Annotated in this window: 51 protein-coding genes and 1 tRNA gene (2 of these 52 cut by a window edge); 28 read left to right on the top strand and 24 right to left on the bottom strand. The window is 58.5% G+C overall.

All coding sequences use genetic code 11. The features are described from left to right. Positions 1 to 332: the 3' portion of a c-type cytochrome gene (locus ACQZ45_RS08660; RefSeq protein ID WP_003514328.1), read on the top strand. Its footprint begins 241 nt before the window's first position; 332 of the gene's 573 nt are visible here — the last part of the coding sequence; its start codon lies beyond the left edge, outside the window; it ends in the stop codon at positions 330 to 332. Between the two features lie 78 nt (positions 333 to 410). Here ACQZ45_RS08660 and ACQZ45_RS08655 read toward each other — a convergent pair whose 3' ends face one another. The 3 genes from ACQZ45_RS08655 to ACQZ45_RS08645 all read right to left on the bottom strand — a co-directional run bounded on the left by ACQZ45_RS08655 (position 411) and on the right by ACQZ45_RS08645 (position 4,342). After that, positions 411 to 1,139 (bottom strand): sugar transferase, encoded by a 729-nt coding sequence (locus ACQZ45_RS08655; RefSeq protein ID WP_113291285.1) that lies wholly within the window; start codon positions 1,137 to 1,139, stop codon positions 411 to 413. 302 nt (positions 1,140 to 1,441) lie between these two features. Then, a complete protein-coding gene (locus ACQZ45_RS08650) occupies positions 1,442 to 3,745 on the bottom strand; it encodes a transglycosylase domain-containing protein (RefSeq protein WP_025592033.1) in 2,304 nt (767 codons plus the stop codon). A gap of 138 nt (positions 3,746 to 3,883) precedes the next feature. After that, positions 3,884 to 4,342, bottom strand: a complete 459-nt coding sequence (locus ACQZ45_RS08645) for a YbaK/EbsC family protein (RefSeq protein WP_019564557.1) — start codon at positions 4,340 to 4,342, stop codon at positions 3,884 to 3,886. Between the two features lie 479 nt (positions 4,343 to 4,821). On the opposite strand from ACQZ45_RS08645, the gene ACQZ45_RS08640 reads away from it, so the two are divergent. Next, positions 4,822 to 5,031, top strand: coding sequence for a cold-shock protein (locus tag ACQZ45_RS08640; RefSeq protein ID WP_003514335.1), 210 nt, complete (start codon positions 4,822 to 4,824; stop codon positions 5,029 to 5,031). A 415-nt stretch (positions 5,032 to 5,446) separates the two neighbouring features. Here ACQZ45_RS08640 and ACQZ45_RS08635 read toward each other — a convergent pair whose 3' ends face one another. Next, positions 5,447 to 6,838 (bottom strand): dipeptidase, encoded by a 1,392-nt coding sequence (locus ACQZ45_RS08635; protein WP_003514337.1) that lies wholly within the window; start codon positions 6,836 to 6,838, stop codon positions 5,447 to 5,449. Positions 6,839 to 7,077: 239 nt separating this feature from the next. Continuing rightward, positions 7,078 to 7,512, bottom strand: a complete 435-nt coding sequence (locus tag ACQZ45_RS08630) for a MarR family winged helix-turn-helix transcriptional regulator (protein WP_003514340.1) — start codon at positions 7,510 to 7,512, stop codon at positions 7,078 to 7,080. Positions 7,513 to 7,926: 414 nt separating this feature from the next. On the opposite strand from ACQZ45_RS08630, the gene polA reads away from it, so the two are divergent. The 10 genes from polA to ACQZ45_RS08580 all read left to right on the top strand — a co-directional run bounded on the left by polA (position 7,927) and on the right by ACQZ45_RS08580 (position 19,619). Beyond that, positions 7,927 to 10,914: a DNA polymerase I gene (gene polA, locus ACQZ45_RS08625; protein ID WP_003514342.1), complete on the top strand. Its 2,988-nt coding sequence runs from the start codon at positions 7,927 to 7,929 to the stop codon at positions 10,912 to 10,914. Positions 10,915 to 11,000: 86 nt separating this feature from the next. After that, positions 11,001 to 11,720 (top strand): DUF1868 domain-containing protein, encoded by a 720-nt coding sequence (locus ACQZ45_RS08620; RefSeq protein ID WP_003514344.1) that lies wholly within the window; start codon positions 11,001 to 11,003, stop codon positions 11,718 to 11,720. Between the two features lie 193 nt (positions 11,721 to 11,913). Then, positions 11,914 to 12,099 (top strand): 50S ribosomal protein L32, encoded by a 186-nt coding sequence (gene rpmF, locus ACQZ45_RS08615; RefSeq protein WP_003514347.1) that lies wholly within the window; start codon positions 11,914 to 11,916, stop codon positions 12,097 to 12,099. 161 nt (positions 12,100 to 12,260) lie between these two features. Continuing rightward, the gene (locus ACQZ45_RS08610; RefSeq protein ID WP_019564552.1) at positions 12,261 to 14,087 is read left to right on the top strand and encodes a sensor histidine kinase; all 1,827 of its coding nucleotides are present in this window, start codon (positions 12,261 to 12,263) and stop codon (positions 14,085 to 14,087) included. Beyond that, positions 14,084 to 15,430: a sigma-54-dependent transcriptional regulator gene (locus tag ACQZ45_RS08605; protein WP_003514350.1), complete on the top strand. Its 1,347-nt coding sequence runs from the start codon at positions 14,084 to 14,086 to the stop codon at positions 15,428 to 15,430. The genes ACQZ45_RS08610 and ACQZ45_RS08605 overlap by 4 nt, the downstream gene beginning before the upstream one ends. Positions 15,431 to 15,627: 197 nt before the next feature. Continuing rightward, positions 15,628 to 16,611 carry a tripartite tricarboxylate transporter substrate-binding protein gene (locus ACQZ45_RS08600; protein ID WP_026330668.1) on the top strand — a complete coding sequence of 328 codons (984 nt, stop codon included), beginning with the start codon at positions 15,628 to 15,630 and terminating at the stop codon, positions 16,609 to 16,611. A gap of 100 nt (positions 16,612 to 16,711) precedes the next feature. Next, complete coding sequence (locus ACQZ45_RS08595; protein WP_013635240.1) at positions 16,712 to 17,173, top strand: tripartite tricarboxylate transporter TctB family protein; 462 nt, start codon at positions 16,712 to 16,714, stop codon at positions 17,171 to 17,173. Between the two features lie 9 nt (positions 17,174 to 17,182). After that, on the top strand, positions 17,183 to 18,688 hold the full coding sequence (locus tag ACQZ45_RS08590; protein WP_080799875.1) for a tripartite tricarboxylate transporter permease: 1,506 nt from the start codon (positions 17,183 to 17,185) through the stop codon (positions 18,686 to 18,688). A 153-nt stretch (positions 18,689 to 18,841) separates the two neighbouring features. Then, entirely contained in the window at positions 18,842 to 19,054 is a 213-nt protein-coding gene (locus ACQZ45_RS08585) for a SlyX family protein (RefSeq protein WP_013635242.1), read from the top strand. A gap of 13 nt (positions 19,055 to 19,067) precedes the next feature. Beyond that, complete coding sequence (locus ACQZ45_RS08580) at positions 19,068 to 19,619, top strand: DUF924 family protein (protein ID WP_111790068.1); 552 nt, start codon at positions 19,068 to 19,070, stop codon at positions 19,617 to 19,619. A 68-nt stretch (positions 19,620 to 19,687) separates the two neighbouring features. Here the strand turns inward: ACQZ45_RS08580 and dnaJ are convergent, their stop codons facing one another. The 3 genes from dnaJ to ACQZ45_RS08565 form a co-directional block, all read right to left on the bottom strand. Beyond that, a complete protein-coding gene (dnaJ, locus tag ACQZ45_RS08575; RefSeq protein WP_113291284.1) occupies positions 19,688 to 20,821 on the bottom strand; it encodes a molecular chaperone DnaJ in 1,134 nt (377 codons plus the stop codon). Positions 20,822 to 20,911: 90 nt separating this feature from the next. Further along, entirely contained in the window at positions 20,912 to 22,813 is a 1,902-nt protein-coding gene (dnaK, locus tag ACQZ45_RS08570) for a molecular chaperone DnaK (RefSeq protein ID WP_003514373.1), read from the bottom strand. A gap of 287 nt (positions 22,814 to 23,100) precedes the next feature. After that, positions 23,101 to 23,190 (bottom strand) — tRNA-Ser (locus ACQZ45_RS08565). Between the two features lie 220 nt (positions 23,191 to 23,410). On the opposite strand from ACQZ45_RS08565, the gene ACQZ45_RS08560 reads away from it, so the two are divergent. The 10 genes from ACQZ45_RS08560 to deoA all read left to right on the top strand — a co-directional run bounded on the left by ACQZ45_RS08560 (position 23,411) and on the right by deoA (position 32,639). Further along, positions 23,411 to 23,728: a hypothetical protein gene (locus ACQZ45_RS08560; RefSeq protein WP_065688473.1), complete on the top strand. Its 318-nt coding sequence runs from the start codon at positions 23,411 to 23,413 to the stop codon at positions 23,726 to 23,728. Positions 23,729 to 23,805: 77 nt separating this feature from the next. Next, positions 23,806 to 24,456: a peptide-methionine (S)-S-oxide reductase MsrA gene (gene msrA, locus ACQZ45_RS08555; protein ID WP_113291283.1), complete on the top strand. Its 651-nt coding sequence runs from the start codon at positions 23,806 to 23,808 to the stop codon at positions 24,454 to 24,456. Positions 24,457 to 24,670: 214 nt separating this feature from the next. Next, positions 24,671 to 25,663: a BMP family lipoprotein gene (locus ACQZ45_RS08550; protein WP_003514392.1), complete on the top strand. Its 993-nt coding sequence runs from the start codon at positions 24,671 to 24,673 to the stop codon at positions 25,661 to 25,663. Between the two features lie 83 nt (positions 25,664 to 25,746). Continuing rightward, on the top strand, positions 25,747 to 27,252 hold the full coding sequence (locus tag ACQZ45_RS08545; RefSeq protein ID WP_003514394.1) for an ABC transporter ATP-binding protein: 1,506 nt from the start codon (positions 25,747 to 25,749) through the stop codon (positions 27,250 to 27,252). 7 nt (positions 27,253 to 27,259) lie between these two features. Next, positions 27,260 to 28,363, top strand: coding sequence for an ABC transporter permease (locus tag ACQZ45_RS08540; protein WP_003514397.1), 1,104 nt, complete (start codon positions 27,260 to 27,262; stop codon positions 28,361 to 28,363). A gap of 6 nt (positions 28,364 to 28,369) precedes the next feature. After that, positions 28,370 to 29,341 (top strand): ABC transporter permease, encoded by a 972-nt coding sequence (locus ACQZ45_RS08535; RefSeq protein WP_003514401.1) that lies wholly within the window; start codon positions 28,370 to 28,372, stop codon positions 29,339 to 29,341. 19 nt (positions 29,342 to 29,360) lie between these two features. Continuing rightward, complete coding sequence (locus tag ACQZ45_RS08530) at positions 29,361 to 29,750, top strand: cytidine deaminase (RefSeq protein WP_019564546.1); 390 nt, start codon at positions 29,361 to 29,363, stop codon at positions 29,748 to 29,750. Then, entirely contained in the window at positions 29,750 to 30,550 is an 801-nt protein-coding gene (locus ACQZ45_RS08525; protein ID WP_113291282.1) for a purine-nucleoside phosphorylase, read from the top strand. The genes ACQZ45_RS08530 and ACQZ45_RS08525 overlap by 1 nt, the downstream gene beginning before the upstream one ends. Positions 30,551 to 30,552: 2 nt before the next feature. Continuing rightward, on the top strand, positions 30,553 to 31,326 hold the full coding sequence (gene deoC, locus ACQZ45_RS08520; RefSeq protein WP_003514408.1) for a deoxyribose-phosphate aldolase: 774 nt from the start codon (positions 30,553 to 30,555) through the stop codon (positions 31,324 to 31,326). Beyond that, positions 31,323 to 32,639 (top strand): thymidine phosphorylase, encoded by a 1,317-nt coding sequence (deoA, locus tag ACQZ45_RS08515; RefSeq protein ID WP_081308565.1) that lies wholly within the window; start codon positions 31,323 to 31,325, stop codon positions 32,637 to 32,639. The genes deoC and deoA overlap by 4 nt, the downstream gene beginning before the upstream one ends. Here deoA and ACQZ45_RS08510 read toward each other — a convergent pair. The 9 genes from ACQZ45_RS08510 to cyoA all read right to left on the bottom strand — a co-directional run bounded on the left by ACQZ45_RS08510 (position 32,632) and on the right by cyoA (position 41,463). After that, a complete protein-coding gene (locus tag ACQZ45_RS08510; RefSeq protein ID WP_013635250.1) occupies positions 32,632 to 33,153 on the bottom strand; it encodes a TIGR02281 family clan AA aspartic protease in 522 nt (173 codons plus the stop codon). The genes deoA and ACQZ45_RS08510 overlap by 8 nt on opposite strands. 135 nt (positions 33,154 to 33,288) lie before the next feature. Beyond that, entirely contained in the window at positions 33,289 to 33,918 is a 630-nt protein-coding gene (gene upp, locus ACQZ45_RS08505) for a uracil phosphoribosyltransferase (RefSeq protein WP_003493096.1), read from the bottom strand. A 96-nt stretch (positions 33,919 to 34,014) separates the two neighbouring features. After that, positions 34,015 to 34,992: an adenosine deaminase gene (locus ACQZ45_RS08500; RefSeq protein WP_003514413.1), complete on the bottom strand. Its 978-nt coding sequence runs from the start codon at positions 34,990 to 34,992 to the stop codon at positions 34,015 to 34,017. Further along, positions 34,989 to 36,209 carry a phosphopentomutase gene (locus ACQZ45_RS08495; protein ID WP_003514414.1) on the bottom strand — a complete coding sequence of 407 codons (1,221 nt, stop codon included), beginning with the start codon at positions 36,207 to 36,209 and terminating at the stop codon, positions 34,989 to 34,991. The genes ACQZ45_RS08500 and ACQZ45_RS08495 overlap by 4 nt, the downstream gene beginning before the upstream one ends. A 114-nt stretch (positions 36,210 to 36,323) precedes the next feature. Continuing rightward, entirely contained in the window at positions 36,324 to 37,094 is a 771-nt protein-coding gene (locus ACQZ45_RS08490; protein WP_035251978.1) for an SURF1 family protein, read from the bottom strand. A gap of 188 nt (positions 37,095 to 37,282) precedes the next feature. Then, positions 37,283 to 37,678: a cytochrome o ubiquinol oxidase subunit IV gene (gene cyoD, locus ACQZ45_RS08485; protein ID WP_003514416.1), complete on the bottom strand. Its 396-nt coding sequence runs from the start codon at positions 37,676 to 37,678 to the stop codon at positions 37,283 to 37,285. Further along, the gene (gene cyoC / locus ACQZ45_RS08480; protein WP_003514417.1) at positions 37,678 to 38,304 is read right to left on the bottom strand and encodes a cytochrome o ubiquinol oxidase subunit III; all 627 of its coding nucleotides are present in this window, start codon (positions 38,302 to 38,304) and stop codon (positions 37,678 to 37,680) included. Before cyoC ends, cyoD begins: the two co-directional genes overlap by 1 nt. A 5-nt stretch (positions 38,305 to 38,309) precedes the next feature. After that, positions 38,310 to 40,313 (bottom strand): cytochrome o ubiquinol oxidase subunit I, encoded by a 2,004-nt coding sequence (cyoB, locus tag ACQZ45_RS08475; protein ID WP_003514419.1) that lies wholly within the window; start codon positions 40,311 to 40,313, stop codon positions 38,310 to 38,312. Positions 40,314 to 40,389: 76 nt separating this feature from the next. Beyond that, positions 40,390 to 41,463 (bottom strand): ubiquinol oxidase subunit II, encoded by a 1,074-nt coding sequence (cyoA, locus tag ACQZ45_RS08470; RefSeq protein ID WP_003514421.1) that lies wholly within the window; start codon positions 41,461 to 41,463, stop codon positions 40,390 to 40,392. A gap of 306 nt (positions 41,464 to 41,769) precedes the next feature. On the opposite strand from cyoA, the gene ACQZ45_RS08465 reads away from it, so the two are divergent. The 3 genes from ACQZ45_RS08465 (at position 41,770) to ACQZ45_RS08455 (ending at position 50,773) form a co-directional block, all read left to right on the top strand. Then, entirely contained in the window at positions 41,770 to 43,098 is a 1,329-nt protein-coding gene (locus tag ACQZ45_RS08465) for an MFS transporter (RefSeq protein ID WP_003514422.1), read from the top strand. Positions 43,099 to 43,505: 407 nt separating this feature from the next. Then, positions 43,506 to 49,010, top strand: coding sequence for a glutamate synthase-related protein (locus ACQZ45_RS08460; RefSeq protein ID WP_113291280.1), 5,505 nt, complete (start codon positions 43,506 to 43,508; stop codon positions 49,008 to 49,010). Beyond that, positions 49,007 to 50,773: a sulfite reductase subunit alpha gene (locus ACQZ45_RS08455; protein WP_421611955.1), complete on the top strand. Its 1,767-nt coding sequence runs from the start codon at positions 49,007 to 49,009 to the stop codon at positions 50,771 to 50,773. Before ACQZ45_RS08460 ends, ACQZ45_RS08455 begins: the two co-directional genes overlap by 4 nt. A gap of 19 nt (positions 50,774 to 50,792) precedes the next feature. Here the strand turns inward: ACQZ45_RS08455 and ACQZ45_RS08450 are convergent, their stop codons facing one another. The 5 genes from ACQZ45_RS08450 to fabA form a co-directional block, all read right to left on the bottom strand. Then, positions 50,793 to 51,386, bottom strand: a complete 594-nt coding sequence (locus tag ACQZ45_RS08450; protein WP_113291278.1) for a TadE/TadG family type IV pilus assembly protein — start codon at positions 51,384 to 51,386, stop codon at positions 50,793 to 50,795. Continuing rightward, positions 51,383 to 51,979, bottom strand: a complete 597-nt coding sequence (locus ACQZ45_RS08445; RefSeq protein WP_003514434.1) for a TadE/TadG family type IV pilus assembly protein — start codon at positions 51,977 to 51,979, stop codon at positions 51,383 to 51,385. Before ACQZ45_RS08445 ends, ACQZ45_RS08450 begins: the two co-directional genes overlap by 4 nt. Positions 51,980 to 52,168: 189 nt before the next feature. Then, a complete protein-coding gene (gene fabI / locus ACQZ45_RS08440) occupies positions 52,169 to 52,975 on the bottom strand; it encodes an enoyl-ACP reductase FabI (RefSeq protein WP_003514436.1) in 807 nt (268 codons plus the stop codon). A 5-nt stretch (positions 52,976 to 52,980) separates the two neighbouring features. Continuing rightward, entirely contained in the window at positions 52,981 to 54,204 is a 1,224-nt protein-coding gene (fabB, locus tag ACQZ45_RS08435) for a beta-ketoacyl-ACP synthase I (RefSeq protein WP_003514438.1), read from the bottom strand. Positions 54,205 to 54,279: 75 nt separating this feature from the next. Then, positions 54,280 to 54,795: a 3-hydroxyacyl-[acyl-carrier-protein] dehydratase FabA gene (gene fabA, locus ACQZ45_RS08430; protein ID WP_003514441.1), complete on the bottom strand. Its 516-nt coding sequence runs from the start codon at positions 54,793 to 54,795 to the stop codon at positions 54,280 to 54,282. Between the two features lie 195 nt (positions 54,796 to 54,990). Here fabA and ACQZ45_RS08425 point away from each other — a divergent pair, with 195 nt between their 5' ends. Beyond that, on the top strand, positions 54,991 to 55,122 hold the full coding sequence (locus tag ACQZ45_RS08425; RefSeq protein WP_003514443.1) for a hypothetical protein: 132 nt from the start codon (positions 54,991 to 54,993) through the stop codon (positions 55,120 to 55,122). After that, the gene (irrA, locus tag ACQZ45_RS08420; protein ID WP_003507276.1) at positions 55,112 to 55,531 is read left to right on the top strand and encodes an iron response transcriptional regulator IrrA; all 420 of its coding nucleotides are present in this window, start codon (positions 55,112 to 55,114) and stop codon (positions 55,529 to 55,531) included. The genes ACQZ45_RS08425 and irrA overlap by 11 nt, the downstream gene beginning before the upstream one ends. Positions 55,532 to 55,603: 72 nt before the next feature. Here the strand turns inward: irrA and ACQZ45_RS08415 are convergent, their stop codons facing one another. After that, positions 55,604 to 56,242, bottom strand: coding sequence for a trimeric intracellular cation channel family protein (locus tag ACQZ45_RS08415; protein ID WP_003514444.1), 639 nt, complete (start codon positions 56,240 to 56,242; stop codon positions 55,604 to 55,606). 77 nt (positions 56,243 to 56,319) lie between these two features. Between ACQZ45_RS08415 and ACQZ45_RS08410 the strand changes: the two genes are divergently transcribed. Next, on the top strand, positions 56,320 to 56,838 hold the full coding sequence (locus ACQZ45_RS08410; protein ID WP_019564536.1) for a hypothetical protein: 519 nt from the start codon (positions 56,320 to 56,322) through the stop codon (positions 56,836 to 56,838). A gap of 12 nt (positions 56,839 to 56,850) precedes the next feature. Here ACQZ45_RS08410 and ACQZ45_RS08405 read toward each other — a convergent pair whose 3' ends face one another. Further along, positions 56,851 to 57,316 carry the 3' portion of a YoaK family protein gene (locus ACQZ45_RS08405; RefSeq protein ID WP_019564535.1) on the bottom strand. It continues 245 nt past the right edge of the window, so only the last 466 of its 711 coding nucleotides appear in the window; the start codon falls outside the window, past its right edge — the gene reads right to left on this strand; its stop codon occupies positions 56,851 to 56,853.

The raw sequence follows: 57,316 nt of genomic DNA, 5'->3' as shown, positions 1-57,316 counted from the left end.
GTACGAGCTGTCATACCGGAGAGAGTGGTGGTGCAAACAAGGTCGGCCCCAATCTCTTCGATATCGTCAACCGGCCGATCGCCAGCCATGCGGGTTTCAGCTACTCCGCAGCAATGAAGGATTTCTCCAAGGGCGGTTCCGTGCACTGGGATTACGATCATCTCAGCTACTTCATCGAAGCTCCCAAGAAACACGTTCCCGGCACGGCCATGGGCTTTGCGGGTGTGAAGAAGGAGACGGAACGCGCCGATCTCATCGCTTATCTGCGCACGCTGTCGGCAAACCCGGCGCCGCTGCCGGATCCGGCTGCGGCTCCCGTGCCGATAAACTGACGGAAATGGTGATTTCATAAGAAAAGCCCGGCATCGCTGCCGGGCTTTTTTGATTCTATCTGTCTGATTTCTGAAAGATCAGAAACCCTTGCCGCCGCGCAATTCGGAAATGACCGTTCCGATCATGATCTTGATATCCAGCCAGACGGAAAAATTGTCGACGTAATAAAGATCGGACACGATGCGGGCACGCGCCTTGTCACTGCGATCCGTCGGGCCGCGCAAACCCCGCATCTGGGCAAGACCGGTAATGCCTGGCCGCATCCGGTGCCGCAGGTGGTAGTGGGGAACAAGTTCCTCATAAAGACGGCCGGCGGCCAGCATGCCGATCGCATGGCAGCGCGGACCCACCAGCGACATGTCGCCTTTCAAGACGTTGATGAGCTGTGGCAGCTCGTCGACATTTGTGCGGCGAAGCACGGCGCCGATCCGGGTTATCCTCGGATCGTTCTTTACCGTTTGCGCCACGCCGGTGGCATCGCCCAGTTCGGTCCGCATCGAGCGAAATTTATAGACCCTGATCTTTCGCCCGTTCATGCCCCAACGGACTTGTGAGAACAGGACCGGCCCTTTGCTGTCGAGTTTGACCAGCGCCGCGACGGTCAGCAATACGGGCGCGAGTGCGACAAGGGCGATGGACGCCCCTGCAATGTCGATCGTTCTTTTGAGCACTAACTGGCTGCGCAGGAACACCGACGTGTTGGTTTCTGAAATGGAAGGTTGTGTTTCCGCCGCGTCGAAAGTGACAGCCGCAGGATAAGGGGCGCCGTAAAACACGGCATGCGATGAGCCTTTAGTACCCAGCATAATATGAAGCCCTGAAAAGTTATTTTGAAACAAGAAAATTAATTTATATGAACGATTAATAATTCATTTACCGTAAAAAGTCATCCGAAATGTAATCGTTTTTGCGCAAATAGCAATCTACGGTTAACGTGGATGCACGCATATGTTGCAAACACAAGCTCGGTCTCCGCTCTTGGCTGCGTTGGTTGCCCATTCGGTGTAATCAAGTCTTTGGAAAATTGAGTATTTGCGGGAAGGGCGACAGGATCATTGCCGGCCCATCGCTTGCCGGGTAACCGGTGAGCCGATTACCCAAAAGGCAATTAATTTCCCATCAGAATATCAAGAAGGGTCGTCTGCTTCGGCCCGGAAGTTGCCGGCGCCCGGCCGCCGATATCGGCTGGCGGCACAGGCCCATTGTCGGCTGAATAGCCGGGTTCGATATCGCGGGAAGGGATGTTTCCGGGCGGCATGGGGACCCCCGGCTGACCAGCGTTTGGCGAGACGGGCGCTTCGGGATAGGCTCGGGTGTTTGTCGTTCCGCCGCCGCCGAGAGCATTGGAAATGATGTCGCCGATGGAGGAAGGCGCGCTCTCGGGCGCCGGTTGCTGTATTTCCCCAAGCGGCGGCACGCCGCCTGCGCCGAGACCAAAGAGCGGCGAGGGCGAGAGCCCGGAATGGGCGGCGGTCATGAAATCTTTCCAGGCCTTCGCAGGCAAGCCGCCGCCGGTGACCTTTTTCATCGATGTTCCGTCGTCATTGCCGAACCAGACGCCCGTTGTCAGGTTGCTTGTGTAGCCGACAAAAAGCGCGTCGCGGAAAGACTGTGTCGTGCCGGATTTTCCCGCTGCCTGCCAACCTTGGAGGCGGGCGGCTTTCCCTGTTCCTTCGGTGATGACGCGCGACAACATGCCGTTCATCGTCGCTGCGATCTCCTCGCTCAGCACGCGCGGCGGGTTGTCGTATCTGTTTTCATAAAGCACCTTGCCGTCAGCATCGGAGATGCGTTTGACGATATGCGGCGTCGCCTTGTAGCCGCCATTCATGAAGGGAGCGTAGGAGGCGGTCAGCTCCATCAGTGACACTTCCGAGGTGCCGAGTGCGATGGAGGCGTTGTTCTGAAGCTCCGATTCGATACCCATGCGATGCGCCACCTGCGTCACCCGCTCAGGACCGACTTCCATCACCAGCTGCGCAGCGATCGTGTTCAGTGAATTGGCAAGCGCAGTGGCAAGCGTAACTTCGCCACGATATTTCTTCTCATAATTTTCCGGTGTCCAGTTTCCGATACGGACCGGCCCGTCATTGCGAATGGTACTGGGGGTCAGACCCGATTCGAGCGCGGCGACGTATACGAAGGGTTTGAACGCCGATCCCGGTTGCCGTTTCGCCTTGGCGGCCCGGTTGAACTGGCTTTCGGCATAATCCGCCCCGCCGACCACGGCCCGGATTGCGCCTGTACCATCGATGGAAACGAGAGCCGCTTGCGAGGCGCCCTGCTTTTTACCATCACCCTGGAGAACATGGGTCAGTGCTTTTTCGGCGTCGCGTTCAAGATTGGGGTCGATGGTCGTATCGACGACGATGTCCTGCTTGACGTCGCCAATCAGGCCACGAACTTCCTCCATCACCATATCGGCAGCGTAATGTTCGGCACCGGACCAGAAACGTTTGGCCTTGGTCGGCGGCTGCGACATCGCGGTCTTGATCTCGTCATCGGTGATGAACCCGACATCGCGCATGGATCTCAGAACGACCTGCGCCCGCTCCTCCGCCGCCTGCGGGTCGCGCGCCGGTGAAAGGCGCGAGGGGGCCTTGAGAAGTCCGGCAAGCGTTGCCGCCTCGCCAAGATTGACGTCGCGCGCGGACTTGTTGAAGTAGCGTCTGGAAGCGGCTTCGACGCCAAAGGCGTTGGAACCGAAATAAACGCGGTTGAGATACATCGCGAGGATCTGGTCCTTGGTGTATTTATGCTCCAGCCAGAAGGCCAGCAGCACTTCCTGTACCTTGCGCTCCAGCGTCCGGTCCTGTGAGAGGAACAGGTTTTTTGCCAGCTGCTGCGTCAGCGTCGAGCCGCCCTGCACTGTTCGTCCCGTCATCACATTGGTCACGATGGCGCGGGCCAGGCCGAGCGGATCCACACCGAAATGCGAATAGAACCGCCGGTCTTCGATCGCCATGACCGCTTGTGGAAGGTAGGGCGACATGTCTTCAAGCGCGAGAGCCTCGCCACCCGTGGTGCCGCGATTGGCAAGCACGCTGCCGTTCACCGAAACGATCTTCACATTCGGAGGGCGTTCGGGAATGGTCCAACTGCTGGCACTCGGCATGCGCGCGCCGTAATAAAGGACAAGACCGGCAACGCCGATACCGCCCCAGATGCCGAGCACGATGCACCAGTAAACGAGGGACCGGATAAAGCCTGTTGCGCCACCGCCGGAACTGCGTGTGCGCTTTTCCTTTTTTTGCGGTTTGGCGCGGCCGGATGTGGACTTCGGTTTTCTGGCGGGCTGCTTTGCGGTTCCGCCAATGCGCTCGCTGGCATCAAGACGCAGATCGTCACCGGATTCGTGGAAATCCCCGAAGGAAGGCTCTACCCGATCGCGTGATTTACCCTTGCCTGCCATCCAGCCGAAGTCGCTCCTTATATTCGCGAAACCATTCGCACTTCAGGCTTCTATGCCTGCGCGATACTTAATCCAGGATGAAGAGTTTAAATGCGGCAATTTAAGGCGGGGTTAAGTCCTCGCCGGATCAAATCGGCGTCATTGGCACACGTCGACCCATTCCGCTCCCGTCAGTCGCGCCATCATGTCAGGCGAAATCCTTACCGCCGCATTGGTGGCACCCGCTGCCGGAACCACCTCGGGATAGTTTTTCAGGGATATGTCGCAAAACACCGGAAGGGGCGAAGGCAATCCGAAAGGACACACGCCGCCGACGGGATGGCTGGTCACCGCAACGACTTCTTCCGCCCCCAGCATGCGCGGCTTGGCGCCGAAGTGATCGCGGAATTTACGATTGTCGAGTCGCTTCGTGCCGGCGGCAACGACGAGAAGAATTGTGTCGCCCGCCTTCAGGCAGATCGTTTTGGCAATCTGGTCGGGATCGACGCCGTGCGCTTCGGCAGCCAAAGCGACTGTCGCCGAACTCGTTTCCGTTTCGATAACGGTCACTTCGGGGGAATTTTCGGTGAAAAACGCTCTGACGGATTCGATGGTCATGCGTATTTATTAGGCGGTATGCCAAGAGGCTTCAAGGTGTCGCGAAATAGCTATGCATTTTATGCAATGCTGCGCTGCGATGAAACGTCTGTTTTTTGAGCGGAGATCCTGTATCTTCAAATCATCGAAGCGACGCACTCCTCCTCCCAGCGTCGCCCGATTGGACTGACAATACTCCTCCTCCCAATTGTCAGTCAGTTTCAAGAACCCGGCGCACCTCCTCCCGCGCCGGGTTTTTGCTGTTAAGGCCTTGTTTCTCGCGACTTTCATTTGCCGACGCTTCACAAAAATCGCCGGGCTTTTTCAAAGAAACTTGACTTTCAGGCCCTTCCAACCTAGGTGTTCGCGCATCGATATTTGTTTGACGACCAGAGCTTCGGCGCCTTTTTTAGGTGCACACGACGATCTTTCCTTCAAATTCGACCCAAGACCGCACTGCGCGCAGTGCAAATACAATTTGCCAACGGAAGGAAATCGTTATGGCGACTGGTACAGTAAAGTGGTTCAACGCAACCAAGGGCTACGGCTTCATTCAGCCTGACGACGGTTCGCAGGACGTATTCGTTCACATCTCCGCCGTTGAGCGCGCTGGTATGACCTCCCTCAACGACGGTCAGAAGCTCTCCTACGAGCTGACGCAGGACCGTCGCTCGGGCAAGATGTCTGCAGGCGAGCTCGTCGCTTCCTGATAAGCGGCTTGGCCTGAACGGGTCATTCGTATGAATATGAAAGGCCGGATTTTTCCGGCCTTTTTCTTTTAGAAGGTGCACCGGGTCCGGCCGCTCTTGAAAAAGCTGGAGTGCATACCAATATAGGGTTCAACAGTGCTCCGCACGGAATTGTCAGGCTGGTGCTTTTAAAGTGCCGCTGTTGTTGCGTTAACCAAAGATTAACCAAAGCAGCCGATCCTGATCGTGAAAAGCAGCGTCGACTTTGTTGGCGCGCTCTGGAGCATCGGACCGTTTGAACGCTTTGACCACGGATGTACTGGCACTGACGAAAAACGGATGGAAAGGTCGGGCTTGCCCGGCCTTTTTGTTTTGAACCACCAAAATATAAGAGAACGGGGAGGCATCGCGTAACCGGCGCCTCCTTTCTTTTTGACTACTTCGCGGCCAGGGCGTCGAGAATGCGGATCCAGGAGCGGATGCCCTTGTGGAACGACTGCAGGTCATATTTTTCATTCGGCGAATGAATGCGGTCATCGGTAAGGCCGAAACCGACGAGCAGCGAATCCATGCCCAGCATCTTCTGGAAATCGCCGACGATGGGGATCGAGCCCCCCATGCCGATCACGACGGCAGGTTTGGGCCACTCTTCCGAAAGCGCGTTTTTCGCCTTCGTCAGCACTGGCGAATCATAGGAAAGCTGGATAGCCGGCGATGCACCATGCTCGTGAAATTCCACCGAGCAATCGGCTGGAATTTTGGAGCGGACATAGTTCCGGAAGCTCTCGCGAACCGCTTTCGGGTCTTGCTCTCCGACGAGACGGAAGGACACTTTAGCAGAGGCCTTTGCGGCGATAACCGTCTTGAAGCCGTCGCCGGTATAGCCGCCGATGATGCCGTTGACTTCCGCCGTTGGCCGCGCCCAGGTCTGCTCCAGCACGGAGCGGCCCTTTTCGCCCGATGGAATCGAGAGGCCGACTTCGCCGAGGAAGGCTTCGGCGGTGCGGCCCAACGTTTCCCAGGAAGCCTTGATGTTGGCGGGGGTTTCTTCCACGCCGTCATAGAAGCCGGCAAGTGTCACGCGGCCGGTCTCGTCATGCAGGCCGGCGAGAATATCGGTCAGGATGTGAATGGGATTTGCGGCCGCACCACCGAAAAGACCCGAATGCAGGTCGCGGTCGGCCGCCGTGATTGTGATTTCCTCGCCGACCAGGCCGCGAAGGGCGGCGGCGATGGCGGGCGTATCGCGGTCCCACATGCTGGTATCGCATACCAGTGCATAATCGGCTTTCAGCTCATCGGCATTGGCGTCGAGGAACGGCTTCAGCGAGGGCGAACCGGATTCTTCCTCGCCCTCGAAAAGAATGGTGACGCGCACTGGCAGACTGCCATTGACTGCCTTATAGGCCCGGCAGGCTTCCACAAAGGTCATCAGCTGACCCTTGTCATCAGCCGTTCCACGCCCGGTGATCACCTGCCGGCCGCCGCCGATATCTTTCACGGCCGGTTCGAACGGATCGTTTTCCCAAAGATTGAGCGGATCGACCGGCTGCACGTCGTAATGGCCGTAGAAAAGCACATGCGGCGCGTCTTTTGTCGCGGCGTCATGATGCGCCACCACCATTGGATGACCGGCCGTATCGCGAACGGAAGCCGCAAAGCCCAGTGATTCAAGCGTTCTGACCAGCCATTCTGCCGCCTTCCGGCACTCCGCCTTGTAGGCGGGGTCCGTGGAAATGGACGGGATGCGCACCAGTTCGAACAATCGCTCGAGGCTGGAGGTAAGGTTGTCGTCGGCCGTGGAAAGAATGGGGGAAACGTCTGTCATCGCTGATCCTGTCATGTCTGTCGCAACCCGGCGATGGACGAAACATCCTGGTATCGCGCATCGCGTGGGAACAAGGGGCTGACGTGTCGTTGAATCGGCAAGCGCGCAGCCGCCGGAACGATAGAGCAGTTCATGAAAAGTGCGAAGTGGTTTTCCGCCTAAACTGCGCGGAAACAAAACCTTGGAGGCTGCAGGCGATAGAAGGCCAGGAGCAAAGAAAGCGTTTCGAGTTGTAAATCCTATTTCGCTTTTTTGGCGCGGTCGATCGCCCGGCGCATATATTCCAGCAGAAGCTGCTTTTCGAAACGGCGGAAATCCGCCAGCAGCGTATCTTCCGTGGCTTCGGAAGCGGCAATGGCGTTCGCCTCGAGATCCCTGCCGCGCTGGGTAAGTTCGATGATCTGCGCGCGGCGGTCGCTTGGGTGGGATTTGCGCACGATCAGCCCGTCGCGCTCCATGCGGGACAGCGTATTGGCAAGCGTCGCCTGCTCCACGTCGATTCTATCCAGCAATTGCCGTTGCGTCAGTCCCTCCTCATGCCACAGTTCGATGAGGATGGGGAATTGTCCAGGAGAAAACCCCAGCGCGGCAGCTCTCTTCTGGAGCGCCATGGTGAATTCCCTCGCCATTTTTGCGGCGAGATAGATCGCCGATTCGTCCCGGGAAAAACCCATTCATCAATCCGTCTGGCATCTGGTCGGCGCAATCGCGCGATTTCGATAGTGGGATATATATCGCACGGTATGTTTATGCCAGTCAGAAACCCGGCACAAATAAAAACCGCCATGGCCGGGAGGGGACGGCCATGGCGGTCATATAAGAGGACAAAGGCCCGGAGAGGGGGGAAAGGCCTTTGTCCGGTCTGATGCGGCGGGGGACGAGCCTACAATCAGACTACGGCGTGATCAGGCGCCGTCCCCTAAGAAATGTGTGTGCAAATGCGGCTTTTCAAGGGAAAATCTATTACAAATTCGTAAGGTTCACGCGAATTTTGCCGGTGCCTCCAGCGGCTTAGCCCCGTGCGCTTTGCGGTGCGTTGTTTGAACTTTCTGTGGACGTCAAAACGGCCCCGCGCTATCCATATCGCCATGAAAAAAGGCGATCATCTCTTCCTCGTTGACGGCTCCGGTTTCATTTTCCGGGCGTTCCATGCCATTCCCCCGCTGAACCGCAAGTCGGATGGGCTGCCGGTCAACGCCGTTTCCGGCTTCTGCAACATGTTGTGGAAGCTCCTGAAGGATGCGCGCAATACTGATGTCGGCGTCACGCCCACGCATTTTGCCGTGATTTTCGACTATTCGTCGAAAACCTTCCGCAACGAGCTGTACGATCTATACAAGGCCAACCGCACCGCACCGCCGGAAGATCTGGTGCCGCAGTTTGGCCTGATCCGCGAGGCGACACGGGCCTTCAACCTTCCCTGCATCGAGACGGAAGGCTTCGAGGCGGATGACATCATCGCCACTTACGCCCGTCAGGCGGAGGCGATTGGCGCCGATGTCACCATCATTTCTTCCGACAAGGATCTGATGCAGCTCGTCACGGCCAATGTGCATATGTACGACGCCATGAAGGACAAGCAGATCGGCGTTCCCGATGTCGTCGAAAAATGGGGTGTAGCCCCGGAAAAGATGATCGACCTTCAGGCGATGACCGGCGATTCCACCGATAATGTTCCGGGTATTCCTGGTATCGGGCCGAAAACGGCCGCGCAATTGCTGGAAGAATACGGCGATCTCGACACGCTGCTGGCGCGGGCAGGAGAAATCAAGCAGCAGAAACGCCGCGAAAACATCATCGCCAATGCCGATCTTGCCCGCCTTTCCAGACAGCTCGTGGCGCTCAGAACCGATGTGCCGCTGGAGCAGTCTCTGGAAGAACTGGTGCTCGAACCGCAGAACGGCCCGAAACTCATCGCTTTCCTGAAGGCGATGGAGTTCACGACGCTGACGCGCCGGGTAGCTGAAGCCACCGATAGCGATGCCTCTGCCATCGAAGCCGCCAATGTGCCGGTGCAATGGGGCGCTGATGCCCATGGACCAGACCTCGACGCCGCGCCTGCAGTTGCCGCAGCTGATGACAAGACCGCTGCGCCGGCGTCAACCACCGCTTCGGCACGGAAGGTGACAGGGGAGGGTAGCGCGCCCACCGATCTCGCCACGGCACGGCAGACGGTTTTCTCCGCCGCCAAGATCGACACGACCGCCTATACGACGATCAGGGATCTGGCGGAGCTGGATCGTTGGGTTGCCGCTGCCCGCGAAACAGGTGTCGTCGCCTTCGACACGGAAACGACCTCGCTCGACCCCATGCAGGCGGAACTCGTCGGTTTTTCGCTGGCGATTGCCGATAACGGCAAGGATGCCTCAGGCACCGATATCCGCGCTGCCTATGTGCCATTGACGCACAAGACCGGCTCCGGTGGCGATCTTTTCAGCGATGGCATCAGGCTTGCTGAAGGACAGGTGCCGTTTGCCGAGGCGCTGGCACGTTTAAAGGATCTTCTTGAGGACGAAGCCGTTCTGAAAATCGCGCAGAACCTCAAATATGACTACCTGCTGATGAAGCGCCACGGCGTCGTCATGCAGAGTTTCGACGATACCATGCTGATTTCCTACGTTCTTGAGGCGGGAAAAACCACGCATGGCATGGATACGCTTTCCGAACGCTGGCTCGGCCACACGCCGATCGCCTACAAGGACGTGGCGGGATCGGGCAAGTCGAGCATCACCTTCGATTTCGTCGATATTGACAAGGCGACCGCTTACGCCGCGGAAGACGCGGATGTCACCCTGCGGCTGTGGATGGTGCTGAAGCCCAGGCTTGCCGCAGAGCGGCTGACCAGTGTGTATGAGCGGCTGGAGCGCCCTCTGGTGCCTGTACTGGCGCATATGGAGGAGCGTGGCATCACCGTGGACCGACAGATCCTGTCGCGTCTCTCCGGTGAACTCGCCCAGAAGGCGGCTGCTTTCGAAGAGGAAGTCTACCAACTGGCAGGCGAGCGTTTCAACATCGGATCGCCAAAGCAGCTCGGCGATATCCTGTTCGGCAGGATGGGCCTGCCTGGCGGCTCCAAGACCAAGACGGGCCAATGGTCCACATCGGCGCAGGTTCTCGAAGATCTGGCGGCAGAAGGGGCTGAGTTGCCGCGCAAGATTGTAGACTGGCGGCAGCTGACCAAGCTGAAATCGACCTATACGGATGCGCTTCCCGGATATGTCCATCCGCAGACGAAACGGGTGCACACGTCCTACGCGCTGGCCTCCACCACCACGGGGCGCCTGTCGTCCTCGGAGCCGAACCTTCAGAACATTCCGGTGCGCACGGCGGAAGGTCGCAAGATCCGCACGGCCTTCATCTCCACCCCCGGACACAAGCTTCTTTCCGCCGATTACAGCCAGATCGAGCTACGTGTGCTTGCCCATGTCGCCGACATTCCGCAGCTTCGCAGCGCATTCGAAAACGGCATCGACATTCATGCGATGACCGCATCGGAAATGTTCGGGGTGCCGGTGGAAGGCATGCCGTCTGAAGTGCGCCGACGTGCCAAGGCCATCAACTTCGGCATCATCTACGGTATTTCCGCTTTCGGCCTTGCCAACCAGCTCAGCATCGCGCGCTCCGAAGCGGGCGAATATATCAAGAAATATTTCGAGCGTTTTCCTGGCATTCGCGATTACATGGAAGCGACCAAGGCTTTCGCCCGCGAGAACGGCTATGTCGAGACGATTTTCGGCCGCCGCGCGCATTATCCGGAAATCCGCTCCTCCAACCCTTCCATGAAGGCCTTCAACGAGCGTGCAGCCATCAACGCACCTATCCAGGGGTCTGCAGCCGATATCATTCGTCGTGCGATGGTCCGTATCGAGCCGGTGCTGGAGGCGGAAAAGCTTTCTGCCCGCATGCTGCTGCAGGTACATGACGAACTCATCTTCGAAGTCGAGGAAGGGGAAATCGAAAAGACCCTGCCCATCGTCGTCTCGGTGATGGAAAATGCAGCCATGCCGGCTATTTCCATGAGGGTTCCGCTCAAGGTGGATGCCCGCGCGGCCGACAACTGGGACGAGGCGCATTGACGGGAATTGACCGGCCATTGACCGATAGCTGTCATTGGTTTGTTGCGTGCGCAGATTAGGGGAAACATCTCAAAAGGAGTTCCCCCATGCACGCCCCGCTCGTTTCAAAAGATCTGGAATCTTTTTCCGCTGCCAGCCACGATCAGCCGCCGCGCCATCTGGGTCGCCGCTATAATACGGATGGTGAATTCCTGCTCGAGCCGGGCAATACCGTGGTCTGCCATCTCGTTGAAGGGTCGAAAACCGAAAGCGCAATCATCGGGACACGCCAGCGTTTTCTGGATATGCCCGAGGCATCGCAGCTGGCCTTCACGCCGGTTTCCAGCCTGCATATGACGGTATTTCAGGGCATTATCGAATATCGCCGTGCATTTCCCTACTGGCCGGAAGACATGCCACTCGATACTCCGATCAACACGATGACGGAGTATTATTGCGATCGTCTGGCGGATTTTCCGGGCCTGCCTGGTTTCAATATGCAGGTGACTGGTCTCAAGCCGACGGGGCTGGTGCTGAAGGGTGCCACCGCCGAAGACGACCGGATCATTGCGCTGTGGCGGGATACATTTGCCGAAGCTTTCGGTTATCGGCATCCCGATCACGACACCTATCAATTCCATATTACGCTGGCTTATGTCACGCGCTGGTTCGATCCGGAGTGCCTGCCGCGATGGCAGGCGATGCTGGATGAAGAGCTGGAAAAACTGCGTGCGGCAGCGCCGATAATCGAGATGCGCGCTCCAGCTTTCTGTGAATTCAGGGACATGAACCACTTTAGGGAACTTGTGGTTTTTGATAGGAAGTGAAGCATGATTTGCAAAGGCCTGCCGCCCGCCCGTCGCAGCAAACCGGCTTAATCGGAAAAAATGCGCGTCAGGGCTGGTCAAAGCCCGTTTGGGCATGTATAAGCGCGCCAAATTTCCGATATCGAGACACCCGACATTCGGCCTTTGGTTATGGCCGGTTACGTTGTTTCGCCGCTAAAGTGGAGTAACAAAAATGGCTGTACCAAAAAGAAAAACAAGCCCGTCCAAGCGCGGCATGCGCCGCTCGGCTGACGGTCTCAAGGCTTCGACCTACGTTGAAGACAAGAACTCCGGCGAACTGCGCCGTCCGCACCATATCGATCTGAAGACCGGTATGTATCGCGGTCGTCAGGTTCTGACGCCGAAGGAAAGCGCATAAGCTTTCTGAAATAATCTTTACGGAAAACCGGCCCTCGTGGCCGGTTTTTTGTTTTTGGGCCGTTTAGCTGCTTTTTTCGGTTACTTGGAAAATCCGATCACTCCTCCTACACTCTGTTCGGGAGAGCAGGTCTGGTGCCTGCAACGGGGAGGGGCGCTTCGGTGAAATATCGCTGGATTTTATTGACGCTGCTCAGCCTCGGCCTCGGTTACGGCGCCGTGACCAAGGGCAGCGGCATCATTGCGGAAAGCTATTTCGGCGAAGTCTCCGATCAGGGCCGCACCACCCTCAGGCTGGCCGTCTCGGCTCTTGGCGGGCTTTTGAGCCGTTTCGAGCCGCTGCCCGCCCTGATCGCCGATCACGACGACATTGAGGAGCTTGTCGCGCATCCGCAGGATGAGGCGATGCGCCAGCGCGCCAATATCTATCTCAAATCCATCAATACATTGCTGGAATCCTCCGACATCTACATCATCACGCTGGACGGAGTGACCATCGCCGCCAGTAACTATGATGGACCCACGAGCTTCGTCGGTGAGAATTTCAGCTACCGTCCCTATTTTCAGGATGCCGCCAAGGGCTTCCCGTCGCGTTTCTTTGCGCTAGGCACCACCTCCCACAAGCGCGGTTATTATTTTTCCGCGCCTATTCTCTTCAACGAGGAGATAAAGGGCGTCATCGTCTTCAAGGTCGATATTGAAGGCATAGAGGCGTCGTTCGGCGATGGTGAAAACCGCATTCTCGTATCGGACCCGGAAGGCATCATCTTCATGACCGGAACGCCGCAGTGGCTTTATTCCGGCCTGATGCCGCTGACACCGGAAAGGCTTGCGCGCACGGCTGCATCCCGGCGTTACGCCAATGCCGACCTGAAGGAACTGCCGCTGAAAAACGGCAATTTCGGCTCTCATCAGTTGATGACGATCAGCCAGAACGACGGTGACAGGGAATATCTCGTCTTGTCGCAGCCGATGCCCGACGCGGGCTGGACGGTCAGCGTGCTGATGGATACCGGCTCACTCAGGACGCAGGTCAAGACGGCGATGATCGCGATCATCCTCTGCCTGTGTCTTGCGGCTGCCGTGGTCGCCGCCATGCTGCAAAGACGGCGGCGCGTGCGCGAACGCCTGACGCACCAGGCCGAGGCTCAGGCGGAGCTGGAGCGGCGTGTGGAGGAGCGCACAGCCGATCTGGCGCGGGTGAACCGTGAGATCGAACACGAAATCGCCGAGCGTCGCCAGACGGAGAAACAATTGCGCAAGATGCAGAATGACCTGGTTCAGGCGGGCAAGCTTGCAGCGCTCGGACAAATGTCGGCAGCACTTTCGCACGAGTTCAACCAGCCGCTCGCAGCCGCCAAGAATTATGCGGAAAACGCCTCTCTTCTCGTGGAACGTGGACGTCTAGAAGAGGTGACGGAAAACCTCAGGCGTATTTCGGGCCTTATCGATCGCATGGCTTCTATCAGCAGGCATCTGAGAAATTTTGCCCGCAAACCCAATGAGAAAATGGCTGCGGTCGCGCTCGATGCTGTCCTTCGCGATACGCTGGAAATTGTTGGAGCACGGCTGAAGGCCGCCGATGCGGTGCTGGATGTTGATCTTGGTCCGGTGCCGCTTGCGGTGAAGGCCGGGCCGGTGCGGCTGCAGCAGGTGCTGGTCAACATCATCTCCAATGCCGCCGACGCGGTGGAAGGGCGCGAGGATCGTCGCATCGCTTTGAAAGCCGTGCTGCACGGTCAGACGGTGTCGATTTTCATTCGTGACCGAGGTCCGGGCGTTCCTCCGGCGATTTCGGAGCGCATCTTCGATCCCTTCTTCACCACCAAGGGCGTGGGGCGTGGCCTGGGTCTCGGCCTTTCCATCACCTACAACATCATCAAGGATTTTGGCGGCCAGCTGCGTGTCAGAAACCATGAAGACGGCGGCGCGGAATTCGAGATCGAATTACCGGCAGCAGCCTATCGTGTGGAGGTGGCGGCGGAATGACCATGTCGCGGGTTCTGTTGATTGATGACGAGGAGGAACTGCGCTTTTCCACCGCGCAGGCGCTGGAACTTTCCGGTTTTGCGGTCACCATGCTGGCAAGCGCCGAACATGCGCTTGAACTCATCGGCTACAGCTTCGATGGCGTCGTGGTCAGCGATATCAGGATGCCCGGCATGGATGGCATGACGCTGCTGCAGAAGGTGCGGGAGCTTGACCCGGAAATACCTGTCATCCTGATGACGGGCCATGGCGATGTGCAGCTTGCCGTCAATGCCATGCGCAACGGTGCTTATGACTTCATCGAAAAGCCCTTCACCCCGCAATATCTCGCCGGCATCATAAAAAGAGCCAACGACCGGCGGGCACTGGTGCTGGAAAACCGCCGCCTGAAGGCGGTGGCGGGCAAGCATGACGATCTCGAAACGCGTCTGCCCGGCAGAACCCAGGTCATGGTCGATCTGCGTTACCGCATTCGCGCCATCGGTGCGACGGATGCCGATACGCTCATTGTCGGCGATACCGGTGCGGGCAAGGAAGTGGTGGCGCGCGCACTTCACGATATCAGCGCCAGAGCCAACCGGCCCTTTGTCGCCATCAATTGTGCCGCCCTTCCGCAAACGCTGATCGAAAGCGAGCTGTTCGGCCACGAGGCTGGCGCTTTTCCCGGCGCGCTGCGCCCGCGCTACGGCAAGTTCGAGCATGCCCGCGGCGGCACCATATTGCTGGACGAGATCGGCTCCATGCCCTTTGAATTGCAGGGCCGGTTCCTGCGCGTCTTGCAGGAACGGGTGATCACCCGTCTTGGCTCCAATGAAACAGTCGAGCTCGACGTCCGCTTCATCGCCACCAGCAAGGTCGATCTGGAGCAGGAAGTCGCGGCAGGGCGGTTCCGTGCCGATCTTCTTTACCGCCTGAACGTGGCGACGATTCTCGTGCCGTCCCTCTCGCAGCGCAGTGCCGACATACCGCTGCTTTTCCTGCATCTGGTGCGGGAGGCTGCTGCCCGTTACGGTCGGGAAGATATGGACGTTCCGCAGCATCTACTCTCAGTCATTTCCCTGCGTGAGTGGCCGGGCAATGTCCGGGAATTGCGTAATGCGGCGGACCGTTTCGTTCTCGGTCTGGAAAGCGATGTCTCCGAAACCTCGCTGCCGTTTGAGGGCGATGGCAAGGCGGCGCTTGCCGCAAGGGTCGCCGCTTATGAAAAAAGCCTTATTGCGCGCGCGATCGCCGCCCACGGCGGAAATCTGAAATCCGTCTATGAGAGCCTCGGCATTTCACGCAAAACGCTTTACGAAAAAATGCAGAAATACGAGCTGCACCGGCACATGACCGAAGTGTGATGGGTGGATTTCCACCCATGGATGAGCCCGTATGGGTAGAAATCCACCCATTGCTGCCCATGATGGCGATAAAAGCGCGCCTTGCCGCAAGACCGCCGTTGCTGAACGGCAATCCCGGATCGCAAATGGCTCACCCCGGTCGCCATGGAGGAGCATGCGCGGCTGAAGTGGCGAACATTTTCATCCGGGAGGAATCGATGAAAATACTGAAGACAGTTACCGGCCTTGCTGCCGCCGCTGCCGTTTCCCTTTTTGCGCTTTCTGCATCCGCTCAGAACTACCCCGAGCGCAACATCACCATGGTCGTGCCCTTTGCCGCCGGTGGCCCGACAGATACGGTCGCGCGTCTTGTCGCTGAATCCATGTCGAAGGATCTCGGCCAGCAGATCATCGTCGAAAATGTCGGCGGCGCTGGTGGCACGCTGGGCGCTGGCCGCGTGGCGGCGTCGGATCCGGACGGTTACACCGTTCTGCTGCATCACATCGGCATGGCGACGAGCGCCACGCTTTATCGCAAGCTCGCCTATGATACCCTGAACGCTTTCGAATATGTCGGTCTGGTCACGGAAGTGCCGATGACCATTCTGTCGCGCAAGACGCTCGAGACCAAGGATCTCAAGGGTCTGATCGACTACGCCAAGGCGAATAAGGACAAGGTCACCGTTGCCAATGCCGGCATCGGTGCTGCTTCGCATCTGTGCGGCATGTTGTTCATGAGCGCGATCGAGACACCGCTGGTCACTGTTCCCTACAAGGGCACAGGCCCGGCCATGACCGACCTGCTCGGCGGACAGGTCGATATCATGTGCGACCAGACTACCAACACCACCAAGCAAATCCAGGGCGGGACCGTCAAAGCCTATGCCGTAACCTCGGCCAAACGGCTCGACGTGCTGCCGGACGTACCGACAGTTGCCGAATCGGGCCTGCCGAAGCTTGAGGTGGGTATCTGGCACGGTATCTACACGCCGAAGGGTACACCGGCCGAGATCAACGAAAAGCTCTCCAAGTCGCTGCAGGTCGCGCTGAAGGACAAGAACGTGGCGGCCCGTTTTGCCGAACTCGGCACCACGCCTTCCCCGGAAGCCGATGCGACGCCCGCAGCGCTCAAGACCAAGCTTGAAAGCGAAATCGCCCGCTGGAAGCCTGTGATCGAGGGCGCCGGCCAATATGCCGACTGATGGTTGAAGCAATTGCCGGCGGCACCCTGCCGCCGGCTTCTTGCCGTCAATTTAACGCGCGGAACGGTGTGTGGCCGGCCGCAGTGGAGGGGCATCTTTCATGAAGTCGTTTTTCATTGACCCTGCCGAGGCAGCCTGTGGGGCAATTTTCATCGGTTTTGGCGCTTTTTTCGCGTTGCAGTCTTTCGGGCTGGATATCGGAACCGCCTTCCGCATGGGGCCGGGTTATTTTCCGCTTGTTCTGGCAATCGTGCTGATCCTGCTTGGCGCGGTAATATTCATTCGCGCCACCCGTGTGCAGGGCGATGCCCTCGGTGCAATCGCCTGGCGGGGGATTTTTTTCATCCTGCCCGCGCCGATCTTTTTCGGTTTCACGGTCCGGGGGCTTGGTTTCGTACCGGCGCTTTTTTTCAGCGCCCTTATCGCAGCCTTCGCCTCGCACAAGATGAGCCCGCTCATGGCCGTCATTATTTCCGCCGCCATCACGGTCTTTTCCGTTGCTGTGTTCAATTATGGTCTCGGCCTGCCATTCCAGCGCTTCGGCCCCTGGCTTAAATTTTGAGGTGCCGCAATGGAATTGCTTGATAATCTTGCTCTCGGTTTCGTCACGGCCACGTCGCTGGCAAACCTGTTTTTCTGCCTGATTGGCGTGCTGCTCGGCACGCTGATTGGCGTGCTGCCGGGCATCGGCGCAACCGCAACCATCGCCATGCTGTTGCCTATCACCTTTCAGCTTGAGCCCGTCTCATCGCTCATCATGCTCGCAGGCATCTATTACGGCGCGCAATATGGCGGCTCCACCACGGCGATCCTCATCAACATGCCGGGGGAATCCTCATCCGCCGTTACCGCCATTGACGGCTACCAGATGGCGCGCAAGGGCAAGGCGGGTGCCGCACTTGCGATTGCCGCCATCGGCTCGTTTTTCGCCGGCACGGTTTCCACCTTTCTCGTGGCAGTCTTTGCACCGCCTTTGACGGCGATTGCGCTGGAATTCGGCGCGGCGGAATATTTCTCGCTGATGGTCGTCGGCCTTGTCTCATCCATCGCGCTTGCCCATGGTTCCATCGTCAAGGCGCTGGCCATGGTCGTGCTTGGCCTGCTGCTTGGTCTGGTCGGTACGGATATCTACAGCGGCGCGCCGCGCTTCACTCTCGGCATCCGTGAATATGCCGATGGGCTGAATTTCGTTGCGGTGGCGGTGGGTGTATTCGGTATCGCCGAAATCCTGCGCAATCTCGAAAACGAGCGCACGCGCTCGGTGCTGATCGCCAAGGTCAGCAGCCTGATGCCGTCGAAGGAAGACTTCAAGGCCATGGTTGGCCCGGTGCTGCGCGGTACGGTCATCGGTTCGGCACTCGGCATCCTGCCGGGCGGCGGTGCAATTCTCGCTGCCTTCGCATCCTACACCGTCGAAAAACGCGTCTCCAAGCATCCTGAGGAGTTTGGACACGGTGCGGTCGCCGGTGTTGCCGGTCCGGAATCCGCCAATAATGCCGGTGCCCAGACCTCGTTCATCCCGCTTCTGACGCTCGGCATTCCCGCAAACCCGGTGATGGCGCTGATGATCGGTGCGATGATCATTCAGGGCATCGTGCCCGGCCCGAACGTTGCGACCGAGCAGCCGGCGCTGTTCTGGGGCATCATCGCCTCGATGTGGATTGGCAATCTGATGCTCGTCATCCTCAACCTGCCCCTGATCGGGCTTTGGGTGAAGCTGCTGACGGTGCCTTATTACGTGCTTTTCCCCATCATCATGGCCTTCTGCGCCATCGGGGTTTACAGCGTCAATTCCAACGTCTTCGATCTCTACGCCGTCGCCTTCTTCGGCTTCATTGGTTATGTGCTCGTGAAGCTGCGCTGCGAGCCGGCGCCGCTGCTGCTGGGCTTCGTGCTTGGGCCGCTGCTGGAGGAAAACCTGCGACGCGCCATGATCCTGTCACGTGGCGATCCGACGACCTTCTTCACCCGACCGATCAGCGCTACCCTGCTGTTTATTGCTCTGGCCGTGCTGATCATCGTCTTCCTGCCCAGCGTGAAGAAAAAGCGCGAAGAGGTTTTCGTAGAAGAAGACTGAGCAGGTCTCGAAATATTCGGAACGCCGGTGATGGAAATCTCGCCGGCGTTTCTGCGTTGATGGGATCGCTGTGAGGAATCCGGTTCACCGAAGCGGCATATGGTTGACTTGAAGCTTTTTAGGGCCAAGGAAGGGCGGGAAAGAGAGGTCGATATGACGTCGGAAACCGAAAAACGGATCATTGCGCTTGAGGAAACGATCGCGCATCAGGCCAAGACTATAGAGGAACTGTCCGACCAGCTGACGGAACAGTGGAAGGTGGTGGAACAGACCCGCGCCAAGCTCGACCGGTTGACGGAAAGGTTCCTGAGCCTTGAGGAGCAGTCGCTGGACGCACCCGCAATCACCCGGCCGCCGCATTATTGATGAGGGAGACCCGATGAGGAGCGATACAGCCGCACTTGCCGCCGAAATTGTGGATTTCTGGAAGAAGGCAGGACCGGACAAATGGTTCGACAAAGACGCCGCCTTCGACGATCACTTTCATGACCGTTTCCGCGATGCCCATTTTGCCGCTGCAAGGCGCGAATTGGATGGCTGGCTGGACGGTGCGGAAAGCAGCCTCGCGCTGATGCTTCTGCTGGATCAGTTCCCGCGTAACTGCTTTCGCGAGACAGCGCATATGTATGCGACCGATCCGCTGGCACGCATGTTCGCCAGCGAGGCCATCCGTCGCGGCCACGATCAGGCGGTGACCGAGGATTTGCGGGTCTTTTTCTATCTGCCCTTTTCCCATTCGGAAAGCATCGAGGATCAGGAGCGTGCCTGCACGCTCAACCGGCCGCTTGGCGGGCTTTATCTCCACCATGCCGAAGAGCATCGCGATATCGTCGCGCGTTTTGGCCGCTTTCCGCATCGCAACGACATATTGCTGCGGGAAACGACGCCGGAGGAACGGCAATATCTTGATGCGGGCGGTTTTACTGGCTGATACGAACGAAAAACGCCGCCAGTCCCGAAAGACGGCGGCGCTTTTTTTTGGTGGGTAACGGCCGCAGATCAGCCGTCGAAGAATTCCTTCATCCGGGCAAAGAAGCCGCTCGATTCCGGATTATTCTCTTGGGACGAGAGTTGCTCGAACTCCTGCAACAGCTCGCGCTGGCGCTTGCTGAGCTTCTGCGGTGTCTCGATCTGGATCTGGATGTAGAGATCGCCAGTCTGCGCCGAACGCAGCACCGGCATGCCCTTGCCCTTCAGGCGGAACTGCTTGCCTGGCTGGGTGCCTTCCGGAACCGTGACGCGAGACTTCGTGCCGTCGAGCGTCGTGACATCGAAGGTGCCGCCAAGAGCGGCCGTCGTCATGGATATCGGCACGGTGCAATAGAGATCGGCGCCGTCGCGCTGGAAGAACTCATGGGGACGCACGGACAGGAAGATGTAGAGATCGCCCGCCGGGCCGCCACGCATGCCGGCTTCGCCTTCGCCCTGCAGGCGAATGCGGGTGCCATCCTCGATACCCGAGGGAATGTTGACCGAAAGCGAACGCTCTTCCGTCACGCGGCCCTGGCCGTGGCACTTGCTGCACGGATCGGAAATCGTCTGTCCGCGCCCGTGGCAGGTGGGGCAGGTGCGTTCTACCGAGAAGAAGCCCTGGGCTGCGCGCACGCGGCCGGAACCCTGACAAGTGCCGCAGGTTTTGGGTTGCGTGCCGGGTTTTGCGCCGGAACCGGAACAGACATCGCAGGTTATCGAGGTTGGAACCCTGATCTGCGCCGTCTTGCCGGCAAAGGCTTCTTCCAGCGTGATTTCCATGTTGTAGCGAAGGTCGGCGCCGCGCTCGCGACCGCCGGAAGAGCGGCGTGCGCGTCCGCCGCCCATCATCTCGCCGAAGATGTCTTCGAAGATATCCGAGAAGCCGCCATTGGCGAAACCGCCGCCGCCCATACCACCGCCGCCCATGCCGCCATTTTCAAAGGCGGCGTGGCCAAAACGGTCATAGGCCGCGCGTTTTTGCGGGTCCTTCAGCGTTTCATAGGCTTCGTTGATTTCCTTGAACTTCCGTTCGGAATCAGCATCATCCGGGTTCTTGTCCGGATGGTATTTCATCGCGAGTTTGCGGAAGGCGCTTTTCAGCTCTTTTTCGTCCGCGGTCTTGCTGACGCCGAGTGTTTCGTAAAAGTCTGCTTTCGCCATTAAGATAACAAGCCTCGCAAATGGATTTCCGGCTGCACTTCGGCAGCCGGATGTCTTGCATGTATCGACAGGAGACGGGAAGTCACGCGATTATGCGGACTTCTTGTCGTCCTTGATTTCCTCATAGTCGGCGTCGACGACGTCGTCCTTGCCGCCTTCTCCGTTAGCGCCTGCTTCAGCCTGCTGCGCTTCGTAGATGGCCTGACCGAGCTTCATGGAAACTTCCATGAGGGTCTGGGTCTTTGCCTGAATGTCGTCGGCATCCGGCTCGGAAGCCTCAACGGCCGTCTTCAGGCTGGCAATGGCGTCTTCGATGGCCTTGCGGTCGGTTTCGGAAACCTTGTCGCCATATTCCTTCACCGATTTCTCGGTGGAGTGAACGAGGCTTTCGGCCTGGTTCTTGGCTTCGACACCCGCACGACGCTTCTTGTCGGCTTCGGCATTGGCTTCAGCGTCCTTGACCATCTTCTCGATGTCGGCGTCGGAAAGACCACCGGAAGCCTGGATACGGATCTGCTGTTCCTTGCCGGTGCCCTTGTCTTTCGCCGAAACCTGCACGATGCCGTTGGCGTCGATATCGAAGGTCACTTCGATCTGCGGAACGCCGCGGGGTGCCGGCGGCAGGCCGACGAGGTCGAACTGGCCGAGCAGCTTGTTATCCTGTGCCATTTCGCGCTCGCCCTGCGAGACACGGATCGTCACGGCCGACTGGCTGTCTTCGGCGGTCGAGAAGGTCTGGCTCTTCTTCGTCGGGATCGTCGTGTTGCGATCGATCAGACGAGTGAAGACGCCACCCAGCGTTTCGATGCCGAGCGACAGCGGCGTCACGTCGAGAAGCAGAACGTCCTTGACGTCACCCTGCAGAACGCCGGCCTGAATGGCGGCGCCCATGGCAACCACTTCATCAGGGTTCACGCCCTTGTGCGGCTCCTTGCCGAACAGCTGCTTGACGACTTCCTGTACCTTCGGCATGCGGCTCATGCCACCAACGAGAACGACTTCATCGATCTCGGCAGCGGTAACGCCGGCATCCTTGAGGGCAGCCTTGCAAGGGGCGACGGTGCGCTGCACCAGATCGTCCACCAGGCTTTCGAACTTGGCGCGGGTCAGCTTCAGCGTCAGGTGCTTCGGACCGGAAGCATCAGCCGTGATGAACGGCAGGTTGATTTCGGTCTGCTGCGAGGACGAAAGTTCGATCTTGGCCTTTTCGGCAGCTTCCTTGAGGCGCTGCAGAGCGAGCTTGTCGTTCTTCAGGTCGATGCCCTGATCCTTCTTGAACTCGCCGGCCAGATATTCGACCAGACGCATGTCGAAGTCTTCACCGCCGAGGAAGGTATCGCCGTTGGTGGACTTCACTTCGAAAACGCCGTCGCCGATTTCCAGAACGGAAATATCGAAGGTGCCGCCGCCAAGGTCGTAAACGGCGATGGTCTTGCCGTCCTTCTTGTCGAGGCCGTAAGCGAGGGCTGCCGCGGTCGGCTCGTTGATGATGCGCAGGACGTCCAGACCGGCGATGCGGCCGGCATCCTTGGTTGCCTGGCGCTGGGCGTCGTTGAAGTATGCCGGAACGGTGATGACGGCCTTCTCGACCTTTTCGCCGAGATAGGATTCAGCCGTTTCCTTCATCTTCTGAAGGATCATCGCGGAAATCTGCGAAGGGGAATAGTTCTTGTCCTGAGCCTTCACCCATGCGTCGCCATTGTCGCCCTTGACGATTTCAAAGGGAACGAGAGCCTTGTCCTTTTCGACGGTCGGGTCTTCATAACGGCGACCGATGAGGCGCTTGACCGCAAACAGAGTGTTGGTCGGGTTGGTGACCGCCTGGCGCTTAGCCGGCTGGCCGACAAGGCGTTCGCCATCGTCGGAAAATGCCACCATGGATGGCGTAGTGCGCGCGCCTTCCGCGTTTTCAATAACTTTCGTGTCCTTGCCGTCCATCACTGCAACGCAGGAATTGGTTGTGCCAAGGTCGATACCGATTACTTTTGCCATGCTCTTCTCTCCTTGAAGCGAGCTGTCGGAACCCCGTGAGGCATTCCATGGACAACTCCTTGACTTGGATTTGCAGTATTCGCTGCTGTTATGCGGCGTATATAAGGAGCGATTTTTCCTGCTGCAAGGCGCAAGAGAGGGTGAAGCGCTGCAAAAAAGCGGATGAAACCCCTGTCAGTGCAGAAGCATAGCCATCAAGGCATGCAGAAGGGCAAAAACGTGACTTTGACTGCCACGGTCATGGCGATGCGGAGGCGCGTTTATAAAGTCATTGAGGTGAGGTGAAATGGCGGACAGGGTGGGATTCGAACCCACGGTACGCTTTCACGCACACACGCGTTCCAGGCGTGCGCCTTAAACCACTCGGCCACCTGTCCTTTTTTCAAATCTGCATGTTTTGAGGAATGCAAATCACTGGAACGGCGCGATATATACCGATGAATTCGCTGGGATCAACACGAATCTGACAGTTTTTTGAATTGTCGGCAATTTCCTGCCTTCCGATGCGATTGCAAACCGGTTTTCCCGCCTTTATCGATGCAATATATCTTTCAAAACATGGCTGTCGAAACGACGGGCCGCAACCGAGGTATCCTGATGAAAGCTTTTTTGCGGTTTTTGAGCTTTCTTCTTCTCATTGCAGCTGTTTTTCTTGGCGTACTCGATTCGATCCGCTCGGTTTCCACATCCTCGGTCAATATCACCGGCATCCTGTCCGTCTGGGACTATCTTCTTCCTGCCTCGCGCACCATGGTGGAAACGGCCTTGGCTCACTATATTCACCCTGAAGCGTGGCGCTTCATTGAAAATGCCCTGTCGGGACTGCCGGCATTTGCTTTTTTCCTCGCGCTATCCCTGCTTTGCTGGATGGCCGGTTACAGGAAGCGCAAAGTGATGAGGCGTTCGTCAGTCTGAATTTATCAACTGACAGCGCGCGCGCCCCGCAGATGTGAACCCTGAGAAGCGGCATAATCGGCCGCACGGAGGACCGAATGTTCCTGTTCGATACGCTTTCAAAAAAGACGACGATGCCGACCGAAGAGACGGCTTTGCCCGGCCGTGAAGAGGCGCTTGCCGTGCCCGAGACCCATTTCGTCAATGGCCGGCCCTTGAAGGGGCCTTATCCCGATGGTTTGGAAATCATCTATCTGGGTATGGGTTGCTTCTGGGGTGCGGAGCGCCTGTTCTGGCAGACACCGGGTGTGTGGGTGACGGCGGTGGGTTATGCCGGCGGTTTTACCCGCAATCCCACCTATCAGGAGACGACGACGGGCCAGACGGGCCACGCCGAAGTGGTCAAGGTCGTCTACGATCCGGCCGTCATCTTGCTGTCAGGCCTGCTTAAGATATTCTTCGAGGAGCATGATCCGACGCAAGGGATGAGGCAGGGCAACGACGTCGGCACGACCTATCGTTCCGCCATCTATGCCAATACCGAAGGCCAGTTGCAGCAGGCGCAGAAGGCGCACGACGCTTTTCAGCAGGCTTTGGACGAGGCGGGGCATGGCCGCGCCATCACCACCGAAATTGGACCGCTTGAAACATTTTATTACGCGGAAGACTATCACCAGCAATATCTTGCCAAGAATCCGGGCGGCTACTGCGGGCTCAGGGGAACCGGCGTAAGCTGCAATATCGACTAGATTTTTTGCACGTTGCCCAGGTGGAAAGACCAAAAAAACGCCAGAATAAAGTTTTTCCACCGGGTCAAAAAAACCGGATGAATTTTTCATTGAGCCATGCAAGGATATGAGCCAAGCACAGCCGGGATAACGGCTGGCGGTTCCGCAGACATTCCCGGTCAACGGGTTTGCGGGAGGACCCTTAAAATATCAATTGCAACAACAGGGCTGCACAATGAAAAAATCCCTTCTGACGCTTTTTGCGCTCGCCGCCATGTCGGCTTCCGCGCTTGCTGCCGATATCAAGCCGGCATTGGTTTATGGTACGGGCGGCAAGTTCGACAAGTCGTTCAACGAAGCCGCCGCGGCTGGCGCTGAGAAGTTCAAGGCAGAAACGGGCATCGAGTTCCGCGATTTTGAACCGACCAGCGATACGCAGGGCGAGCAGGCTATCCGCAACTTCGCCAGCAAGGGCTTTAACCCGGTTGTTGCCGTGTCCTTCGCCTGGACGTCGGCCATGGAAAAGGTTGCAGCCGAATTCCCTGACACCAAGTTCGTCATCGTCGATTCCGTCGTCGAACTGCCGAATGTCCGCTCGGTCGTCTACAAGGAGCACGAAGGCTCTTATCTCGTCGGTCTTCTGGCAGGCATGGCCTCCAAGACCGGTAAGGTCGGCTTCATCGGCGGCATGGATATTCCGCTTATCCGTAAATTCGCCTGTGGTTATGCGCAGGGCGCCAAGGCTGCCAACGACAAGATCGAAGTCTTCCAGAACATGACCGGCACCACGGGTGCGGCTTGGAATGATCCGGTGCGCGGTGGCGAACTGACCAAGAACCAGATCGACCAGGGCGCTGACGTGATCTACGCGGCAGCCGGTGCGACCGGTATCGGCGTGTTGCAGACCGCTGCCGACAACAAGAAATTCTCGATCGGCGTCGATTCCAACCAGAACCACCTGCACCCCGGCTCGGTTCTGACCTCGATGGTCAAGCGCGTCGATCTGGCTGTCTACAACGCCTACAAGGATGCCAAGGACGACAAGTTCACCCCCGGCATCGTTGCTCTCGGCGTCAAGGAAGACGGCGTTGCCTATGCTCTCGATGACAACAACAAGGCCCTGATCACGCCGGAAATGACCGCCGCCGTGGACAAGGCGAAGGCCGACATCATTGCCGGCACCATCAAGGTTCATGACTATATGGCGGACAATTCCTGCCCGAAATGATATGATATGTGTCTGGGGCGCATGGTGATTTTTCACCTTGCGCCCTTTTCATATCCAGCCTTCGGAGAGGTTTCGGTTTGAGTATGGACCCAGCAATCGAACTCGTGGGCATCGATAAAAAATTCGGTGCCGTTCACGCCAATAAGAATATCAACCTGACCGTTGCCAAGGGTACGATCCACGGCATCATCGGGGAAAACGGTGCCGGAAAATCGACCCTGATGTCGATCCTCTACGGTTTTTACCAGGCTGATGCCGGTGAAATCCGGGTAAACGGCGCGCCGGTATCGATCCGCGACAGCCAGGCTGCGATCAGTGCTGGCATCGGCATGGTCCATCAGCATTTCATGCTGGTGGAAAATTTCACCGTGCTGGAAAACGTCATGCTGGGCGCGGAAGGCGGCGCATCGCTTGCCAAGGGCAGGGCGGCTGCGCGCAAGGAGTTGAAGCGCCTTGAAGACGACTACGGGCTGGAAGTCGATCCGGATGCTGTGATCGAGGAACTGCCGGTCGGCCTGCAACAGCGCGTCGAAATCCTGAAAGCCATGTATCGTGGCGCCGAAATCCTGATCCTCGATGAGCCGACCGGCGTTCTCACGCCTGCGGAAGCCGATCATCTTTTCAAGATCCTCGGTGTCCTGCGTGAGCAGGGCAAAACCGTCATCCTCATCACCCACAAGCTGCGCGAGATCATGGCGATCACGGATTCCGTCTCCGTCATGCGCCGCGGCGAAATGGTGGCGACCCGCAAAACCTCCGAAACCAGCGTTGAGGAACTGGCCGAACTGATGGTCGGCCGTCGCGTGCTGCTACGGGTGGAAAAAGGCGAGACGACGCCGGGCGAGGTTCTCCTTTCCATCCGTAATCTGACCGTCAAGGACAGCCGCGGCGTCACCATGGTCGACGATGTCTCGCTGGATGTCCGCGCCGGTGAAATCGTCGGCATCGCCGGTGTGGCCGGCAATGGCCAGTCTGAGCTCCTCGAAGCGATCGCAGGCATCCGCAAGCCTTACTCGGGCGAGATATGGGTGGCCGGGCAGAAGGTTGATCGGCCCGATCCGTCCATTCTGCGCGAACTCGGTCTCGCACATATTCCGGAAGACCGGCACCATATGGGGCTGGTGCTGAAATTCGAGGAATATGAAAATTCCATCCTCGGCTATCACCATGACGAGCGATACGGCAAAGGCCCTTTCCTCAACCCCGAGGCCATCCGCAAGGATGCGGTCGAAAAGATCGAGAAATACGATATTCGCCCGCCGAACCCGCAGCTGAAGACCGCCAATTTTTCCGGCGGCAACCAGCAGAAGATCGTCGTTGCCCGCGAAATCGAGCGTGACCCCAAGATGCTGATCATCGGCCAGCCGACCCGCGGTGTGGATATCGGCGCCATCGAATTCATCCATCGCCGCATCATCGAAATGCGCGATGCCGGCAAGGCGATCTTGCTGGTTTCGGTCGAACTCGATGAAATCCGTTCCCTTTCGGACCGGATCATGGTCATGTTCGCCGGGCGTGTCGTTGGAGAAAAAACGGCGGAAGCCGAAGAACAGACGCTGGGCCTGATGATGGCCGGCATCGCCGCATGAGGCATGAATGAGCACCGCTTCCGTACCCCTGCCAAACTGGATCACCTACGGCCTCCTGCCGTTTTTAAATGTAGTTACCGCATTTCTGATTTCCGGCCTCGTCGTCTGGTCGATCGGTGAAAATCCGCTCGCGGCGCTTCGCCTGCTCATCGAAGGTGCGTTAGGTCGTGGCGATGCCATCGGCTTCACGCTGTTTTATACGACGAGTTTCATCTTCACCGGCCTCTCTGTGGCGGTCGCCTTCCATGCCGGTCTGTTCAACATCGGTTCTGAAGGCCAGGCCTATATTGGCGGACTGGGCGCGGCGCTGGTGGCGCTGGCGCTCGACCGTTATGTGCCGTGGTATGTGACGATGCCCTTCGCCATCATCGGCGCTGCGGTTTTCGGCGCGGCCTGGGCGTTTATTCCGGCATGGCTGCAGGCAAAACGCGGTAGCCACGTCGTCATAACCACCATCATGTTCAACTTCATCGCTGCGGCGTTGATGGTCTATCTGCTGGTGAACGTGCTGATCGTGCCGGGCAAGATGGCGCCGGAAACGCGCACCTTTCTGCCAGGTGGGCAATTGCCGAAGCTCGACTGGCTGATGGCGCTGTTCGGCCTGAAGCTCGGGCCGGCGCCGTTCAACGTCTCCTTCATCATCGCACTGGTTATGTGTTTTCTCGTCTGGGTGCTGATCTGGCGCACCAAGCTCGGTTATGAGATGCGCACGCTCGGCGTCAGCCCCTCGGCCGCCGTCTATGCCGGCATTCCCTATGCGCGCACCGTCATCATCGCCATGCTCATTTCCGGCGGTCTGGCAGGTATGATGGCGCTGAACCCGGTCATGGGCGCGTCCGCCCGTTTGCAGGTGGAATTTGTCGGCGGTGCGGGTTTCGTCGGCATCGCCGTGTCGCTGATGGGGCGAAGCCACCCGCTCGGCATCCTGTTTTCGGCGCTGCTGTTCGGCATTCTCTATCAGGGTGGTGCAGACCTCTCTTTCGAGATGCCGAATATTACCCGTGAGATGATCGTCGTCATCCAGGGTCTGGTTATCCTGTTTGCCGGCGCGCTCGAATATATGTACCGGCCGGCGATCGTCCGCATCTACCAGCGCTTGGCAAAGGGGTGAGCTGATATGGATTTCTTCGATATGCTGGTCAGCATTCTCGGCTCGACCGTCCGTCTCACCATCCCGCTTCTGTTCACGGCGCTTGCCGGGCTGTTTTCCGAACGCGCGGGTGTGTTCGATATCGGCCTTGAAGGCAAGATGCTGGCGGCAGCCTTTGCTTCGGCTTGTGTCGCCTATCTCACCGCAAATCCCTGGGCCGGCCTGCTTGCGGGCATTGCCGTCTCCATCTTGTTTTCGCTGATCCACGGCTTTGCCGTCATCACAAATCGCGGCAACCAGATCGTGTCGGGCGTGGCGCTCAACTTCATTGCCGCCGGTCTGACGGTGGTTCTGGGGCAGGCGTGGTTCGGGCAGGGCGGGCGCACGCCGCAATTGCCGGGTGAAGGCCGTTTCGCACCGATCATCCTGCCCGGTGCGGATGCGATGCGCGAAGTGCCTTTCATCGGCCCGCTCTACGCCAATGTCATTTCCGGCAACAATATCCTGACCTATCTCGCCTTTCTGGCGGTGCCGCTGTCCTGGTGGGTGCTTTACCGCACCCGTTTCGGCCTTCGCCTGCGCGCGGTGGGTGAAAATCCGGGCGCGGTCGATACGGCGGGCATTTCGGTGACATGGATGCGTTACCGCGCCGTCATCGTTGCCGGCTTCCTCTGCGGTTTTTCGGGCGCCTATCTCGCCGTTGCGCAATCGGCGGCCTTCATCGCCAACATGTCGGCCGGTAAGGGCTATATCGCACTCGCCGCGCTGATCTTCGCGAAATGGAAGCCGGTGCCGGTCATGTTCGCATGCCTGCTCTTCGGTTTCCTGGATGCTTTCGCCAACTTCATGCAGGGCAAATCCGTGCCGGGTATCGGTGAAGTGCCGGTGCAGATTTTCCAGGCCATGCCCTATATTCTGACCTGCATCCTGCTTGCCGGTTTCATCGGCGTCGCCAAGCCCCCCAAGGCCGGTGGCGTTGCCTATGCGAAGGAGCGTTAAATCCATGTCCCGTGAACCAATGTCCCATCAGTTGTTCGAGGCAGCGGTGGAGGCCATGGCCTTTGCCCATGCGCCCTATTCGAAATTCCCTGTCGGTGCGGCAATCCGCGCTGAAGACGGTAAGATCTACAAGGGCGCCAATATCGAGAACCTCTCCTTCCCTCAAGGCTGGTGCGCCGAGCCTTCGGCCATCAGCGCCATGATCATGGGTGGAGCAAAGAAGATAAGCGAGATCGCCGTCATCGCGGAAAAGCTTGCTCTTTGCCCGCCCTGCGGCGGCTGCCGGCAGAAGATCGCCGAATTCGCCTCGCCAGACACCAAGGTCTATCTCTGTGACGAAACCGGTGTTCAGAAGGTCATGACCATGGATGAACTTTTGCCCTTCAGCTTCAAGACCGAGCTGCCCTGATGCCGGATACGCTGATCGATATTCTGGTGGAGCGTCTGAATGGCCTGATGCCGCGCATCGCCATCGTGCTGGGCTCAGGCCTGGGGTCGCTGGTGGACGAGGTCAGCGATGCGATCCGCGTGCCCTACGCCGAACTTCCCGGTTTCCCTGCAAGCGGCGTTTCCGGCCATGCGGGCGAGTTGGTGGCCGGATATCTCGGTGGCGAGCCGGTGATGATGCTGTCCGGCCGGGTGCACTATTACGAAAAAGGCGATCCGGCCGCCATGCGCGCGGTCATTGAGGCGCTCGCCGGTCTTGGCGTGCAGTCGCTCGTCCTCACCAATTCTGCAGGCTCGGTCAGGCAGGACATACCGCCCGGCTCGGTCATGCAGATCACCGATCATATCAATTATTCCGGCATGAACCCGCTGATTGGCGAAGAGAGCGACAACCGCTTCGTCGGCATGACCACGGCTTATGATCCTGACCTGATGCTCGCCATGCGTAATGCCGCGATCCGCGCGACGGTGCCCTTGTTCGGCGGCGTCTATATGTGGTTTTCCGGCCCGAGTTTCGAAACGCCGGCGGAAATCCGCATGGCGCGGCTGCTGGGTGCGGATGCCGTCGGCATGTCCACGGTGCCGGAAGTCATCCTCGCCCGCTTTTTCGGGATGCGCGTTGCCGCCGCATCGGTTATTACCAATTACGGTGCCGGCATGACTGGCGCTGAACTGAGCCATGAGGAAACCAAGGACATGGCTCCGGTAGGCGGCAAGAGGCTTGCCGCCATCTTGAAAGAAATGATCGCAGGAGGAGCGTGACCATGGAACTCCAGCGTCCGCGCGAAGCGGCTGCCCTGACACTATCCTTGCTGGACCTGACCAACCTCAAGGAAGACTGCACGCCCGAGCAGATTGCTGCTTTGTGCCAGAGGGCTCATACCGAATACGGCAATACCGCCGCGATCTGCATCTGGCCGCGTTTCGTCGCCCAGGCGCGTGCCGCTTTCGGAAAAGACCATGCGATCCGTATCGCCACGGTCGTCAATTTTCCTTCGGGCGATCTGGATGTTGCGACCGTGGTGGCGGAGACCGAGGCGGCTATCCGCGACGGTGCCGACGAAATCGATCTGGTCATCCCCTATCGTAAGTTCATAGCAGGCGATGAAACGGCTGTTTCCGAGATGGTGGCTGCCGTACGCAAGGTCTGCGTCGCACCCGTTCTTCTCAAGGTCATTCTCGAAACCGGCGAGCTGAAGGACAAGGCTCTCATTCGTCGTGCTTCCGAACTCGCCATTGCCGAAGGGGCTGATTTCATCAAGACCTCAACAGGTAAGGTCGCCATCAACGCCACGCTGGAAGCCGCCGATATCATGTTGCAGGCGATCCGCGACAGCAGGCAGAAGGTGGGCTTCAAGCCTGCCGGCGGTGTCGGGACGGTGGAAGACGCCACGCTTTATCTGCGGCTGGCGGAAACAATCATGGCGCCCGACTGGGCCATGCCGTCCACGTTCCGCTTCGGCGCTTCCGGCGTTCTCGATGATGTCCTGAACGTGCTGGCCGGTGGCGAACCGGCCAAGGCCGCCAGCGGGTATTGAGCTTGATCCCGCAGGAAATCATCCGCCGCAAACGTGATGGCCTGTCTCTTGCGCCGCAGGAGATTGCCGCTTTCATCGAGGCGCTGTCCAAGGACGGCATATCGGAAGGCCAGGCCGCTGCCTTTGCCATGGCGGTGTTTTTCCGGGGTATGAACCGCGACGAGATGGTGGCGCTGACACTCGCCATGCGCGACAGCGGTGATGTCCTGTCCTGGAACGATATTGGCAGGCCGGTGGCGGACAAGCACTCGACCGGCGGCGTCGGCGACAACGTCTCCCTGATGCTCGCCCCGATCGTTGCCGCCTGCGGTCTTGCGGTGCCGATGATTTCCGGCAGGGGTCTTGGCCATACCGGCGGCACGCTCGACAAGCTGGAAGCGATCCCCGGTTACGATGTGATGCCGGACGAAGCCCTGTTCCGCCGGACGGTCAAGACGGTCGGCTGTGCTATCATCGGCCAGACGGGCGATCTCGCCCCCGCAGACAAGCGCCTCTATGCTATCAGGGACGTGACCGCGACGGTGGATTCCATCCCGTTGATCACCGCCTCCATTCTGTCTAAGAAGCTTGCGGCCGGGCTTCAGACGCTGGTTCTGGATGTGAAGGTCGGCAACGGCGCTTTCATGCAGAGTGTGGAGGATGCCCGTAATCTCGCCGTCGCGCTGGTCGATGTGGCAAATGGCGCAGGCCTGCCGACGACGGCTCTTATAACCGACATGAACCAGCCGCTTGGCGATGCCGCAGGCAATGCGGTCGAAATCGTCAATTGCCTGGACTTTCTGGCTGGCCGCAAGGCGGGAACACGTCTCGAAAAGGTGGTTCTTGCCTTTGCTGCGGAAATGCTGGTGCAAGCGGGCAGCGCGGCCACTCTGGATGAAGGCGAGGCGCTGGCTGAGGCCGCCCTTTCCTCCGGTCGTGCCATGGAAGTCTTTGCGAAAATGGTCGCAGCACTTGGCGGGCCTGCGGACTTTGTCGATCATCCATCGCGTTACCTGCCATCGGCGCCGGTTATTCTCCCGGTTTCGGCTGAGCGCAGCGGCTGGCTGGCATCCTGTGCGACGCGCGATCTCGGCATGGTCGTTGTCGAGCTTGGCGGCGGCAGAAGAATGCCGTCAGACAAGATCGATCCTTCGGTCGGGATCTCCGATATCCTGCCGCTCGGCACAAAAGTGGAAAAAGGCGAACCAATCGCCTGCGTCCATGCGGCCTCTAAGCAAGAAGCGGAACTTGCCGTCAAAAGGATTACGGCCTGCTATGGGGTTGCTGACACTGCGATGGAAACCAGCACTGTGGTCCTCGAGCGAATTACCTGACCAGCCTCATTTCGCCACCCGATACCTTGAATGACGATAGTTGTTTCAGGAAGCTCATGCCAACAAGCATGTTGCTCAACGCATTATCTTTCAGCACCATGGCGTCGACATTCTGAACGCGGATCGTGCCGATTTCCACCCGGTCGAGCTTCAGATAGGCCGCCATGGTCTGGCCGTTGGCGGTTGAGATCGGATATTTGAAATCGAGGCTGTTGACGCCGAAACCGAGCCGCCGGGCGATCGTCTCATTGATGGCAACCATGGAGGCGCCGGTATCGACAAGCCCGTCGAAAGATTTGCCGTTGATACGGAAGGCGGCGTTGAAGTGGCCGCGTGCGTCCGCTTTCAGATTGACGCCACCAAGCGAAACGGGTTCCGGTTTGACGGCTTCCGATTTGACTTCGGCTTTTTCCACCTTGGCTTCCGGGCGCGGCTGAAATTTTTCCACCAGCGCCGGAATCTGCGTGGCGCTGACCGAAAGACCGATAAGCAGAAAAATCGTACGCGCCAGCAAGTCGTCGCTCCTGAGAAAGCAGGGTTATCCCTATGCAGAATAGACGCAAAACATGCTGAAATCTTAAAAGAAAAAAGCCATTCGCCGCTTGTTGGTCGGCGAATGGCTCAAACGGTTAAGCGATGATGAACGGTGTTACTTCGTGCCGTACATGCGGTCGCCGGCATCGCCGAGGCCGGGAACGATATAACCCTTTTCATTCAGCTGCTTGTCGATTGCGGCAGTATAGATCGGCACATCGGGATGCGCTTCACGGAAATTCTTGATGCCTTCGGGTGCAGCCAGCAGACACAGGAAGCGGATGTTCTTCGCGCCCCGCTCCTTCAGCTTTTCAACCGCAGCGATGGAGGAATTGCCGGTCGCCAGCATTGGATCGACGACGATGATAAGGCGGGCATCGAGGCTTTCGGGAGCCTTGAAGTAATATTCGACCGCCTCCAGCGTATCGTGATCGCGATACACACCGATATGCGCAACACGCGCCGAAGGCACGAGTTCGAGCATGCCTTCCAGAAGGCCGTTGCCGGCACGCAGGATGGAGGCGAAAACCAGCTTCTTGCCCTCCAGCACCGGAGCCTCGATGGTTTCGAGCGGCGTATCGATGGTTTCCATCGTCATTTCAAGGTCGCGCGTCACTTCATAGCAGAGCAGCGTCGAGATTTCCCTGAGCAGGCGGCGGAAGCCGGCTGTCGAGGTTTCCTTCTTGCGCATGATGGTAAGTTTGTGCCGCACCAGCGGATGTTCGATGACTGTGACGCCGTCCATGAAACTGGCCTTCCTTTTTTATCCTGTGCCCCTGTAATTCACCGAAAGCAGGCTTTTCGCAAGCCTTCTTCGCGGTTTTACCCCGCCAACCGATGCCTAGTGGCTATCGAGTTTCGCAAGCAGCCGGGCGCGTGTGACTTCATCCACAAAGGCGCTTTCCAGTGCGGTTCGGGTCATGCGGTTAATCTCGGCATCGCTGAAACCGAAGGCATCCGCAGCCAGCGCATATTCCCGGGCAAGCGAGGTAAAGAAGAATGGCGGATCGTCGGAACTGATGCAGACGCGCACCCCGGCATCGCGCAACGCCCTCAGCGGATGGCTGCCGAAATCGGGATAAACGTTGAGCGCGATATTTGATCCTGGGCAGACCTCAAGCACTGTTCCCGCCTCAACCAGCCGATCGACGAGAGCCGCGTCTTCGATGGCGCGCACGCCATGGCCGATGCGCGACGGCTTTACGAGGTCGAGCGCATCGACGACGCTTTCCGGTCCGCAGACCTCACCCGCATGGATGGTCAGCCCAAGTCCGGCATCGCGGGCAATGTCGAAGGCGCGTGCGTAATCGGCGACGCGGCCCATGCGCTCCTCGCCCGCCATGTTGAAACCGGTCACCAGCGGGTGTTTCGTCCGTGCCGCATATTCAGCCGCCGCGATGACCCGTTCAGGACCGAAATGCCGCTCGCCGGTCACGATGATGCGGGTTTCGATACCGGTCTTTTCTTTCGCGATCCGGATGCCCTCGGCGATACCGGAGAGATAGGCGTCAGCGCCGAGCCCGATGCGGTCGCCATGATCGGGCGAGATGATGAGCTCGCTATAGATCGTATTGGCCTCGGCAAGTTCGGTCAGATAGGTTTGCGTCAGAACCGCATAGTCCTCATCGGTCTTGAACACCTGCGCCACCGCATCGTAGCACTGGATGAATTGCGCAAAATCCGACCAGACGTACTGGCCGTCGCGCAGAAAGCTACTGGTTTCTATGCCGTATTTCTCAGCCTGTTTTGCGACGAGGGCAGGGGGTGCCGCACCTTCCAGGTGGCAGTGAATTTCCGCTTTCAGCAAATGCGATGTCAAATGAAGCTCCTGCCGTGCGAACCGGCCTCGATTCCTAGATGGTGGGCGATGCTTTCGCCGATGTCGGCGTAGCTTGAACGAATGCCGACATCGCGGGAGCGGATGCCCGGCCCGAATGCCATGATCGGGACTCTTTCCCGTGTATGGTCCGTGCCCCGCCATGTGGGATCGCAACCATGGTCAGCGGTAAGAATGGCGATGTCGCCCGGCGCCATTTTGCGATGGATTTCCGGAATGCGCGCATCGAAGGCTTCAAGCGCCGCCGCATAACCGGCAACATCGCGGCGATGGCCGTAGAGCATGTCGAAATCCACGAAATTGGTGAAGACAAGATCGCCGTTTTCGGCTTCGTCAATAGCGTGCAGCGTTGCATCCATCAGGGCGCTGTTGCCATTTGCCTTGATGACGCGCGAGACACCCTTGTGGGCATAGATATCGCCGATCTTGCCGATCGCGTGCACTTTCCTGCCAGCCTCCACAAGGCGGTCGAGCAATGTCTGTTCGGGCGGCGGAACGGAGAAATCGCGGCGGTTGCCGGTGCGTTCGAAGGTTGCTACCGTCTCGCCGATGAAGGGACGGGCAATGACACGGCCGATATTCAGCGGATCGAGCAGCTTGCGCACCGTCTCGCAGAGCGTGACGAGCCGCTGCAATCCGAAATGGGTCTCATGCGCGGCGATCTGGAACACGGAATCGGATGAGGTGTAGCAGATCGGCTTGCCGCTCCTGATATGCTCTTCGCCAAACGTCGCGATGATCTCGGTGCCGGAAGCGTGGCAATTGCCGAGAATGCCTGGAATATCCGCTTGCGTGCAGATGGCTTCCACCAGTTCGGGAGAAAAGGCGTCGCCTTCTGTCGGGAAGTAGCCCCAGTCGAAGGTGACGGGCGTGCCCGCGATCTCCCAATGGCCTGAGGGCGTATCCTTGCCCTTCGATATTTCGCTGGCAGAGCCATGCAGGCCGAAAATACGCTCCGGCGGCTCCATGCCGGCGGGAATGTCGCCGCTTGCTTGTCGTGCAATCTCCAGAAGACCAAGCGAAGACATGTTGGGCAGCTTCAGCGGACCCGCCCGAAGGCCCGGCCTGTCGGCAGCACCTGCCGCGCAGAATTCGGCGATATGACCGAGCGTATTGGCGCCGAGGTCGCCATAATGCTCCGCGTCAGGCGCACCGCCGACACCGAAGGAATCCAGAACGAGAAGAAATGCTCTTGCCATAACTCACCGAAACGAAAATGCGCCGACGGGCAATGTCAGGCCGAACTGTCGTTATAGATCAGCAAAACGTGAAGAAGGAAGTGATTTTATGAACCATCCGGTAAAACCGGCTGTTCAATCCTCTTCCCGTTTCGATTTCGGTGCGTTGAGATTGCGCAGCACATACCATCCAGCGGCAATTACCATGGCCGCCAGAATGTACCATGTGATGGCGTAGGACAGGTGGTTGTTGGGGAAGGTGAGCATGGTCTTGCCGCCGACCGGTAGGCCACCCGGATTGGGCGTCGCATCGGCATCGACATAAAAGGGCGCCACGCCGGAAAGGCCGGATGCCTGCGATATCTGCGGGATATTGCGGGAGTACCAGCGCCGATTTGCCGGATCGTTGGTTCGAAGGAAAAGCCCGCCGGTTTCTGGCGCGCGCATCAGCCCGACGATCTCGACCTGCCCGGTTGGTTCCCCTTCGCGGCGCGAGGATGGATCGCGTTTGTCGGAAGGCACGAAGCCACGATTGACGATGATATTCGATCCGTCATCGCGTCTCAGCGGCGTCATCACCCAGTAGCCGGGCCCGAGATCACTGACCGTATAGACCTGGACCTCCTTGTCGTTGAGGAAGGTGCCTGACAGTTTCACGCGGCGATATTCATACTCTGCGGGATCGGCAAGGGCCGGCCATTCGCTGGCTGCCGGTGCATCCACAGGTGCGGCATGGGCGCGAGCTTCGACGCGTTCGATGAGATCGAGCTTCCAGAAGAGGCGTTGAACCTGCCATGTTCCAAGCGCCAGCAGGAAGCCTGTCAGTACAATAGTCAGAAGCAGGACGACGATTGCTGCGGGGCGGATGCGTCGCGTGTGCGGGGCGGTTGTCGACGGATCGGTCATGGTTTCACAGTCCTTGCAAGGCCATGCGGTTTGCTGCGGCAACACTGTCGGCTGTCGGCATCCGGGTCTTCCAGCAAATAACCCCATAAATCGCGCCGACGATTCATGGGGTTATGCGCTGCGGGGGTCGTGTGCTGGCGCAGAAAGCGGCCCGCCGGAAATCCGGCAGGCCGTTGATCTATGGCTGCTCAGGGCAGGTTTTTCACATCCTCGATGTGCAGCGGCATCATGTTCTTGTTCATGTTGTACATGACCCAGAGTGAGCCGGAGAGCGTGATCAGCAGCACCACGACGGTGAAGATCAGCGCCATGAAGGTCCAGCCGCCTTCGGATTTGGTGTCCATGTGCAGGAAGTAGATCATGTGCACGAAGATCTGGATGACGCCGAGACCCATGATCGCGATGACCAGCAGCGTCTTGTTTTCAAGAACGTCGCCCATGACCAGCCAGAACGGGATCGCCGTCAGGATGACCGACAGGACGAAGCCGATCATATAGCTTTTGAACGTGCCGTGGCTGGCGCCATCATGGTGATGATGGTCGTCGCCATGCGCGTCGTGGTGTGCGTGTGCTTCGGAACTCATCAAAGAACTCCCATGAGATAAACGAAGGAGAAGACGCCGATCCAGATGACGTCAAGGAAGTGCCAGAACATCGACAGGCACATCAGGCGACGCTTGTTTGCGGCGATCAGACCATGCTTTGCGACCTGGAACATCAGTGTGACGAGCCAGATTACGCCGAAGGTCACGTGCAGACCGTGCGTACCAACCAGCGCGAAGAAGGCGGAAAGGAACGCCGAACGCTGTGGACCTGCACCTTCTTCGATCAGGTGATGGAACTCGTAAAGTTCCACGGCGAGGAAGGCGAGACCGAAGAGACCGGTAATGCCGAGCCAGATCAGCGTCGTCTTCACCTTCTGCTTTTCCATTTCCAGCATGGCGAAGCCATATGTGATGGAAGAGAAAAGCAGGAAGGCGGTGTTGATCGCCACAAGCTTCAGATCGAACAGATCTGCGCCCGAAGGGCCGGCCGCATAGTTGCGGCCGACAACGGCATAGGTGGCAAACAGCGTTGCGAAGATGAGGCAGTCGCTCATCAGATAGAGCCAGAAGCCCAGCGAGGTGCCGTTCTCCGGATGGTGGTCTTCCTTGAGGTAGAAGACCGGTGTTTCCGCGCCCGCGGCGCTTTGTGCAGGTGTATGAGCCATATTCGTTACGCCTGTTCCGCAAGCAGCTTCGTACGTTCCGCCTCGACTGTCGAAACATCGGAGGCAGGAATGTAGTATTCGCGGTTGTAGTTGAAGGTATGGGCGATCGAGACCGCGATGATGGCGAGCATGGACAGAGCCGCCAGCCACCAGATGTGCCACACCAAGGCAAAGCCAAGCACGACGCTGATGGCGCTGATGATTACGCCCGCACCGGTGTTCTTCGGCATATGGATCGGGATGAAGCCTTCCTTGGGACGGTCGTAACCGCGCTTCTTCATGTCCGCCCAGGCGTCGACATCATGCACAACCGGCGTGAAAGCGAAGTTGTAGGCAGGCGGAGGCGACGAGGTCGACCACTCCAGCGTACGCCCATGATAGGGATCGCCTGTCACGTCACGGAGCTGATCGCGCTTCAAGAAGCTGACGATGAGCTGGATGACGAAGGAAGCGATGCCGAGCGCGATCAGGAAGGCGCCAAAGGCTGCGATCAGGAACCAGATCTGGAGCGAATTGTCTTCGAACTGGCTGATACGGCGGGTCACACCCATCAGGCCGAGAATGTAGAGCGGCATGAAGGCGAAGTAAAAGCCGATGAACCAGAACCAGAAGGACAGCTTGCCCCAGAACGGATCGAGGCGATAGCCGAAGGCCTTCGGGAACCAGTAGACGATACCCGCAAGCACACCGAACACCACGCCACCGATGATGGTGTTGTGGAAGTGGGCGATGAGGAACAGCGAGTTGTGGAGCACGAAGTCCGCCGGCGGAACAGCGAGAAGAACGCCGGTCATGCCGCCGATGACGAAGGTGATCATGAAACCGATCGTCCACAGCATCGGAACGTCGAACTTGATGCGGCCCTTGTACATGGTGAAGAGCCAGTTGAAGATCTTCGCACCGGTCGGGATCGATATGATCATCGTGGTGATGCCGAAGAAAGCGTTGACGCTTGCGCCGGAACCCATGGTGAAGAAGTGGTGCAGCCAAACGATGTAGGCGAGGATGGTGATGACACCCGTCGCATAGACCATCGAGGCATAACCGAAAAGACGCTTGTTGGAGAAGGTCGAGACGATTTCCGAGAAGACGCCGAAGGCCGGCAGCACCAGGATGTAAACTTCGGGATGGCCCCAGATCCAGATGAGGTTGACATACATCATCGGGTTGCCGCCGAGATCGTTGGTGAAGAAATTCGTGCCAACGTAACGGTCAAGGGTCAGAAGGGCGAGCGTGCCGGTGAGGATCGGGAAGGATGCCACGATCAGGATGTTCGAACACAGCGACGTCCAGACGAAGATCGGCAGGCGCATCATTGTCATGCCAGGTGCGCGCATCTTGATGATCGTGACTATCAGGTTGATACCAGAGAGCGTCGTGCCCACACCGGCGATCTGCAGACCCCAGATGTAATAATCCACACCCACGCCCGGACTTCCGTCGATGCCGGAAAGCGGCGGATAGGCAAGCCAGCCAGTCTGCGCATATTCACCGATGAATAGCGAGATCATGGTGATGACGGCGCCGGCCGTGGTCATCCAGAACGAGAAGTTGTTGAGGAAGGGGAACGAAACGTCGCGGGCGCCGATTTGCAGCGGCACGACGAAGTTCATGAGACCGGTGATCATCGGCATGGCCATGAAGAAGATCATGATGACGCCATGGGCCGTGAAAATCTGGTCGTAATGGTGCGGCGGAAGATAGCCTTCCGATCCGCCGGAGGCGATCGCCTGCTGGACGCGCATCATGATGGCATCTGCGAAACCGCGCAGCAGCATGACGAGTGCCAGAATGATGTACATGATACCGATCTTCTTGTGATCGATGCTCGTGAACCACTCATTCCAGAGATAACCCCACAGCCGGAAATAGGTGAGGGCGCCGACGACGGCGATGCCGCCCAGAGCCACTGCCGCGAAGGTCGCGACGAGAATGGGCTCGTGAAGCGGGATGGACTCCCATGTCAGCTTCCCGAACAGGAATGACGTTTGATCGGAATTGACGATCATTTTTAGCCTCTTGCGATTCTAAGACATAAGATCGGCGCAGCCATTGGCCGCGCCGCATAATGCCGGGACTTATCCGTCAGCCAGCGACTTGTTTCGTTTCCGGCAGCGCCGCGGGTTCGAAAGTCTGTCCTTCGATCGCAGCCGGAGTGGATTGGGGTCCGCTGGCGACACCGTAAGGTGAAAGCGGTGTACAGACGACGGAGTTCAGCGCCTTGGCGATATCGATGCCTTCCTTGCCGCCGCCGCCCTTGGCGTCGATATGCATCATGTCACGCATGCAGAGCTTGTTGGGCTCGACACAGCGGTTGAGGATGGCATCGTAAAGCTGCGGATCGACGGAGGCGAAATATTGCACCGGCTCACGTTCCGAAGGCTTGGCAAAGTCGAGATATTCCTGGCGGCCGAAGCCTTTGCCGCCATCCTTGATCTTCGCAACCCACTGATCGAAGCCTTGCTGGCTGAGACCATGGAACTTGAAGCGCATATGCGAGAAGCCAGGGCCGGAGAAGTTGGCCGAGAAGCCGTCATAAACGCCTTCCTTGTTGATGACCGCGTGCAGCTTGGTCTGCATGCCACCCATGGCGTAGATCTGGCCGGCGAGTGCGGGAACGAAGAACGAATTCATCGCGGTCGTGCCGGTGATCTTGAAGTTGATCGGAACATCGACCGGAGCTGCGAATTCATTGACGCTGCCAATGCCGAGCTCGGGGTAGAAGAACAGCCACTTCCAGTCCATGGCCACCACTTCCACCGTAAGCGGCTTGGTTTCGGCGGTAACCTGACGGTTTTCGTCGATACGCTCCAGCGGGCGGTAGGGGTCGAGACGGTGGGTGGAAATCCAGGTCACCGTGCCTAGCATCAGGATGATGGCGACCGGGGCGGACCAGATCACCATTTCAAGGCGCGTCGAGTGATGCCATTCGGGATCGTAATCCTCGGCCTTCGCCGATTCGCGATACTTCCATGCGAAGAACAGCGTCAGGGCGATAACCGGGACGATGATGAGCAGCATCAGAACCGTGGACGTGATGATGAGGTCGCGCTGCTGGATGGCGACGTCGCCCGAAGGGTTCATCACCACGAGGTTACAGCCGCTAAGCAGCAGCAGTGCGGGGATTGCCAGAAGGGCAGATGTGATTTTCTTGATCATGCGCACGTTCTTTGAACTCGTACAGTTTGGATTATGCCGCGATTAATTGCCGAACATCATTTTTGAAATGAGGTATATTGTCGCGGTGCAGCGAAACCTTCGCGATGCACCATAGGCTTAGCGGAGCCGCGTTTGAAGGCGGAGCGGCTGCATTATCGCATAGGGAGCTTGCGGGGCAAGCCTTTCTTATCAAACTTCAATTGACGTTACGTAGGGTGCGTGTGACAATCCGTCGCATCGTAACGCTAAGGAAGAGGAGCCGGCGCGTTACAGGAAATGGTTCGTCCATGACGCAGGAGGGATATTATGAGTTATACTGATGCTGCTCCATCTTTTGGGCAGGCGCCGGAAGCGAAGGGACATGGGACCGATCCGGTCAAGGTCGATCCGGATCGCATTACAATTGCTGTCATTCTTGCGAGAATGACGGAGTTTTTCGACTTTTTCATCTACGCCATCGCCTCCGCGCTCGTTTTTCCGCATGTCTTCTTTTCCTTCGTCGATCCGCTGACGGCGACGCTTTATTCCTTCGCGGTCTTCTCGCTGGCCTTCATCGCAAGGCCGATCGGTTCATTGATCTTCCTCCAGATCGACCGAAAGTTCGGCCGTGCCGTCAAGCTGATGGCGGCCCTGTTCACGCTTTGCGGTTCCACCATGGCGATCAGCTTTCTTCCGTCCTATGCGGAAGCCGGCATGCTTGCCCCCTGTCTTCTGGCGGTATTCCGTATCGGTCAGGGACTTGGTCTTGGCGGTGCCTGGGATGGTCTTGTCTCGCTCCTCGCCATGAACGCACCGCCGAAGCAGCGCGGCTGGTACGCCATGATGCCGCAAATTGGTGCGGCGATGGGCTTTGGTCTTGCCAGCGCATTCTTCATCGTGTTCGTGACGCAGCTCTCCAGCGCGGAATTCCTGGCCTGGGGCTGGCGTTTCCCGTTCTTCGTTGCACTGGCGCTCAATGTTCTCGCGCTCTTTGCCCGCCTGCGCATGATTGTCACGCCGGAATTCCAGTCCATGCTGGCACAGCATGAGCTGGAGCCGCGCCCCGTGTTCAAGATGCTGCGCTCGCAGTTTCCGGTCGTGCTGACGGGCGCTTTCGTGCCGCTGGCAAGCTTCGCGCTCTTCCATCTTGTCACGGTCTTCCCGCTGAGCTGGGTTTCCCTCAATACCACCCAGCGGGTTTCGGACTTTCTGTTCGTGCAATTCGTCAGCGCCATCATCGCCGGCGGCATGATCGTCGTGTCTGGTATTCTCGCCGACAAAATCGGCCGGCGGAAGCTGCTGGCTTTCGCCGCAGTGCTGATCGGTCTTTTCAGCCTCGTGGCACCGCTCCTGCTGAGTTCGGGCGATATAGGGCGTTATCTTTTCGTCTTGGTCGGCTTTGCATTGCTTGGCCTGTCCTTCGGCCAGGCGGGCGGTGCGCTCGCCTCCCGCTTCAGCCGCGAATACCGTTATACCGGCGCTTCGCTCACCTCGGATATTTCCTGGCTGATCGGCGCTGGTTTTGCACCGCTCGTGGCGCTCGGATTTTCGTCCAAATTCGGACTGTTTGCGGTCGGCATTTACCTGATGTCGGGTGCAGTCTGTACACTGGTCGCACTGTGGTTCAGCCGAACGCTGGACATGCCCTCGGAGTGAGCAGGGCAATATAAACATCTCTGCAGCCATCGCGCCGCGGAATCCTGTCGGATTTCGCGGCGTTTTTGTTTTTTTATTGCGTGGGACCGATTTTAATCTTGACTCGGTCCATCATGAAATATTATGTAAGCAATACTGACGTAATTCAATGTGTCTCACTGCCGGAAATGCCGGCCATCAGGGAACGCAATGCGAACGATGACGATCATTATTTGCGAGAAAGCGGCCAATGCCGCCACGCCGTTTGGCGGCCGCAAAACGACCGTTCGCGCCATTAAACGCCGATAAGCAGAAAAGAAGAGGAGCAGCCAGGTCGTCTGCGGCTCCGCCCGCAGAGTGCCGGCTGACGCGCCGGGTTTCGGGAAAAGGGCGATGCCGCGCGGAATGCGCAACGAGAGGAGAGAACCTTGAGCGTGACGGAGCAAAAATTCGGCCTTTACGATGCGGCTTTTGAGAAAAGCAGCTGTGGCGTCGGTTTCATCACCCGCAAGGACGGCGTGCAGACGCATGATGTGCTGAAGCGCGGTCACGAGGCGCTCTGTGCCGTGCCGCATCGCGGCGGCATGTCGGCGGAGGGCGTGGGTGATGGTGCTGGCGTGTCGCTCGATCTTTCACTCTCATTTTTCCGGAAGCTGACTGACAACGATTCCTTGCAAGCCGGCCGGTTCGGCGTCGGCAATTTTTTCCTGCCGCAGAACCCTGCTTTTCATGACCAGGCGATCGGCATCATCGGCAGTGCTCTGGAGGAACAGGGCTTCTCGATCCTGCTCGTCCGCAATGTACCGGTGAATGACGCGGCCATCCGCGCGGCCGCCATTTCCTATCAATTGCCGATCCGGCAATGGCTCTTTTCGGCGCCAGCGGAATGCGCAACCCTTGCCGAGTTCGACTGGCGTATTCACAAGGCGCTGCTCGCTATCGAGGCGCTTGCCTATACCGCGCCGGAACTTGCCGGTTTTTATCCGCTGTCGCTCAGCGCACGCACGCAGGTTCTGAAAGGGCGTTTGAACTCGCATGAGGTCATGCCCTATTTCTGCGACCTGACCGATCCGCGCCATGAAGTGCATACGATGTATTTCCACACGCGGTTTTCCACCAATACAGATCCGCACCCCTCCATGGCGCAGCCCTTCAGGCTAATGGCGCATAATGGCGAACTCAACACCGACAAGAAGAACCGGCTATCGGAAGCGGCCGTGGCGTTGGCGAAAAATGCCAGCATCATCCGGCCGAAGGGCCAGTCTGATAGCTGCCGTCTGGACCAGACATTGCAGACGCGGGTGATGGAAGACGGTCTCGACCTCGTCACCGCCGTCGTCTCGATGATGCCGCCTGCCTGGGAAAACGACGACACGCTCTCTCCCGGCGTCAAGGCGATGCTGGAATATTTCTCGCTCTACGAGGAGAAGAATGACGGCCCGGCTGCGCTGATTTTCGGCGACGGCACCGTCATCGGCGCACGGCTTGATCGCCTCGGCCTGCGCCCGCTGCGGACCGTCGAGACAGACGATTATCTCTGCGTCATGTCGGAGGCGGGGCAGATCGCCTTTCCGGCCGAAAGCGTCATTCGTCGCGGTCGCATCGAGGCCGGCGGCATGCTTTATTACGACCACGCCGAACGGCGCGCCTTCTCCACCGTCGAGGCGCTGGAGCTTCTGGCGGCGCGGCGGGACTACCCGTCGCTATTGTCTGAAGCGCGCGTCATGCTTGCGGATTTGCCGGAGGTGCCTGCCGAAAAGCAGGGATCGCCGCTTCGATACAATGGCGATCTGGAACGGCATCAGCGCTATGTCGCCTATTCGCACAATCAGGAAAGCTTCAAGTTCCTAATGGATCCGATGCTGGCGTCGGGTGCTGAAAAAATCTCGGCCATGGGTTATGGCAATGCCATCAACGCGCTCTCCGATCAGGAAGGCGGGGTTGCCAAATATTTCTCGCAACGCTTTGCGCAGGTCACCAACCCCCCGCTCGACAGCATTCGTGAGGCCGATGGCATGACGCTGCGCGTGGCGCTCGGCGCAAAGCCGAATAGCGGTGCGAAAGCGGCCCGCCAGATTGTCGTGCGCTCCCCGATCCTGACCCATCTCGACATGCTGCGCATTCGCGAGCAGTCGGAGACGCCAGTTCGTCGTTTCGAGATGCTTTATACGCCGATCTTTGATGCTGCGAGTGCCAACGAAGCGGCCTTGCGTCAGGCGATAGATGGCCTCTGCGGTGAGGTTGTGGCTTTCGCGGCCGGGGAGGGCGGTATTGCCGTCGTCACTGACCGGCACGTTTCGGCAGGTCGTGCGGCCTTGCCTATGATCATGGTCGTCTCCGCCATCAACCAGCGGCTGATCGAGGAGGGTCTGCGGCTACGCGTGTCCCTGATCGTTGAAAGTGGGCAATTTTCCTCCTCGCATCACATCGCAGCGGGCCTTGGTTTCGGGGCTTCGGCTGTCTACCCACTCGGCGTGCAGTTCCGTGCCGAGGAGAAATTTGGTGCCGATGCTGACAAGGCCTTCAAGCGTTTTGCCAAGGCGGCTGAAAAGTCGCTGATGAAGACCATGGGCAAGGTCGGGCTGTGCACGGCGGAAAGCTATATTGGCGGCGAGTTCTTCGAACCGAACTTCCTCGACACCAACGATCCTGTGCTGAAGCGTTATTTCCCCAATGTTAAGACCCCGGTCGGTGGCGTTACCTTCGCTGTCATCGCGCAGGCGGTGTCGGACTGGCATCGCAAGGCGCTGTCGGTAAAGGGTGAAAACGACATTCCGCTGCTGGGTCTCTTCAAGGAGCGCGCCGAAGGTGCGGGCCATTCCTATGGCACGACGGCGGTTCGCGGTTTCGTCGATATGACGGAAGAAAAGATCGGTTTCGACAAGGGAACCGACAACGAAGAGGCGCTACGTCTCCTGCCGCTCAACCGGCTGGAGGATGCTTTCGGCCTCAACGATGCGGCCTATTATCACAACAGCTTCGACCGGCTGACGCCCGAAGCAATCGACGCTTTCGAGGTAACGCCGGGTTACCGCGCCTTTGCACGCATGATGGCCGAAGAAAGGGCCCGCCGCCCGGCAGCCCTGCGTGATGTTCTGGAATTGCCGGCTGATGTGACCTTTGCCGGTTCGGCCGAAGAATTCCGCCGCGAGATGGGGCGCTTTTCCAGACGTGGCAACAACAGCTTCATGGTGCGCGGATTGCTCTGCGAAAGTGCCGGGGAAGGCGCGTTCCGGCTGCAATTGACCGGCCCGCACGGTCATGAGCTTGCCCGGCTTGCCGCACTCGGACAGTCGCTGCTCGATCGTTTCGGTGAGGATATTGCCGGCCATTGGCTGGAGGGCGGCGCGCTTCTGGTTCAGGCGAAGGGTGAAGCATTCACCTATCTGTCGCTGATCCGCACCGCACCTGACAGCATTGCGCTCGACGCTGTGCAAAAGGCGAGTGAGATCACCAAGACCCTCGCTTCGGGTGCGATGAGCCATGGCGCGCTGGTCGCAGCCGCCCATGAGGCGGTGGCGCATGGCACCAATATGGTTGGCGGCATGTCGAATTCGGGGGAGGGCGGCGAGCATATTTCCCGTTACGGCACCATCCGCGCCTCGCGCATCAAGCAGTTCGCCTCTGGCCGTTTTGGTGTATGGGCGGGTTATCTTGCCGACCCGATGCTGGAGGAAATAGAGATCAAGATCGGCCAGGGTGCAAAGCCCGGCGAGGGCGGGCAATTGCCGTCTCCCAAGGTAACGGTGGAAATAGCCGCGGCCCGTGGCGGCACCCCAGGCGTCGAGCTGGTTTCGCCGCCGCCGCACCATGATACCTATTCGATCGAGGATCTGGCCCAGCTTATCCACGACGCCAAGGCGGCGCGCGTGCGCGTCATCGTCAAGCTCGTTTCGTCGGAAGGCATCGGCACGATTGCAGTCGGTGTTGCGAAAGCGGGTGCGGACGTCATCAATGTTGCCGGCAATACCGGTGGCACGGGTGCGGCCGCTGTCACCAGCCTCAAATATACCGGCCGCGCGGCGGAAATCGGCATCGCCGAGGTGCATCAGGCGCTTTGCGCCACGGGCCTTCGTGCCAAGGTGCTGCTGCGCTGCTCCGGCGCGCACCAGACAGCGAGCGACGTGGTGAAATCGGCCCTTCTCGGCGGCGACAGCTTCGAGTTCGGCACCACGGCGCTGATGATGCTGAAATGCGTCATGGCGAAGAACTGCAACATCAAGTGCCCCGCTGGCCTCACCACCAATCAGGAAGCCTTCAACGGCGATCCACGCGCGCTGGCGCAATATCTCATGAACATCGCCCATGAAACCCGCGAGATATTGGCCGCACTCGGGCTGCGCTCGCTGCGCGAAGCTCGGGGCCGCTCCGATCTTCTTCACCTCCTCGATCACCCGGCGAGCGTCGGCCAGCTTGACCTGCGGGCGATGCTTTCGGTGGTGGAGGAAGTGAAGATCGACAGCCCTGTCTATATGGAAAAGGACTTCGCGCTGGACGATGCCTTCATCGAACTCGTGCGCTCGGCTCTGATCGACAGCAGACGGGAAAATATCGAGCTTGGCGGCAATCGTTTCCTCAACAATTGCAACAAGAGTGTTGGCGGCCAGCTCGCGGTAGATATCGAGCGCATGCTGAACCACGAACTTTCCGACGAAGAGGCGGATGCGCTTCCGGCTGTGAAGCGGGATAGCCGTGGTCGCCGTTTTCTGGAGGCGGGTTCGGTGCGCATCGACACATCAGGTTCAGCAGGGCAGTCCTTCGGCGCTTTCTGCAATGACGGCATGGTCATGGTCCATACCGGTACCTGCAATGATGGCGTCGGCAAAAGCGCCTGCGGCGGCACCATTGTAGTGCGCTCCCCCGGTGGCGGTTCGCAAGATGCTGATGGCAATGTGCTGGTCGGCAATTTTGCATTGTTCGGCGCCACCGGCGGTCGCACTTTCGTGGAAGGGCAGGCGGGCGACCGTTTCGCGGTGCGCAATTCGGGTGCGACAGCCGTTGTCGAAGGTGTGGGCGACTTCGCCTGCGAATATATGACCAATGGCGCTGTGCTTAACCTCGGCAGTTTCGGCAAGGGTTTCGGCAACGGCATGAGCGGCGGCTTCGTCTATCAATATGACCCTTACGGCGATCTGCCGAAGAAGGTGAGCCATGATTCCATCCTGCTCGGCTCCATCACCGGCGAGGACGAACAGGCATCTATCCACAATCAGGCCGTTCACCAGCTTTTGACCTGGCATGTCGACGAAACAGGGTCGGCCAAGGCCGCATGGATTCTGGAAAACTGGGAAAGCGAACAGCACAATTTCGTCTACGGCATGCCGCGCGCCCTGCTGCTTTATCAGGACAGCGACGAAATTCTGAAAGCCAAGCCCCGCAAGGAGCTGCTGGAGGAACTGGCGTCCGCGCTTGCCGCCCATCAGGTGCGGAAGTTCAAGCTGGCCTATCGCGACCGCAAGGCCGTGTTGAACGGAACCGTTCCTGGTTATGGTGAGACGGATACGGAAGACATGTATGCGCTCATCAACAACTACACGGTTTTGAGTATGGCGCAGGCCATTGCTCTCCAACGGTTGCCGATGGCATCCGGTCCTTCCGATCCCGCCATCGAAAAAGCCGTGCGCAATCTCGTCCTCACGGAGGACTATGCGCTGATGCAGCGGCTGCTGAAATATGCGCGCGAGGCGCTTTCCGATCATGATGACGAGCAGCTTGCGGTGATGATCGCCGCCAAGCGGCTCGACGATTACAAGCAGGCGCTTGCGCGCCGTAACATCTGGTCGGTGGATAGTCCCGGCACCTATGGTTGGATCATTCAGCAGAACCGCAAAAACATCGAGAAGATTGGTCGTCTGCCGGGCTTTGAGGAGCTTTTCGCGGCGCGTGCCATTCCCGACCTTGCCACCGCATCCAGCCAGAACAGGGCAGCATGATGAAGATACCTTACATTCCTCAAGATGCCCCTTTCAATGGCGACCAGCGCGCTTGGCTATCCGGCTTCCTGGCCGGGCTTCATTCCCGCGCAGCAATGGGTATGGACACATCGGTTGCCGCTGCCGCTCCCAAGGCGGCGGCCAGCGTGCTGAACATTCTCTTCGGCACCCAGACCGGCAATGCCGAGGCGCTGGCGATGGATATAGCCGACGCCGCCCGTGCCCAGGGCATGCAGCCTGTGGTGACGGCCTTGGATGATGTTTCCATGGATAGTCTGGGCGCCATGAAGCGCGTCATTGTCGTCACCTCCACCTACGGCGAAGGTGAAATGCCTGACAATGCCCAGCTTTTCTGGGAGGCACTTTCCAAGGAGGCCGCACCCCGGCTGGATGAGATGAACTTTGCCGTGCTTGCGCTTGGCGACACCGGTTACGATGGCTTCTGCCAGGCGGGCAAGCTCATCGATACCCGCTTCGAGCAGCTTGGCGGCAAACGGATGAAGACGCGTATCGATTGCGATATCGATTTCGAAGATGTCGCAGCCAACTGGATCGGCGAGACCCTGCCACTCGCGCTCGCCATCGATGGTGGCAATAAGGCGGCGGTTGTGCCGGCGATCGCCGAGGCGCCCGCGCGGGCAAAACAGGGCTGGAGCCGCAAGAACCCCTATGCTGCGCAGGTGAGCGTCAATCGCCTTCTTTCCGGGACTGCTTCGTCCAAGGAAATTCGCCACTACGAATTTGATCTCGGCGAAAGTGGTCTCGATTATGAGGCGGGGGATGCTCTGGGCGTCGTTCCCCTAAACGACCCGAAACTAGTGGGCGCGCTGCTCGAACGCTTCGGAGTGAGCGCGGATGGCGAAGTCGTCGGACTCGACCGTCCGGTCGGCGATGCGCTTCTCAATATGTTCGAGATATCGACACCGTCGCGTGAACTGGTCGCCGAGATCGGCAAGCGCGCAGGGCACGATGAACTCAGCTACATCCTTGCGAATGGAGACAGGGAACAGCTTGCCGCCTTTCTCTGGAGCAAGGATATTCTCGACCTGCTTAGTCTCGGTGAAAAACCCGTATTCGACCTTGCTGAATTCGTGACTTTCCTGAAGCCGTTACAGCATCGCGCCTATTCTATCTCTTCCAGCCCTCTGGCCGCGCACAACAGCGTTCATCTGACAGTCGCCAGCGTGCGTTATCGCGCCGAAGGTCGCGAGCGTGGCGGCGTGTGCTCCACTTATCTCGCGGACCGGGTAGAAGCGGGGCAGAGTGCCGGGATTTTCGTCTCTCCGAACAAGGCGTTTCGCGTGCCTCAGGACAATGACGCACCTGTTATCATGGTGGGACCCGGCACGGGCATTGCGCCATTCCGGGCATTTTTGCAGGAACGGCAGGCGCGGGGCGCAAAGGGCCGGAACTGGCTGTTTTTCGGCGATCAGCACCGGCAGTCGGATTTCATCTACGAAGACGAACTTGGAAAGATGAGTCGCGATGGCGTGCTGACCCGTCTCGATCTCGCTTTCTCGAGGGATCAGGCCGAAAAGATCTATGTTCAGACCCGTATGCGCCAAAACGGCAAGGCACTCTATCAATGGCTCGAAGAGGGCGGCCATTTCTATGTTTGCGGCGATGCGACCCGCATGGCGAAGGATGTTGACGATGCCCTGCACCAGATCGTTATTGACGAGGCGGGCATCTCTGCGGAAGCGGCAAGCGACTATGTAAACCGGCTGAAGCGCGAAAAACGGTATCTGCGCGATGTTTATTAGAGCAAAGCGCTGAGGCGCATCAGCAATTGGAGCAGGTTATCTCAGCGTCGCGCTGTTTGAAGAAATAATCGCGTGCGATCGTGATCGATCTTACGCCGGACGAAGAAATATCTGGCATGAACATCAACAATTCATGCGGCACGGAAAGCTCGACGTGGATGAGGAAACTGTCCGCTACAAGCAAACGTGTGGGAACGGAGACTGGCGATCCCACCACATAGGGCCGCGCGTTTTTCTCGTTCCAGGACCAGGCGATAGTCGCCTGTTTCTGCTTGTCGATCTTGATGCCGCTGATCTTCAGCTGCAGACCCTTGGTGCTGTAAGGCGCAAAGACGGCAGCCGTTACGTCCTGCATGCTTGTCAGATAAGCCTTGTCGACGGAATTTGTTTTGGAGATCAGGTCGTTGATCGTTGCGGAGGCGCTGCTTGCCCGCTTGTAGGTATTATAGCCGATGGTGAGTTCGAAGGACGTCAGATAAAGCGCAAGCAATATCGGGAAGACGATCGCAAATTCTACCGCACCCACGCCACGGCGATCCCTTGCGAAGCGTGCAACGAGCGCGATAAAACGAAGTCGGCCGTTCGTGATGGTAGAAAAAAGCCCTGCCATCATGAGCCCCCGCTCGTGGTGTACTTCTCATTCATGAAAGCGTCGGTCGCGACAATGAGGAAATGCGACGGCATTGACCCGTCGGCTGGGCGTATTTTGGTAAGATATGGTCGGATGATATCTGCGACTACACGCCAGCGATAATAGACGCGCAGCATATTGATCGTGTCAGGTCCACCCGGCTTGAAGCCGAATTGCGCCGTGTCGAGATCGTAATATTCGCCGTTAGCTTTCAAGGGTATCGTAGTTGGAATATCCTTGAAGGCGGTGAAGGAGCGAAGGTCGATATAAAGCTTCTGTTCTTTTTTGATCTCATCAGCCGAGCAGGTGATAATCACCGAAACTTCGTTGCAGAAACTCTTGCGAAAATCCTCTTTGGAAATCGAACTGCTGATCTGCCCGGTGCGCAGGCGCCTCGCCATCGTGTCGGTAGCATTGACGACCACTTGCTCCGCCATCAAGGCGATGAAAGTTTCGATGATCGCAAAGACGACGAGGAAATAGGGAAGCGCCAGGATCGCGAATTCGATGGCTGCTGTCCCGTCACGCGAGAGCCCGAATTTTTCCAGCAATGGCTTCAATTTGGCCAGTCGCATATGTGGGTGTCGATCTTTAGAATATGCGGCAAGCGCAACCGTTGAATTTGTTGCGGACCATAACCAGCCGGTGTTTAAATTCAGTTACCCCGACGAGTTATACTTTATCAGTTCGCAAAAATGGCACAGGCTATAAACGCAAAAAGCCCGGCATATCGCCGGGCTTTTACTTACTGGAAAAACGATAGCTTATTCCGCATCCGCTTTTGAGAGAACCTCAAGGGTGGGTGTGGAGGTGATGTTGTAGCCGCAATCCACATAGTGGCACTCGCCGGTAACGCCGCGCGACATGTTGGACAGCAGATAAAGTGCCGATCCGCCGATATCGTCGATATCCGCTGTCCGCCGCAGCGGTGCGTTTTTCTGGTTCCACGCATAAATTGCGCGCGCATCGGAAATACCGGCGCCCGCCAGTGTGCGGACCGGTCCGGCCGAGATGGCGTTGACGCGAATATCGCGCGGGCCATAGTCGGCAGCGAGATAACGCACGGACGCTTCTAGAGCTGCCTTGGCAACGCCCATGACGTTGTAGTTGGGGATGACCCGCTGCGAACCGTTATAGGTCAGCGTCAGCATGGATCCGCCATTCGTCATCAGTTCGGCGGCACGCTTGGCGATTTCTGTGAACGAGAAACAGGAGATAACCATAGTGCGGCTGAAATTCTCGCGGGTCGTATCCGCGTAAAGACCCTTCAGCTCGTTCTTGTCGGAAAAGCCGATCGCGTGCACGACGAAATCCAGCGTACCCCATTTTTCTCGGATTGCCGCAAAAAGCGCGTCAACCGAGGCGATATCCTCGACATCGCAAGGCACGATAAAGTCAGATCCGAGCTCGGCGGCGAGCGGCTTTACCCGCTTGCCGAGCGCCTCACCCTGATAGGTGAAGGCGAGCTCTGCGCCCTGCGCCGCAAGAGCCTTGGAGATACCCCAGGCGATAGAGTGATTGTTTGCGACGCCCATGATGAGGCCGCGTTTACCCTGCATGATGCCGTTCATGGCAATTATCCGTTATGACGCTGGAAGACCAGCGTGGCGTTGGTGCCGCCGAAGCCGAAGGAATTGGAAAGGATCGTGTCGATCTTGGCATTGTCGATGCGGCTGCGAACAATCGGGACGCCCGCAAATTCCGGATCGAGTTCGGAAATATGCGCGCTCTCGCCGATGAAGCGTTCCTGCATCATCAACAGGCCGTAGATCGATTCCTGAACGCCTGCTGCGCCCAGCGAGTGGCCGGTGAGGGACTTGGTCGACTGGATATGCGGGATCTTGTCGCCGAAGACTTCCCGGATCGCGCCGATTTCCTTGCTGTCGCCAACCGGCGTCGAGGTGCCGTGGGTGTTGATGTAGTCGATATCGCCCTTGACGGTGGAAAGGGCCTGACGCATGCAGCGGATCGCGCCCTCGCCGGAAGGAGCCACCATGTCGTAACCATCCGAGGTTGCGCCATAACCGACGATCTCGGCGTAAATCTTGGCGCCGCGCGCCTTTGCATGTTCCAGCTCTTCAAGAACCAGTACGCCAGCACCGCCGGCGATCACGAAACCGTCGCGGTTGACGTCATAGGCGCGGGAAGCGAGGTTTGGCGTCTCATTATATTTGGACGACATCGCGCCCATGGCGTCGAAGAGGTTGGACATGGACCAATCGAGGTCTTCATGGCCGCCAGCAAACATCACGTCCTGCTTGCCCCACTGGATCATCTCGGCGGCGTTGCCGATGCAATGCGCCGATGTGGAGCAGGCCGAAGAGATCGAATAGTTGACGCCGTGGATCTTGAACCAGGTCGCAAGTGTAGCCGATGCGGTCGAGGACATGGCCTTCGGCACGGCAAACGGGCCAATACGCTTCGGGCTGTTGTTCTTCAGCGTGATATCGGCGGCTTCGACGATGGTGCGGGTGGAAGGACCGCCCGAACCCATGATGATGCCGGTGCGCTCGTTGCCGCTGATGTCGCTTTCCTCGAGGCCGGAATCGGCAATCGCCTGCTTCATGGCAACGTGGTTCCATGCGCCGCCCTGCGAAAGGAAGCGCATGGCGCGACGGTCGACCAGCTCGGTCGGATCGAGAGACGGCTTGCCCCATACCTGGCACTTGAAACCGTGTTCAGCGAAATCCGGTGAAAATGAAATGCCGGATTTGGCGTCGCGCAGGGATGCGGTGACTTCGGCGGCATCACCACCGATGGAAGAAACAATGCCGAGGCCGGTGACAACAACTCGTCTCATGAAATGGACCTTTTCTTAAGATTTCGGCTGGACGACCGAAGCCGCCCGGCGTTTGCCAGGACTATTCCGTCCGCTTCAGGCGGTCTTTTCCTTCGACAGCCCCACACGAAGGTCCGTCGCTTGATAAATGGTTTCGCCGTCTGCCTTCAGCCATCCGTCTGCGGTACCCAGAACGAGACGTCCGCGCATCACGCGCTTGAAATCTATGCCGTACTGGAGGAGCTTCGTCTCCGGGCGAACCATGCCCTTGAACTTGACTTCGCCGGTGGAGAGCGCCATGCCGCGGCCTTCTTCGCCCAGCCAGCCGAGGAAGAAGCCGGTCAGCTGCCACATGCCGTCAAGGCCGAGGCAACCCGGCATGATCGGGTTGCCCTGGAAATGGCAGGGGAAATACCAGTCGTCTGGGCTGACATCGTATTCAGCGCGGATGAAACCCTTGTCGAACGCGCCGCCGGTTTCGGAAATTTCGGTGATGCGGTGAACCATGAGCATGGGAGGCAACGGAAGCTGGGCATTTCCCGGGCCGAACAATTCGCCGCGTCCGCAGGAAAGGATCTCCTCGTAATTGTAACTTGATTGCCTCGTTGCCATACCGCTTTCACTTCCTCAATCACTGGTGTTTATCGACTTCACTAGAGCAAGTTAGGTTCAAAATGAAGCGCTGCAAGGGCAGAGGCCATTATGCCCCCATTCTTTGTCTTCAAACCTTCTTTAGAGAAGTCATTACCTCAATATGCCGTCCGCATACAGGAACCATCCGGCAGGAACCAGAGGAAATTTGCAAGAATGGCCGGTTTGCAGCCATTTGCGACACTCGGCGACGCTGAAACTATTGAAAGCATTCACCGCAAAAGATATATGCTATTGCAATTGATGGGTTTCACCCCTGTGTTTGGAATGGGATTGCATGGCATTTGACGCCACATTGGATATCGGGACGAGGCTGCGGCGCTCGGGGCTGCGCCCCACGCGCCAACGCGTTGCTTTGGGCGATCTTCTTTTCGCAAAGGGTGATCGCCACCTGACGGTTGAGGAACTGCATGACGAGGCGGTGACCGCCGGCGTACCCGTTTCTCTCGCGACGGTATACAACACGCTGCATCAGTTTACCGAAGCCGGCCTGATCCGCGTTCTGGCTGTCGAGGGTGCGCGCACCTATTTCGACACCAACGTGTCCGACCACCATCACTTCTTCGTGGAAGGAGAGAACGAGGTTCTCGACATCCCCGTCAACAATCTCCAGATCGACAATCTGCCAGAGGCGCCCGAAGGCATGGAAATCGCCCATGTGGACGTGGTCATTCGCCTGCGTCGCAAGCGCGGTTGAAGCTTCGGCTTGATAAACAAAAAAACATGGCGCCTGTGGGCGCCATTTTTGTTTCAGGCAGCCTTCGCCGCCTCACTTCAATATATCTTCAGGCCGTCTGCCGGGCTTGCCCTTATAGGGCGGAAAGGTCCATCCGAAGATCAACGCTCCGGACCGGACACCGAAAGCCGTCAATACGCCGATGCCCGACGCGACATAAAGCGGCGCGCCGAGGAAATAAGCGCCGGTGAAGATGGAGGCCCCCAAAAGCGCGCAAGTGATGTAGATTTCCGGGCGCAGCAGCACGGAGGGTTCTCCCGCGAGAACATCGCGCAATACGCCGCCGAACGTCGCTGTCAAAACGCCTGTCACGATCGCCACGGTTGCGGAGCCGCTTGCAGCCAGACCCTTGGCGGCTCCCATGACGCAATAGGCTGAGAGGCCGACGGCATCGAGCCAGATGAGCACCCGATACCGGGATTCGAACAGGTAGGCGGTGAAGAAAAGCAGGACCGCAACCGATACGCAGACCAGAATATAGGTCGGGTTCAACACCCAGAAGACGGGCGCCCTGCCCAGCACGAGATCGCGTACCGTGCCGCCGCCGATCCCGGTCGCGGCGGCGAAAAACAGGAAGCCGATCAGGTCGAGCTGCTTGCGTGAGGCGGCCAATGCGCCGGTTGCGGCAAACACGGCAACGCCGGCATAATCGAGAAAACCCAGCAGTGTCATGGAAAAGGTCCCCCCGGAAATTTGGATGCGTTTGCGTCAGTGTCGCGCAAGCACGGAACTCTAGGCTGGCCGCCCGGATGATCGCAACATCCATAAACGAAACGGATGCAAAGGAAAATGCCGTGCGAATCGCTATCGTTGCCGCTCTTCAGGCGCTGGTCCTCTTGATGTTTCCGGTCGCGCTGGCGGCACAGCAGCAGCTGGTGAACGATCCTGAGATCTATGAGAAGGATCATTTTCGCAAGGAGTGCAAGACGGCTGGCTTCGGCGATGATTTCATCACCAGACTGGATATCAACAATGATGGCCTGATGGATGCCGTCGTCAATCACGGCGTGCTGGATTGCGATGGCGAAAAAGGCCGCAGCTGCGATGACGAAGGTTGCCCTTACAATTTTTACGTCCAGGTCAAAGAGGGCGGATATCTGATGATCGCGACGGCCCGGATTTACGGCTACGATTTCATCAAACGTTTCGGCAACATGGTCTTCGTACTGAAGATGCACCCGCGTTATTGCGATCGAACCGACAAGGAAGCCTGCCTGATGACGGTGCGGGTGCGCGGCACGAAATTCGTCACCATCTCACGCAAGTGACGACGCAGTCCGTCAGGGCGCGATGCGCCTGATCCGGACCCTTTGATTATAGCGGTGGCGAAGCGAACGCGGAATGACGAGTGTGGCGATGGCGACCGCAAAAACGGTTGCCGCAACCACCCACAGGGCATCGTACTGCAGCGTGGCGCCCAACACCGCCCCGCAGATTGCGCCGCTTATCATACCGAGCCAGGGCACGATCTGGATGCCCCAATCGAGGCTCCGCTCCCCCAGAAGATAGCGACCGATGCCACGGCCAAAACGGGAAAGGGCGCCGGTCACGTAGGTGAGGCCAATAGGCAGCCCCTCAATATGTTCGACGGCAGCGTTGACCATCCCCATGGCGAAAACGACAAGATAAAACTGCGCCAGGGCGGAAGCATCGCCGCGCAGCAATGCGGCAATCGCCACCAGCGACCCGACGGCCACGAGAACGGCAAAGATGCTCCGGTCGAATTTATGCGCGACCACGATACCG

It is taken from the genome of Agrobacterium sp. 16-2014-1-2a (assembly GCF_053522705.1).
The sequence above is the reverse complement of the archived record's forward strand: the minus strand, read 5'-3'. Positions and strand labels throughout refer to the sequence as shown.

What these genes read in the sequence shown, in the direction of transcription:
- fabB (WP_003514438.1), bottom strand. Translation starts at nt 54,204, where the DNA reads ATGAGACGAGTTGTTGTCACCGGCCTCGGCATTGTTTCTTCCATCGGT.
- ACQZ45_RS08545 (WP_003514394.1), top strand. Translation starts at nt 25,747, where the DNA reads ATGGACCCAGCAATCGAACTCGTGGGCATCGATAAAAAATTCGGTGCC.
- ACQZ45_RS08650 (WP_025592033.1), bottom strand. Translation starts at nt 3,745, where the DNA reads ATGGCAGGCAAGGGTAAATCACGCGATCGGGTAGAGCCTTCCTTCGGG.
- ACQZ45_RS08620 (WP_003514344.1), top strand. Translation starts at nt 11,001, where the DNA reads ATGCACGCCCCGCTCGTTTCAAAAGATCTGGAATCTTTTTCCGCTGCC.
- polA (WP_003514342.1), top strand. Translation starts at nt 7,927, where the DNA reads ATGAAAAAAGGCGATCATCTCTTCCTCGTTGACGGCTCCGGTTTCATT.
- dnaJ (WP_113291284.1), bottom strand. Translation starts at nt 20,821, where the DNA reads ATGGCGAAAGCAGACTTTTACGAAACACTCGGCGTCAGCAAGACCGCG.
- ACQZ45_RS08425 (WP_003514443.1), top strand. Translation starts at nt 54,991, where the DNA reads ATGGCCGGTTTGCAGCCATTTGCGACACTCGGCGACGCTGAAACTATT.
- ACQZ45_RS08465 (WP_003514422.1), top strand. Translation starts at nt 41,770, where the DNA reads ATGAGTTATACTGATGCTGCTCCATCTTTTGGGCAGGCGCCGGAAGCG.
- ACQZ45_RS08585 (WP_013635242.1), top strand. Translation starts at nt 18,842, where the DNA reads ATGACGTCGGAAACCGAAAAACGGATCATTGCGCTTGAGGAAACGATC.
- ACQZ45_RS08410 (WP_019564536.1), top strand. Translation starts at nt 56,320, where the DNA reads ATGATCGCAACATCCATAAACGAAACGGATGCAAAGGAAAATGCCGTG.
- rpmF (WP_003514347.1), top strand. Translation starts at nt 11,914, where the DNA reads ATGGCTGTACCAAAAAGAAAAACAAGCCCGTCCAAGCGCGGCATGCGC.
- deoC (WP_003514408.1), top strand. Translation starts at nt 30,553, where the DNA reads ATGGAACTCCAGCGTCCGCGCGAAGCGGCTGCCCTGACACTATCCTTG.
- ACQZ45_RS08540 (WP_003514397.1), top strand. Translation starts at nt 27,260, where the DNA reads ATGAGCACCGCTTCCGTACCCCTGCCAAACTGGATCACCTACGGCCTC.
- irrA (WP_003507276.1), top strand. Translation starts at nt 55,112, where the DNA reads ATGGCATTTGACGCCACATTGGATATCGGGACGAGGCTGCGGCGCTCG.
- ACQZ45_RS08605 (WP_003514350.1), top strand. Translation starts at nt 14,084, where the DNA reads ATGACCATGTCGCGGGTTCTGTTGATTGATGACGAGGAGGAACTGCGC.
- ACQZ45_RS08655 (WP_113291285.1), bottom strand. Translation starts at nt 1,139, where the DNA reads ATGCTGGGTACTAAAGGCTCATCGCATGCCGTGTTTTACGGCGCCCCT.
- cyoA (WP_003514421.1), bottom strand. Translation starts at nt 41,463, where the DNA reads ATGATCAAGAAAATCACATCTGCCCTTCTGGCAATCCCCGCACTGCTG.
- ACQZ45_RS08415 (WP_003514444.1), bottom strand. Translation starts at nt 56,242, where the DNA reads ATGACACTGCTGGGTTTTCTCGATTATGCCGGCGTTGCCGTGTTTGCC.
- ACQZ45_RS08595 (WP_013635240.1), top strand. Translation starts at nt 16,712, where the DNA reads ATGAAGTCGTTTTTCATTGACCCTGCCGAGGCAGCCTGTGGGGCAATT.
- ACQZ45_RS08495 (WP_003514414.1), bottom strand. Translation starts at nt 36,209, where the DNA reads ATGGCAAGAGCATTTCTTCTCGTTCTGGATTCCTTCGGTGTCGGCGGT.
- fabA (WP_003514441.1), bottom strand. Translation starts at nt 54,795, where the DNA reads ATGGCAACGAGGCAATCAAGTTACAATTACGAGGAGATCCTTTCCTGC.
- ACQZ45_RS08550 (WP_003514392.1), top strand. Translation starts at nt 24,671, where the DNA reads ATGAAAAAATCCCTTCTGACGCTTTTTGCGCTCGCCGCCATGTCGGCT.
- ACQZ45_RS08525 (WP_113291282.1), top strand. Translation starts at nt 29,750, where the DNA reads ATGCCGGATACGCTGATCGATATTCTGGTGGAGCGTCTGAATGGCCTG.
- cyoC (WP_003514417.1), bottom strand. Translation starts at nt 38,304, where the DNA reads ATGGCTCATACACCTGCACAAAGCGCCGCGGGCGCGGAAACACCGGTC.
- ACQZ45_RS08560 (WP_065688473.1), top strand. Translation starts at nt 23,411, where the DNA reads ATGAAAGCTTTTTTGCGGTTTTTGAGCTTTCTTCTTCTCATTGCAGCT.
- dnaK (WP_003514373.1), bottom strand. Translation starts at nt 22,813, where the DNA reads ATGGCAAAAGTAATCGGTATCGACCTTGGCACAACCAATTCCTGCGTT.
- ACQZ45_RS08445 (WP_003514434.1), bottom strand. Translation starts at nt 51,979, where the DNA reads ATGCGACTGGCCAAATTGAAGCCATTGCTGGAAAAATTCGGGCTCTCG.
- ACQZ45_RS08455 (WP_421611955.1), top strand. Translation starts at nt 49,007, where the DNA reads ATGATGAAGATACCTTACATTCCTCAAGATGCCCCTTTCAATGGCGAC.
- upp (WP_003493096.1), bottom strand. Translation starts at nt 33,918, where the DNA reads ATGGACGGCGTCACAGTCATCGAACATCCGCTGGTGCGGCACAAACTT.
- ACQZ45_RS08630 (WP_003514340.1), bottom strand. Translation starts at nt 7,512, where the DNA reads ATGGGTTTTTCCCGGGACGAATCGGCGATCTATCTCGCCGCAAAAATG.
- ACQZ45_RS08635 (WP_003514337.1), bottom strand. Translation starts at nt 6,838, where the DNA reads ATGACAGACGTTTCCCCCATTCTTTCCACGGCCGACGACAACCTTACC.
- fabI (WP_003514436.1), bottom strand. Translation starts at nt 52,975, where the DNA reads ATGAACGGCATCATGCAGGGTAAACGCGGCCTCATCATGGGCGTCGCA.
- msrA (WP_113291283.1), top strand. Translation starts at nt 23,806, where the DNA reads ATGTTCCTGTTCGATACGCTTTCAAAAAAGACGACGATGCCGACCGAA.
- cyoB (WP_003514419.1), bottom strand. Translation starts at nt 40,313, where the DNA reads ATGATCGTCAATTCCGATCAAACGTCATTCCTGTTCGGGAAGCTGACA.
- ACQZ45_RS08530 (WP_019564546.1), top strand. Translation starts at nt 29,361, where the DNA reads ATGTCCCATCAGTTGTTCGAGGCAGCGGTGGAGGCCATGGCCTTTGCC.
- ACQZ45_RS08450 (WP_113291278.1), bottom strand. Translation starts at nt 51,386, where the DNA reads ATGATGGCAGGGCTTTTTTCTACCATCACGAACGGCCGACTTCGTTTT.
- ACQZ45_RS08580 (WP_111790068.1), top strand. Translation starts at nt 19,068, where the DNA reads ATGAGGAGCGATACAGCCGCACTTGCCGCCGAAATTGTGGATTTCTGG.
- ACQZ45_RS08535 (WP_003514401.1), top strand. Translation starts at nt 28,370, where the DNA reads ATGGATTTCTTCGATATGCTGGTCAGCATTCTCGGCTCGACCGTCCGT.
- ACQZ45_RS08490 (WP_035251978.1), bottom strand. Translation starts at nt 37,094, where the DNA reads ATGACCGATCCGTCGACAACCGCCCCGCACACGCGACGCATCCGCCCC.
- ACQZ45_RS08640 (WP_003514335.1), top strand. Translation starts at nt 4,822, where the DNA reads ATGGCGACTGGTACAGTAAAGTGGTTCAACGCAACCAAGGGCTACGGC.
- cyoD (WP_003514416.1), bottom strand. Translation starts at nt 37,678, where the DNA reads ATGAGTTCCGAAGCACACGCACACCACGACGCGCATGGCGACGACCAT.
- ACQZ45_RS08645 (WP_019564557.1), bottom strand. Translation starts at nt 4,342, where the DNA reads ATGACCATCGAATCCGTCAGAGCGTTTTTCACCGAAAATTCCCCCGAA.
- ACQZ45_RS08600 (WP_026330668.1), top strand. Translation starts at nt 15,628, where the DNA reads ATGAAAATACTGAAGACAGTTACCGGCCTTGCTGCCGCCGCTGCCGTT.
- ACQZ45_RS08590 (WP_080799875.1), top strand. Translation starts at nt 17,183, where the DNA reads ATGGAATTGCTTGATAATCTTGCTCTCGGTTTCGTCACGGCCACGTCG.